At 66.8% G+C, this 55,186-nt stretch carries 59 protein-coding genes and 1 pseudogene (2 of these 60 cut by a window edge); 29 read left to right on the top strand and 31 right to left on the bottom strand.

Features of this window, described 5'->3' with window-relative positions:
• A protein-coding gene (locus tag LCL61_RS07125; RefSeq protein ID WP_340686107.1) for a D-alanine--D-alanine ligase crosses the window boundary here: on the bottom strand, positions 1-193 show its beginning. 758 nt of this gene lie to the left of the window's left edge; the window shows 193 of its 951 coding nt (coding positions 1-193); its start codon is at positions 191-193; the stop codon falls past the left edge of the window.
• A gap of 34 nt (positions 194-227) precedes the next feature.
• A complete protein-coding gene (locus tag LCL61_RS07130; RefSeq protein WP_340686108.1) occupies positions 228-1,547 on the bottom strand; it encodes a PLP-dependent aminotransferase family protein in 1,320 nt (439 codons plus the stop codon).
• Positions 1,548-1,742: 195 nt separating this feature from the next.
• Between LCL61_RS07130 and LCL61_RS07135 the strand changes: the two genes are divergently transcribed.
• Positions 1,743-2,387, top strand: a complete 645-nt coding sequence (locus tag LCL61_RS07135; protein ID WP_340686109.1) for a GNAT family N-acetyltransferase — start codon at positions 1,743-1,745, stop codon at positions 2,385-2,387.
• Between the two features lie 284 nt (positions 2,388-2,671).
• Here the strand turns inward: LCL61_RS07135 and LCL61_RS07140 are convergent, their stop codons facing one another.
• The 6 genes from LCL61_RS07140 to pdhA all read right to left on the bottom strand — a co-directional run bounded on the left by LCL61_RS07140 (position 2,672) and on the right by pdhA (position 9,205).
• Positions 2,672-3,820: an N-acetylmuramoyl-L-alanine amidase gene (locus LCL61_RS07140; RefSeq protein ID WP_340686110.1), complete on the bottom strand. Its 1,149-nt coding sequence runs from the start codon at positions 3,818-3,820 to the stop codon at positions 2,672-2,674.
• Positions 3,821-4,070: 250 nt separating this feature from the next.
• Positions 4,071-4,394 (bottom strand): thioredoxin, encoded by a 324-nt coding sequence (gene trxA, locus LCL61_RS07145; protein WP_034321876.1) that lies wholly within the window; start codon positions 4,392-4,394, stop codon positions 4,071-4,073.
• A gap of 41 nt (positions 4,395-4,435) precedes the next feature.
• Complete coding sequence (gene trxB / locus LCL61_RS07150) at positions 4,436-5,431, bottom strand: thioredoxin-disulfide reductase (protein ID WP_340686111.1); 996 nt, start codon at positions 5,429-5,431, stop codon at positions 4,436-4,438.
• A 226-nt stretch (positions 5,432-5,657) separates the two neighbouring features.
• Positions 5,658-6,989 carry a dihydrolipoamide acetyltransferase family protein gene (locus LCL61_RS07155; protein ID WP_340686112.1) on the bottom strand — a complete coding sequence of 444 codons (1,332 nt, stop codon included), beginning with the start codon at positions 6,987-6,989 and terminating at the stop codon, positions 5,658-5,660.
• A 16-nt stretch (positions 6,990-7,005) separates the two neighbouring features.
• Positions 7,006-7,998, bottom strand: a complete 993-nt coding sequence (locus LCL61_RS07160) for an alpha-ketoacid dehydrogenase subunit beta (RefSeq protein WP_340688517.1) — start codon at positions 7,996-7,998, stop codon at positions 7,006-7,008.
• Between the two features lies 1 nt (position 7,999).
• Positions 8,000-9,205, bottom strand: a complete 1,206-nt coding sequence (gene pdhA, locus LCL61_RS07165; protein ID WP_340686113.1) for a pyruvate dehydrogenase (acetyl-transferring) E1 component subunit alpha — start codon at positions 9,203-9,205, stop codon at positions 8,000-8,002.
• A 373-nt stretch (positions 9,206-9,578) separates the two neighbouring features.
• On the opposite strand from pdhA, the gene LCL61_RS07170 reads away from it, so the two are divergent.
• Entirely contained in the window at positions 9,579-10,991 is a 1,413-nt protein-coding gene (locus tag LCL61_RS07170) for a M20/M25/M40 family metallo-hydrolase (RefSeq protein WP_340686114.1), read from the top strand.
• Between the two features lie 84 nt (positions 10,992-11,075).
• The gene (locus LCL61_RS07175) at positions 11,076-11,933 is read left to right on the top strand and encodes an alpha/beta hydrolase (protein ID WP_340686115.1); all 858 of its coding nucleotides are present in this window, start codon (positions 11,076-11,078) and stop codon (positions 11,931-11,933) included.
• A gap of 168 nt (positions 11,934-12,101) precedes the next feature.
• On the opposite strand, the gene LCL61_RS07180 is transcribed toward LCL61_RS07175, so the two are convergent.
• Positions 12,102-13,100, bottom strand: a complete 999-nt coding sequence (locus LCL61_RS07180) for an ABC transporter substrate-binding protein (protein ID WP_340686116.1) — start codon at positions 13,098-13,100, stop codon at positions 12,102-12,104.
• Between the two features lie 132 nt (positions 13,101-13,232).
• Here LCL61_RS07180 and LCL61_RS07185 point away from each other — a divergent pair, with 132 nt between their 5' ends.
• On the top strand, positions 13,233-14,198 hold the full coding sequence (locus tag LCL61_RS07185) for an iron ABC transporter permease (RefSeq protein ID WP_340686117.1): 966 nt from the start codon (positions 13,233-13,235) through the stop codon (positions 14,196-14,198).
• Complete coding sequence (locus LCL61_RS07190; protein ID WP_340686118.1) at positions 14,195-15,199, top strand: FecCD family ABC transporter permease; 1,005 nt, start codon at positions 14,195-14,197, stop codon at positions 15,197-15,199. The genes LCL61_RS07185 and LCL61_RS07190 overlap by 4 nt, the downstream gene beginning before the upstream one ends.
• On the opposite strand, the gene LCL61_RS07195 is transcribed toward LCL61_RS07190, so the two are convergent.
• The 3 genes from LCL61_RS07195 to LCL61_RS07205 are packed head-to-tail and all read right to left on the bottom strand — an operon-like array spanning position 15,196 to position 18,655.
• Positions 15,196-16,038, bottom strand: coding sequence for a transglutaminase family protein (locus LCL61_RS07195; protein WP_340686119.1), 843 nt, complete (start codon positions 16,036-16,038; stop codon positions 15,196-15,198). The genes LCL61_RS07190 and LCL61_RS07195 overlap by 4 nt on opposite strands.
• On the bottom strand, positions 16,035-16,982 hold the full coding sequence (locus LCL61_RS07200; RefSeq protein WP_016338202.1) for an alpha-E domain-containing protein: 948 nt from the start codon (positions 16,980-16,982) through the stop codon (positions 16,035-16,037). Before LCL61_RS07200 ends, LCL61_RS07195 begins: the two co-directional genes overlap by 4 nt.
• Before the next feature lie 11 nt (positions 16,983-16,993).
• Entirely contained in the window at positions 16,994-18,655 is a 1,662-nt protein-coding gene (locus tag LCL61_RS07205) for a circularly permuted type 2 ATP-grasp protein (RefSeq protein ID WP_340686120.1), read from the bottom strand.
• A 209-nt stretch (positions 18,656-18,864) separates the two neighbouring features.
• Between LCL61_RS07205 and LCL61_RS07210 the strand changes: the two genes are divergently transcribed.
• The 4 genes from LCL61_RS07210 to LCL61_RS07225 all read left to right on the top strand — a co-directional run bounded on the left by LCL61_RS07210 (position 18,865) and on the right by LCL61_RS07225 (position 21,810).
• Entirely contained in the window at positions 18,865-19,152 is a 288-nt protein-coding gene (locus LCL61_RS07210; protein ID WP_340686121.1) for a hypothetical protein, read from the top strand.
• Positions 19,153-19,368: 216 nt separating this feature from the next.
• The gene (locus tag LCL61_RS07215) at positions 19,369-20,178 is read left to right on the top strand and encodes a basic amino acid ABC transporter substrate-binding protein (RefSeq protein WP_340686122.1); all 810 of its coding nucleotides are present in this window, start codon (positions 19,369-19,371) and stop codon (positions 20,176-20,178) included.
• A 76-nt stretch (positions 20,179-20,254) separates the two neighbouring features.
• Positions 20,255-21,058, top strand: coding sequence for an amino acid ABC transporter permease (locus LCL61_RS07220; RefSeq protein WP_125679484.1), 804 nt, complete (start codon positions 20,255-20,257; stop codon positions 21,056-21,058).
• A complete protein-coding gene (locus LCL61_RS07225) occupies positions 21,055-21,810 on the top strand; it encodes an amino acid ABC transporter ATP-binding protein (RefSeq protein ID WP_340686123.1) in 756 nt (251 codons plus the stop codon). Before LCL61_RS07220 ends, LCL61_RS07225 begins: the two co-directional genes overlap by 4 nt.
• Here LCL61_RS07225 and LCL61_RS07230 read toward each other — a convergent pair.
• Genes LCL61_RS07230 through LCL61_RS07245 form a run of 4 tightly spaced genes read right to left on the bottom strand, consistent with a single transcriptional unit; the run spans position 21,807 to position 24,864 of the window.
• A complete protein-coding gene (locus LCL61_RS07230; RefSeq protein ID WP_340686124.1) occupies positions 21,807-22,550 on the bottom strand; it encodes an ESX secretion-associated protein EspG in 744 nt (247 codons plus the stop codon). The two genes, LCL61_RS07225 and LCL61_RS07230, sit on opposite strands and share 4 nt — an antisense overlap.
• A gap of 2 nt (positions 22,551-22,552) precedes the next feature.
• Positions 22,553-23,761 carry a hypothetical protein gene (locus LCL61_RS07235; protein ID WP_340686125.1) on the bottom strand — a complete coding sequence of 403 codons (1,209 nt, stop codon included), beginning with the start codon at positions 23,759-23,761 and terminating at the stop codon, positions 22,553-22,555.
• A 3-nt stretch (positions 23,762-23,764) separates the two neighbouring features.
• On the bottom strand, positions 23,765-24,370 hold the full coding sequence (locus LCL61_RS07240; protein ID WP_340686126.1) for a DUF3558 domain-containing protein: 606 nt from the start codon (positions 24,368-24,370) through the stop codon (positions 23,765-23,767).
• Positions 24,370-24,864, bottom strand: coding sequence for a hypothetical protein (locus LCL61_RS07245; RefSeq protein WP_340686127.1), 495 nt, complete (start codon positions 24,862-24,864; stop codon positions 24,370-24,372). The genes LCL61_RS07240 and LCL61_RS07245 overlap by 1 nt, the downstream gene beginning before the upstream one ends.
• 451 nt (positions 24,865-25,315) lie before the next feature.
• Here LCL61_RS07245 and LCL61_RS07250 point away from each other — a divergent pair, with 451 nt between their 5' ends.
• A complete protein-coding gene (locus tag LCL61_RS07250) occupies positions 25,316-27,661 on the top strand; it encodes an oxidoreductase (protein WP_340686128.1) in 2,346 nt (781 codons plus the stop codon).
• A 35-nt stretch (positions 27,662-27,696) separates the two neighbouring features.
• Entirely contained in the window at positions 27,697-28,194 is a 498-nt protein-coding gene (locus LCL61_RS07255; RefSeq protein ID WP_340686129.1) for an SRPBCC family protein, read from the top strand.
• Here the strand turns inward: LCL61_RS07255 and LCL61_RS07260 are convergent.
• Entirely contained in the window at positions 28,161-28,730 is a 570-nt protein-coding gene (locus LCL61_RS07260) for a hypothetical protein (protein WP_340686130.1), read from the bottom strand. The two genes, LCL61_RS07255 and LCL61_RS07260, sit on opposite strands and share 34 nt — an antisense overlap.
• A gap of 152 nt (positions 28,731-28,882) precedes the next feature.
• Here LCL61_RS07260 and LCL61_RS07265 point away from each other — a divergent pair, with 152 nt between their 5' ends.
• From LCL61_RS07265 to LCL61_RS07275, 3 genes are read left to right on the top strand one after another with little or no spacing between them, the layout of a single operon-like run.
• Positions 28,883-30,718 (top strand): NHL domain-containing thioredoxin family protein, encoded by a 1,836-nt coding sequence (locus tag LCL61_RS07265; RefSeq protein ID WP_340686131.1) that lies wholly within the window; start codon positions 28,883-28,885, stop codon positions 30,716-30,718.
• 40 nt (positions 30,719-30,758) lie between these two features.
• Positions 30,759-31,052, top strand: coding sequence for a GroES family chaperonin (locus tag LCL61_RS07270; RefSeq protein WP_007032412.1), 294 nt, complete (start codon positions 30,759-30,761; stop codon positions 31,050-31,052).
• A gap of 20 nt (positions 31,053-31,072) precedes the next feature.
• Positions 31,073-32,911 (top strand): VanW family protein, encoded by a 1,839-nt coding sequence (locus tag LCL61_RS07275; protein WP_340686132.1) that lies wholly within the window; start codon positions 31,073-31,075, stop codon positions 32,909-32,911.
• 3 nt (positions 32,912-32,914) lie between these two features.
• Here the strand turns inward: LCL61_RS07275 and LCL61_RS07280 are convergent, their stop codons facing one another.
• The 6 genes from LCL61_RS07280 to mug form a co-directional block, all read right to left on the bottom strand.
• Entirely contained in the window at positions 32,915-33,631 is a 717-nt protein-coding gene (locus LCL61_RS07280) for a leucine-rich repeat domain-containing protein (protein ID WP_340686133.1), read from the bottom strand.
• 21 nt (positions 33,632-33,652) lie between these two features.
• On the bottom strand, positions 33,653-33,949 hold the full coding sequence (locus tag LCL61_RS07285) for a GlsB/YeaQ/YmgE family stress response membrane protein (RefSeq protein ID WP_037307283.1): 297 nt from the start codon (positions 33,947-33,949) through the stop codon (positions 33,653-33,655).
• A gap of 71 nt (positions 33,950-34,020) precedes the next feature.
• The gene (locus tag LCL61_RS07290; RefSeq protein ID WP_340686134.1) at positions 34,021-34,296 is read right to left on the bottom strand and encodes a GlsB/YeaQ/YmgE family stress response membrane protein; all 276 of its coding nucleotides are present in this window, start codon (positions 34,294-34,296) and stop codon (positions 34,021-34,023) included.
• Between the two features lie 125 nt (positions 34,297-34,421).
• The gene (locus tag LCL61_RS07295; RefSeq protein WP_340686135.1) at positions 34,422-36,266 is read right to left on the bottom strand and encodes an acyl-CoA dehydrogenase; all 1,845 of its coding nucleotides are present in this window, start codon (positions 36,264-36,266) and stop codon (positions 34,422-34,424) included.
• A gap of 138 nt (positions 36,267-36,404) precedes the next feature.
• The gene (locus LCL61_RS07300) at positions 36,405-37,205 is read right to left on the bottom strand and encodes a response regulator transcription factor (protein WP_340686136.1); all 801 of its coding nucleotides are present in this window, start codon (positions 37,203-37,205) and stop codon (positions 36,405-36,407) included.
• Positions 37,206-37,487: 282 nt separating this feature from the next.
• A complete protein-coding gene (gene mug, locus LCL61_RS07305) occupies positions 37,488-38,039 on the bottom strand; it encodes a G/U mismatch-specific DNA glycosylase (RefSeq protein WP_340686137.1) in 552 nt (183 codons plus the stop codon).
• Between the two features lie 258 nt (positions 38,040-38,297).
• On the opposite strand from mug, the gene LCL61_RS07310 reads away from it, so the two are divergent.
• A complete protein-coding gene (locus tag LCL61_RS07310) occupies positions 38,298-38,474 on the top strand; it encodes a hypothetical protein (RefSeq protein ID WP_340686138.1) in 177 nt (58 codons plus the stop codon).
• On the opposite strand, the gene LCL61_RS07315 is transcribed toward LCL61_RS07310, so the two are convergent.
• Positions 38,415-39,062: a VanZ family protein gene (locus tag LCL61_RS07315; protein WP_340686139.1), complete on the bottom strand. Its 648-nt coding sequence runs from the start codon at positions 39,060-39,062 to the stop codon at positions 38,415-38,417. The two genes, LCL61_RS07310 and LCL61_RS07315, sit on opposite strands and share 60 nt — an antisense overlap.
• Before the next feature lie 150 nt (positions 39,063-39,212).
• Here LCL61_RS07315 and LCL61_RS07320 point away from each other — a divergent pair, with 150 nt between their 5' ends.
• From LCL61_RS07320 to LCL61_RS07330, 3 genes are all read left to right on the top strand, one after another.
• Entirely contained in the window at positions 39,213-39,689 is a 477-nt protein-coding gene (locus LCL61_RS07320; RefSeq protein WP_340686140.1) for a GNAT family N-acetyltransferase, read from the top strand.
• Between the two features lie 83 nt (positions 39,690-39,772).
• Positions 39,773-41,458 carry a bifunctional metallophosphatase/5'-nucleotidase gene (locus LCL61_RS07325; RefSeq protein ID WP_340686141.1) on the top strand — a complete coding sequence of 562 codons (1,686 nt, stop codon included), beginning with the start codon at positions 39,773-39,775 and terminating at the stop codon, positions 41,456-41,458.
• A 109-nt stretch (positions 41,459-41,567) separates the two neighbouring features.
• Positions 41,568-41,906, top strand: coding sequence for an MmcQ/YjbR family DNA-binding protein (locus tag LCL61_RS07330; RefSeq protein WP_340686142.1), 339 nt, complete (start codon positions 41,568-41,570; stop codon positions 41,904-41,906).
• Here LCL61_RS07330 and LCL61_RS07335 read toward each other — a convergent pair.
• Both LCL61_RS07335 and LCL61_RS07340 read right to left on the bottom strand, forming a co-directional pair.
• Entirely contained in the window at positions 41,903-42,430 is a 528-nt protein-coding gene (locus tag LCL61_RS07335) for a GNAT family N-acetyltransferase (RefSeq protein WP_340686143.1), read from the bottom strand. The two genes, LCL61_RS07330 and LCL61_RS07335, sit on opposite strands and share 4 nt — an antisense overlap.
• A gap of 35 nt (positions 42,431-42,465) precedes the next feature.
• Complete coding sequence (locus tag LCL61_RS07340) at positions 42,466-42,858, bottom strand: pyridoxamine 5'-phosphate oxidase family protein (protein ID WP_340686144.1); 393 nt, start codon at positions 42,856-42,858, stop codon at positions 42,466-42,468.
• A gap of 36 nt (positions 42,859-42,894) precedes the next feature.
• Between LCL61_RS07340 and LCL61_RS07345 the strand changes: the two genes are divergently transcribed.
• Together LCL61_RS07345 and LCL61_RS07350 are read left to right on the top strand one after the other, a co-directional pair.
• Positions 42,895-43,296: a DUF4279 domain-containing protein gene (locus tag LCL61_RS07345; protein WP_192747167.1), complete on the top strand. Its 402-nt coding sequence runs from the start codon at positions 42,895-42,897 to the stop codon at positions 43,294-43,296.
• Between the two features lie 84 nt (positions 43,297-43,380).
• Complete coding sequence (locus LCL61_RS07350) at positions 43,381-44,034, top strand: hypothetical protein (RefSeq protein ID WP_340686145.1); 654 nt, start codon at positions 43,381-43,383, stop codon at positions 44,032-44,034.
• A gap of 4 nt (positions 44,035-44,038) precedes the next feature.
• On the opposite strand, the gene LCL61_RS07355 is transcribed toward LCL61_RS07350, so the two are convergent.
• From LCL61_RS07355 to LCL61_RS07365, 3 genes are all read right to left on the bottom strand, one after another.
• Positions 44,039-44,527, bottom strand: a complete 489-nt coding sequence (locus tag LCL61_RS07355) for a GNAT family N-acetyltransferase (protein WP_340686146.1) — start codon at positions 44,525-44,527, stop codon at positions 44,039-44,041.
• A 567-nt stretch (positions 44,528-45,094) separates the two neighbouring features.
• Complete coding sequence (locus tag LCL61_RS07360; RefSeq protein ID WP_340686147.1) at positions 45,095-45,760, bottom strand: YdcF family protein; 666 nt, start codon at positions 45,758-45,760, stop codon at positions 45,095-45,097.
• Positions 45,761-46,118: 358 nt separating this feature from the next.
• Positions 46,119-46,346 (bottom strand): hypothetical protein, encoded by a 228-nt coding sequence (locus tag LCL61_RS07365; RefSeq protein ID WP_340686148.1) that lies wholly within the window; start codon positions 46,344-46,346, stop codon positions 46,119-46,121.
• Between the two features lie 413 nt (positions 46,347-46,759).
• On the opposite strand from LCL61_RS07365, the gene LCL61_RS07370 reads away from it, so the two are divergent.
• Genes LCL61_RS07370 through LCL61_RS07380 form a run of 3 tightly spaced genes read left to right on the top strand, consistent with a single transcriptional unit; the run spans position 46,760 to position 49,658 of the window.
• Positions 46,760-47,842: a DUF262 domain-containing protein gene (locus tag LCL61_RS07370; protein ID WP_340686149.1), complete on the top strand. Its 1,083-nt coding sequence runs from the start codon at positions 46,760-46,762 to the stop codon at positions 47,840-47,842.
• Positions 47,839-48,594, top strand: a complete 756-nt coding sequence (locus LCL61_RS07375) for an MAE_28990/MAE_18760 family HEPN-like nuclease (RefSeq protein WP_340686150.1) — start codon at positions 47,839-47,841, stop codon at positions 48,592-48,594. Before LCL61_RS07370 ends, LCL61_RS07375 begins: the two co-directional genes overlap by 4 nt.
• The gene (locus tag LCL61_RS07380) at positions 48,591-49,658 is read left to right on the top strand and encodes a DNA cytosine methyltransferase (RefSeq protein WP_340686151.1); all 1,068 of its coding nucleotides are present in this window, start codon (positions 48,591-48,593) and stop codon (positions 49,656-49,658) included. The genes LCL61_RS07375 and LCL61_RS07380 overlap by 4 nt, the downstream gene beginning before the upstream one ends.
• Positions 49,659-49,760: 102 nt before the next feature.
• Here LCL61_RS07380 and LCL61_RS07385 read toward each other — a convergent pair whose 3' ends face one another.
• Positions 49,761-50,423 carry a YdcF family protein gene (locus tag LCL61_RS07385; protein WP_340686152.1) on the bottom strand — a complete coding sequence of 221 codons (663 nt, stop codon included), beginning with the start codon at positions 50,421-50,423 and terminating at the stop codon, positions 49,761-49,763.
• 14 nt (positions 50,424-50,437) lie between these two features.
• A complete protein-coding gene (locus LCL61_RS07390; RefSeq protein WP_340686153.1) occupies positions 50,438-51,205 on the bottom strand; it encodes a GntR family transcriptional regulator in 768 nt (255 codons plus the stop codon).
• A gap of 168 nt (positions 51,206-51,373) precedes the next feature.
• Here LCL61_RS07390 and LCL61_RS07395 point away from each other — a divergent pair.
• The 6 genes and pseudogenes from LCL61_RS07395 to LCL61_RS07420 form a co-directional block, all read left to right on the top strand.
• Positions 51,374-51,834: pseudogene (locus LCL61_RS07395) on the top strand (hypothetical protein).
• Positions 51,835-52,137: 303 nt separating this feature from the next.
• Positions 52,138-52,386 carry a hypothetical protein gene (locus tag LCL61_RS07400; protein ID WP_340686154.1) on the top strand — a complete coding sequence of 83 codons (249 nt, stop codon included), beginning with the start codon at positions 52,138-52,140 and terminating at the stop codon, positions 52,384-52,386.
• Entirely contained in the window at positions 52,364-52,618 is a 255-nt protein-coding gene (locus LCL61_RS07405; RefSeq protein WP_340686155.1) for an AMED_5909 family protein, read from the top strand. Before LCL61_RS07400 ends, LCL61_RS07405 begins: the two co-directional genes overlap by 23 nt.
• A gap of 310 nt (positions 52,619-52,928) precedes the next feature.
• Positions 52,929-54,506, top strand: coding sequence for an FtsK/SpoIIIE domain-containing protein (locus LCL61_RS07410; RefSeq protein ID WP_340686156.1), 1,578 nt, complete (start codon positions 52,929-52,931; stop codon positions 54,504-54,506).
• Positions 54,503-54,889: a hypothetical protein gene (locus LCL61_RS07415; protein WP_340686157.1), complete on the top strand. Its 387-nt coding sequence runs from the start codon at positions 54,503-54,505 to the stop codon at positions 54,887-54,889. The genes LCL61_RS07410 and LCL61_RS07415 overlap by 4 nt, the downstream gene beginning before the upstream one ends.
• Positions 54,889-55,186 carry the beginning of a replication initiator gene (locus tag LCL61_RS07420; RefSeq protein ID WP_340686158.1) on the top strand. It continues 1,325 nt past the right edge of the window, so 298 of the gene's 1,623 nt are visible here — the first part of the coding sequence; the start codon lies at positions 54,889-54,891; the stop codon falls past the right edge of the window. The genes LCL61_RS07415 and LCL61_RS07420 overlap by 1 nt, the downstream gene beginning before the upstream one ends.

Raw genomic sequence — 55,186 nt, forward strand, 5'->3', positions numbered from 1 at the left:
CGTGAAGGGCGACGATGGCCGCGTCAGGCCGCTGGGTGCGCAGGCGTTCGAGCAGGCCCGCGTCGGTGTCCCACTCCTCGACGATGAGACCTTCCGCCCGCAACGCGACCGAGAGCCGGCGTCCGGAGCGGAGAGAGACATCGCGTTCGTGGGAAAGTCCGCCTGCGAGTACGGCAACGGTGCGGTCGACCACCGAGACTCCTTTGTGCTTGGGGACGTACGGCCGATCAGACCGTGTCCGGAGAGGGGTTCTGCGGCCCCGAGATCGAGCGTGGGCTCGCGTTACCGAAGGTACGCGCGAGGTCCATTTCGGACTCGAGCACAGCGGCGAGCCGCCGGACACCTTCGCGGATCCGCTCGGGCGTCGGGTAGCAGTAGGAAAGTCGAAGCTGTCTGCTGCCGAAACCGTCGGCGTAGAAACCGGTCCCGGAGGCGTACGCGACGCGGGCCGTGACGGCCCGCGGCAGCATCGCCTTCGTGTCCACGCCCTCGGGGACGGTCATCCAGACGTAGAAACCGCCATCGGGTTTGGTCCAGCTGCAACCGGCGGGCATGTGCTGATCGAGCGCGGACAGGATCGCGTCCCGTCGCTCCCGGTAGTTTTCGCGGAAGGTCTTGATCTGCCCCATCCAGTCGTGCGTCGAGAGGTATCGCGACACGATCAACTGGTTAAGCGTCGGCGGACAAAGCGTCGCGGACTCGGCCGCGAGCACGAGTTTCTCCCGGATGGCATGCGGCGCGAGCACCCAGCCGACCCGCAGGCCGGAAGCGAACGTCTTCGAGAAAGAGCCCAGGTAGACGACGTTGTCGGGGTCGATCGAGCGGAGCGCGGGGTACGTCTGACCGCCGAAGCCGAGCAGTCCGTACGGGTTGTCCTCGACGATGAGGATGTCGTTCTCCCGGCAGATCTCCACGATCTCCGCGCGCCGCTCGACGGCCAGCGTGACGCCGCCGGGGTTGTGGAAGTTGGGGATCGTGTAGAGGAACTTGACCCGGCGGCCCGCTTTCCGCGTCTCCGCGAGCGCGGCACGGAGCCCCTCGGGGACCAGGCCGTGGTCGTCCATCGCGACATGGACGACGTCCGCCTGGTACGCGGCGAACGAACCCAGCGCGCCGACGTACGACGGGCCCTCGGCGATGATGACGTCACCCGGATCGCAGAACAGCCGGGTGACCATGTCGAGCCCCATCTGGGAGCCGACCGTCACGACGACGTCGTCCGGGTGGGCCTTGATGCCCTCGAGGGCCATGATTTCGCAGATCTGCTCACGCAGCGACGGGATGCCGTGCGCGGAGCCGTACTGGAGCGCGACCAGGCCGTCTTGGGCGATGAGTTCGCCGACCTGCGCGGACAGCGTGTCCAACGGGAGCGCGGCGAGGTTCGGCATCCCGCCGGCGAGCGACACCACTTCGGGGCGACTGGCCACCGCGAACAAGGCCCTGATCTCGGAAGCAGTCATCCCGGCCGTACGAGCGGCGTAGCGGTCGAGATGAGGGTCGAGGTTGTGTCGGCCGGGCTCCGGCCGGACAGGGCGGTTCTCGGTCATCAGGCGCTTCACCCGGCTTCGAAGTGGACATAGTCGCTACCGACTGGTAGTTCCATCGAGTGTAACCACCCTCCCTTGAGGGGCCCTGGCCTTTCGGTGTTCATCACATCGGCCTATCCTCGGTCTGGACCCCTTCAGTGAGCCCTGCTCGGGACAAGGCTGCGTCGGGTGTTCCTCATTCAGGGAGGTTTGTCTGTGTCGCGTCGCGTCGTGGGCGTAACCCTGGACAACCTCGAGCACCTGCCCAAGAGCTGCCGCCGCTGCGTGTACTGGGAGCTGGCGCCGCATCTGAAGGCGCAGGCCGAGGAATACGGCGCGACAGAGGTCGAAAAGGAAGCCTGGGTCTCCAGCGTGCTGTTGGAGTGGGGTTCCTGCGGCCGGATCGTCTACAGCGACACCCTGCCCGTCGGTTTCGTGCTCTACGCGCCACCGAACGCCGTGCCGCGCTCGCTGGCTTTCCCGACTTCGCCTCCCGGGCCCGACGCGGTCCTGCTGACCGCCTTCCAGGTGCTTCCCGAATTCCAGGGCGGCGGGCTCGGCCGGATGCTGGTGCAGGCCGTCGCGAAGGACCTCACCAAACGCGGGGTTCGCGCGATCGAGGCCTTCGGGGACGCCAAGCCCGACGAGACCGATCCGGACGGCGGGCACAGTTGTGTCCTGCCCGCCGCGTTCCTGCAGAGCGTCGGGTTCAAGACCGTGCGGCCGCATCCGCGGTGGCCGCGGCTGCGGCTGGAACTGCGGTCGGCGATCTCGTGGAAGGAAGACGTGGAGGCGGCCCTCGAACGGCTGCTCGGCCAGGTCACCATCACGACGGCCGAGCCGAGCATGGGCCGCGCCTGACCTTCTTCGCCCCGCTTTAGCAGAGTTCCAGAGCGCGCGCAGCAGCCATCCCCCTGCCTGGGGACAGCTGTGGGTAACCCGTCGAGTTATCCACAGATCGCTGCTAGGAGCGGTGGAAAATCTGTGGATGGGTAGGCTGGACTTGGGGACGCCCCCCGGGAAGGGTGGGGGCTGCGCGCCGGGTGGAGCTAGGGGTGGCGTACTCGGGGGACGGGGCACACAACCGGTTGTGCCGAGGGCGTCGGCAGAGGGATGTGCGCCCGCGTGCGGGTGTGGAGGACTGGCTACTCCGCTTTGGCGAGTTCGTGGGCCAGGACGTCCGCGAAGGTGAACGTACCGGTCGGCTGGTCGCCTTCGCCGAGGAGGTACAGGCGCTTCACGGCGACCAGGATGCCTTCGGCGACGACGTCGCGGAAAGCCGGGTCCGCCAGTTTGCGGCTGTCCTCGGGGTTGGTCAGGTAGCCGATCTCGATCCGCACCGCGGGGCAGCGGGTGCGGGTGAAGATCTCCCAGGTCTTGTAGTGCGTGCGACAGTCGAGCATGCCGGTGCGGGCGGCCAGCTCACGCTGGATGAAGCCCGCCAGCAGCTCACCGACGGTCGACGTGGTGCCGTTGCCGGTGCCGAAGTGGAAGCTCGCGACCCCCTGCGCCTTGGGCGAGGGGTTCTTGTCGTTGTGCAGCGAGAGGAACAGGTCGGCGCCCGCCTCGTTCGCGAACTTCGCCCGCTCACCCTCGGTCGGGCTCTGGTTCGGGCCGCGCGAGATCAGCGCCTCCATGCCCGTTGCCTGCATCCGGCCTTCGAGCCGCCGCGCCAGGTCCCAGGCGATGTCCGCTTCACGCAGGCCGCCCGCGACGACCCCGAAGTCGTCGCCGCCGTGGCCAGGGTCGATCACGATGCGCTTGCCGCGCAGCCGGGGGCCCGCCTGCCGCACCTGCTCCTGCTCGCGCAGGAAAACGGGGCGGCCGCCGCGGGCACGCGGCGAAGAGAGCCGGTGCAGCTCACGGATGGTGGCCGGGCCGCACATACCGTCGGCGACCAGGCGCATGTCGCGCTGGAAGGTCTTGAGCGCACGCTCGGTCTGGGGACCGAAGTGGCCGTCCGGGCGGCCGGCGTCGAAACCGAGCTCGGTCAGCCGCTCTTGGAGCGCGAAGACGTCGTCACCCTGCATGGGGGCGGAGAACATGTAGGTCAGCGGCCGGCTGCCGAGGTGGAAGCCGGCGCCGCGAAGCGCCTGATAGGTGGCCGGACCCACCAGACCGTCGGTGATGAGCCCACGGCGCTGCTGGAACGCCCGCACGGCATGTTCCATCGCCGTGTCGAAGACCTCGTACTCCCCGGATTCGGTCACCGGCGGGAGCAGCTCCATCGCCGCCAGCGTGGACCTGATCTCGGCGACGTCCGGTCCGGCGTCACCGCGGCGGAGTACCCGCATGCACTCCTCGCTCTTCCCTTGGGGCACCGATCGAGCTCGATGCACGACTATGAAAACCCTGCGGGGCGAACCCCGGTGCTCTATTGTGCCCTGTGAACTCTCGGTGAGCGCGGAGGCCCGGTCGGTGCGTCAAGTCACCGTTCGTGGAGCTCGTCCAGGCGTTCCCGTAACGGAGAGATCTACCCGTTCCTCGTGACGACGAAACCCGGAGCCTGGGCAGGCCCCGGGTTTCGGCAGGTGAAACGCGAGATCAGAGGACGTCGGCGAGGTCCGACAGCAGCGCGGCCTTCGGCTTGGCGCCGACGATCTGCTTCACCGGCTTGCCACCCTGGAACAGGATCAGCGTCGGGATCGACATCACCTGGTAGTCACGCGCAGTGTTCGGGTTGGCGTCGATGTCGAGCTTGGCGACGGTCAGCTTCTCGCCGTTCTCCGCCGCGATCTCCTCGAGCACCGGGGCGACCATCTTGCACGGACCGCACCAGGTCGCCCAGAAGTCGACCAGGACGGGCTTCTCGCTCGTCAGCACGTCGTCGACGAAGCTCTTGTCGGTCACCGTCACGGTGTTGGCCATGGTGTCTCCTTCTGGGTGGTGAAACTCCGGTGTGGGAAAAGTCAGTTGGTGGTGGCGCCGTAGCCGCCACCGACCAGCTCAGGGGTCTCCTGGGCGGCCTCGACACCGGCGTGCTCCGCCAGCCATCGTTCCGCGTCGATCGCCGCGGCGCAGCCCGAGCCCGCGGCGGTGATCGCCTGCCGGTACGTGCGGTCGACCAGGTCGCCCGCGGCGAAAACGCCGGGAAGGTTCGTGTACGAGGTGCGGCCCTTGGTGAGCACGTAGCCGTCCTCGTCGAGGTCCACCTGGCCGCGCACCAGTTCGCTGCGCGGGTCGTGACCGATCGCGACGAAGAAGCCGGTCACGTCCAGCTTGGACTCCTCGCCGGTCACCGTGTCCTTGAGCTTCAGGCCCTCGACCTTGCCGTCACCTTCGACCTCGGTGATCTGCTTGTTGAGCGCCCACTTGATCTTCTCGTTCTCGCGGGCACGCTCCAGCATGATCTTGGAGGCGCGGAACTCCTCGCGGCGGTGGACGATCGTCACGGACTTGGCGAACTTCGTCAGGAAGGTCGCCTCCTCCATCGCCGAGTCGCCGCCGCCGGCGACCACGATGTCGTGGTCGCGGAAGAAGAAACCGTCGCAGGTGGCACAGGCCGAAACACCGCGGCCGAGCAGCTCCTGCTCGCCGGGCACGTTCAGATAGCGGGCCGCGGCGCCCATCGAGAGCACGACCGCGCGGGCCGCGTAGCGCTGGCCGTTCGCGACGACGTACTTGACGTCACCGGTCAGCTCGACGGACTCGACGTCTTCCTGGCGCAGGTCGGCGCCGAAACGCTTGGCCTGCTCGCGCATCTCTTCCATGAGGTCGGGACCCTGGATGCCTTCGCGGAAGCCGGGGAAGTTCTCGACCTCCGTCGTCGTCATCAGCGCACCGCCGAACTGAGTGCCCTCGAACACCAGCGGTTCGAGCTGCGCCCGTGCCGCGTAGACAGCGGCGGTGTATCCCGCAGGACCCGATCCCACAATGATCAGGTTCCTGATCTCCTCGGCAGCCACCCGTGACCTCCGCTCGTAGTGACCTGTTCACCAGGCTCAACACGATCGTAAGGGCCGGTGTTCCCGGGGTGACCGGCGCTACTTCCCCACCCTGGCGACGGGCGGTAGCAAAGGTCCCTGGTTGCGCGCCGTCCGCGCCGTGCCGGACGGGCAGACCGGGCTCTACGACAGCGTGGCCTCCTTCCCTACTCTCAAGGTAGGGAAGGAGGCCTTCACGGACTTTGGGTCAGTAGGTGATCGCGACCGCGGGGTCGGCCAGCAGAGCACCGACGTCGGCCAGGAACTCCGAGCCCTGCTGCCCGTCGACCACGCGGTGGTCGAAGCTCAGCGAAAGCTGGAGCACCTTGCGCACCTTGATCTCGCCGTCGACCACCCACGGGGTGTCCTTGATCGCGCCGAGGCACAGGATCGCGGACTCGCCGGGGTTGATGATCGGCGTACCGGTGTCGACGCCGAAGACGCCGACGTTGGTGATGGTGATCGTGCCGCCGAGCATGGCCGCCGGGGTGGTCTTGCCCTCGCGGGCGACGTCGGTCAGCTCGGTGAGTGCGATCGCGAGTTCCTTGAGGGACATCGAATCCGCGTCGCGGACCTTGGGCACGACGAGCCCGCGCGGGGTGGCCGCGGCGATCCCGAGGTGCACGTAGTCCTTGTAGACGATCTCCTGCGCGGCCTCGTCCCACACCGCGTTGACGTCCGGAGTGCGCTTGGCCGCCAGGCAGACGGCCTTCGCCGCGAAGGTCAGCGGGGTGACCTTGACCCCGGCGAACTCGCGCGACTTCTTGAGCTTCTCCCGGAATTCCATCATCGGCGTGACGTCGATGGTCAGGAACTCCGTGACATGCGGGGCGGTGTAGGCGCTCTGCACCATCGCGGCGGCGGTGGCCTTGCGAACGCCCTTGATCGGCACCCGGCGTTCCCGCGTCGCGGGGTCGTAGCCACTGTCCACACTGGACACAGCGGTGGCCGGTGCGGCGGAACCGTTGGCGGCCGCCCGCACATCGTCACGGGTGATGACGCCGCCCTCGGCGGAGCCGGTGAGCGCGTGCAGGTCGACGCCGAGGTCCTTGGCGAGCTTGCGCACCGGCGGTTTCGCCAGCGGCACGTATCCGCCCTTCGGTTTCGAAGGGGCGGCAGGCTCGGGCGCCACAGCCACCGGGGCGGCGGCCGGAGCGGCCGGAGCCGCGCCCTTACGCGCACGCCGCTGCGTGACGACGGCCTTGGAGCCGTAGCCGACCAGCGGCTTCATCTCCTCTTCCGCCGGCTCCTCCGCCACGGGCGCGGCGATGGTTGCCGGAGCCGCCTTGCCGTCCGGGTCGACGTCGATGGTGAGGATCGGCGCGCCGACCTCCACCGTCTGGCCCGGTTCGACGAGCAGTTCGGTGATCACGCCCGCCCACGGGATGGGCAGTTCGACGGCGGCCTTCGCGGTCTCGACCTCGACGACGATCTGGTTCACCGTGACCTTGTCACCCGGCTTGACCTGCCAGGCGATGATGTCGGCCTCGGTCAGCCCTTCGGCCGTGTCGGCAAGGGGGAATTGTTTGTACTCGGGCATTTCAGGAACTTCCCCCTTACCAGGCGAGTGAACGGTCGACGGTGTGCAGCACCCGGTCCAGGTCGGGGAGGTAGTGCTCCTCGAGCTTGGCAGGCGGGTACGGCGTGTCGAATCCGGTCACCCGCAGCACGGGGGCTTCCAGCGAGTAGAAGCATTCCTGCTGCACGCGCGCGGCGATCTCCGAGGTCAGCGACGATTCCGACGGCGCCTCGCTCAGCGCGATGAGCCGCCCGGTCTTGCGCACCGACTCGAACACCGGCTCCAGGTCGAGCGGGGACAGCGTCCGCAGGTCGATGACCTCGAGCGATTTGCCCTCGTCCTCGGCGGCGGCCGCCGCGTCGAGCGCGACCTTCACCGACGGGCCGTACGCGACGACGGTGGCCGTGGTGCCCTCGCGGACGACGCGGGACTTGAACAGCTCGTCCGGGGTGGCCTCCGTGTCGACCTCGGACTTCATCGCGCCCGAGTGGTACAGCTTCTTCGGCTCGAAGAACAGGATCGGGTCGTCGGACTTGATCGCCTGCTGGATGCCCCAGTAGGCGTCGACGGCGTTCGAAACCGACACGACCTTCAGGCCGGGTATGTGCGCGAACAGCGACTCCGGCGACTCCGAGTGGTGCTCGACCGCGCCGATGCCACCACCGAACGGCACCCGGATCACGATGGGCATCTTGATCTTGCCCTGCGTCCGGTAGTGCAGCTTCGCGACCTGGCTGGAGATCTGGTCGAAGCCCGGGAAGATGAAGCCTTCGAACTGGATCTCGCACACCGGGCGGAAACCGCGGACGGCGAGGCCGACCGCGGTGCCGATAATGCCCGATTCGGCCAGCGGCGTGTCCAGGACGCGCTGCTCGCCGAAGTCCTTCTGCAGGCCGTCGGTGATGCGGAAGACGCCGCCGAGCTTGCCGACGTCTTCACCCATGATCAGGACCTTCGGGTCCTCTTCCATGGCGCGCCGCAGGCCGAGGTTGATCGCCTTGCCGATGGTGAGTTTCTGGAGGTCGGCCATTTCAGTGCTCACCCGCCCCGACGAAACCGTCCAAGTAGGACAAGTACTCTTCGCGCTGCGCGTCCAGCATCGGCGTGGACTCCGCGTACACGTTGGAGAAGATCCGGTCCGGTGGTGGCTCGGGCATGTTGAAGCAGTAGTCGCGCAGCTCGGCCGCGAACGCGTCCGAATCGGCCTGCACCTGGTCGAAGAACGCCTGGTCGGCGCCGCCACCGCGGGCGAGGTACGCCCGGACGCGCTCGATCGGGTCCTTCAGCTTCCACTCCTCCAGCTCGTCGGAGAGCCGGTAGCGGGTGGGGTCGTCGGTGGTGGTGTGCGCGTCCATCCGGTAGGTGAACGCCTCGATCAGTACCGGGCCGTTGCCGTGGCGGCACTCCTCCAGCGCCCAGCGGGAGACCGCGAGGCAGGCGAGGACGTCGTTGCCGTCCACGCGGATGCCGGGGAAGCCGTAGCCGCGGGCGCGCTGGTACAGCGGCAGGCGCGACTGGCGTTCGGTGGGCTCCGAGATCGCCCACTGGTTGTTCTGGCAGAAGAACACGAGCGGCGCGTCGTAGACGGCTGCCCAGACGAAGCCTTCGTGCACGTCGCCCTGCGAAGTCGCTCCGTCACCGAAGTAACAGATGGTCGCTTCGCTGTCGTCGTCGCCGACCTTGCCTTCGAACTTCTGGCCCATCGCGTAACCGGCGGCGTTGAGCACCTGGTTGCCGATCACGATGGTGTACGGGTGGAAGCCGTGGGCCTTGTAGTCCCAGCCGCTGTGGTCGGTGCAGCGGAAGATGCCGAGCACCTCTTTGAGGTCGACGCCGCGGGTGTACGCGACACCGTGCTCGCGGTAGCTGGGGAACGCCATGTCCCCCTTCCGCAGCGCGCGGCCGGAGCCGATCTGCGCGGCCTCCTGCCCGAGCAGCGGCACCCAGATGCCGAGCTGGCCCTGGCGCTGCATCGCGTTGGCCTCGCGGTCCGCGCGGCGGACCAGGACCATGTCGCGGTACAGGCCCTTGAGGGCTTCGGCGTCGATGTCGTCGACGTAGCGGTCGAATCGCGGCGAAGAGATCCGTTCGCCTTCGGGGGTGAGCAGCTGAGTCAGCTCAGCGCCACCTTCGCTCGTTGCTCGCAAACCGGCGATCACCTGTTCGGGGGAAGGCTGCGCCGCTACGGCGGCGGGACCATCTCCAGGCTCCGGGTGCGTCCAGTGTTCGGACGGCATGCGCTGCTCTCCTTGATGTCGGCGCCTCTGGCGGCCACTTGTGGCGGCCACAGTGACTGCGCCGGCGGGGACCAGCGCGTCGGATCTGAAGCGCTGGGTCACCGTCGGCGTTGACGGTTCGTGCGGACATCCTGGCATGCCGGACGCGGTTTTGGTCAGTGGCGGATGCTGATTTGTTGCTGAGAAAGGGTGCCTGATCAGGGAAAATGCTAGGAAGCCCGAGTGTGGGGCCGCCGAAAGTAGGGAATTCACCCGCGGGCCGACCAGCGGACGACTCGTCCGGACGGGTGTCCTGTCCGGCTTGGCCGATGACGATCCGTGCCCGCCGCTGTGATCCATCACACCCTCCGCGACCCGTGGCAGGATGGCGGACGTGGAGCAGAAATCCGTACGCGAAACCGTGGTTTCGAACTGGACGAACGACGTCCTTCCCAGCCTGTCCGGCCTGGTGGCGATCCCCGCCTTGTCGCCGGCGTTCGACTCCGAGTGGGCGAAGACCGGCCATCTGGCCGCCGCCGTCGAGCATGTCCGTTCCTGGATCGCCGCACGGGAGATCCCCGGCGCGACGCTCGAGGTCGTGGAGCTCGAAGGCCGCAGCCCGTTGCTGGTCGTCGACATCCCGGCGACGTCCGAAGCGGCCGAAAAGGGCACCGTGCTCATGTACGGGCACCTCGACAAGCAGCCGCCGGTCGGTGGCTGGTCCGAGGGGCTCGACCCGTGGACGCCGGTGATCCGCGACGGGCGGCTGTACGGCCGTGGCGCGGTCGACGACGGCTACTCCGGCTACGCGGCGACGACGGCGATCGAGGCCGTGCGCGCCGCCGGTGGCGAGCACTCCCGCGCGGTCGTGCTGCTGGAGACCGGTGAGGAATCCGGCAGCCCGGACCTGCCCGCCTACGTCGAGCACCTGAAGGAGAAGCTCGGCGCGGTCTCGCTGGTCGTCTGCCTCGACGCCGGCGGCACCGACTACAAGCGCCTGTGGCTGACCACCAGCCTGCGCGGCATGCTGCACGTCAACGTGACCGTGAAGGTGCTCGAGTCCGCGCAGCACTCCGGCATGGCCAGCGGCATCGTGGCGAGCTCGTTCCGCGTCCTGCGTGTCCTGCTCGACCGCATCGAGAACGCCGAGACCGGTGAGATCAAGCTCGCCGAGCTGAGCGTCGACATCCCGGAGAACCGCGTCGAGGACGCCCGCGGTGTCGTCGAGATCGCGCCCGGTGCGGCGAAGACGCTCTTCCCTGTGGTCGGCCGGACGGTGTCCGACGACGATCTGGAGCTGCTGCTCAACAACTCGTGGCGGCCGACGCTTTCGGTGATCGGCGCGGAGGGCTTCCCGCTCCCGGCCGACGCGGGCAACGTGCTGCGCGACAGCACCACGCTCACCCTGAGCTTCCGCCTGCCGCCGACCGCCGACGCGCAGGCCGCGATGGAGGCGGTCCGCCGCGTGCTCACCACCGACGTGCCGTACGACGCTTCGGTGGAGCTCGGCGATTTCCAGGCGGAGAACGGCTGGAACGCTCCGGACACGGCGCCGTGGCTCGACGAGGTGCTGCACCACGTCAGCGGCGAGGTCTTCGGCGAGCCTCACAAGAGCTTCGGCATGGGTGGGTCGATCCCGTTCATGGGGCTGCTCGGCGAGAAGTACCCGGACGCGCAGTTCGTGGTCACCGGCGCCTGCGGGCCGGACTCGAACATCCACGTGCCGGACGAGTGGCTGAACATCGATTTCGCGCAGCGGGTCACCGAGGCGGTCGCGCACATCCTGGACGCGCACGCGCGGAGCTGATCTCCCGGCTCACGCTGCAATGAAGGACTCCTTCACCGCAAAATTTGCGATGAAGGAGTCCTTCATCGCACGCTCGGGAGGATCATGTTCGAAGGCTTCGAGCTCGAAAACGTCGACACCGGCGAAGTGACCTTCAGGGTCCGCCACGGCGGGTCGGGGCCGCCGCTCGTCCTCCTGCACGGACATCCCCGCACGCACACCACCTGGCACGACGTCGCGCCCCGGCTCGCGGACGCGTTCACCGTCGTCTGCCCGGACCTCCCCGGCTACGGCCAGTCCTCGAAACCCGAGACCACCGAAGACCACTCGGCGCACTCGAAACGCGCCATGGCCAGGCACATCGTCGCGCTCATGCGGCATCTCGGCCACGAACAGTTCGCCGTCGCCGGCCACGATCGCGGCAGCTACGTGGCGCACCGGCTGGCCATGGACCATCCCGAAGCGGTCACCAAGCTGGTCATCCTCGACGGTGTCCCGATCGGTGAGGCGCTCGCCCGCGCCGACGCGGACTTCGCGCGGAAATGGTGGCATTGGTTCTTCTTCGGCCAGCTCGCGAAACCCGCCGAGCGCGTGATCAACGCCGACCCGGACGCCTGGTACGGCGGAGATCCCGAGGCGATGGGCGCGGAGAACCACGCCGACTTCCTGCGCGCGGTCCACGATCCCGAGACGGTCCACGCGATGCTGGAGGACTACCGCGCCGGCCTCGGCCCCGACCGCGAAGCCGACGACGCCGACAAGGCGGCCGGGCGGAAACTCGCCTGCCCGATGCTCATGCTGTGGTCCAGCCGCGACGACATGGCCGAGCTGTACGGCGACCCGATCGCGGTGTGGCGCGAATGGGCCGACGACGTCCGCGGCTTCGCCGTCGAGTCCGGGCACCACATGGCCGAGGACAACCCGGCCGACCTCGCGGCGGCGCTGCGGGAATTCCTCGGCTGACCCGCCGGCCAGGCCGGTACTTTCGCGTGACTGGGTGGACGACACGCGTGATCAGGCGGACGACAGTTGTGATCAGATGGACGACACACTCGCGGCGGAGTCCCCGCCTCGTGTCGTCCGTCCAATCACGCGTGTCGTCCCTTCGGTCACGCCAAACCGCTCGGCCTCCTAGGCGAACTTGTTCAGCGCGGCGGCGAGTTCCGTCAGCTGCGGCGTGAAGCGCTGGTACGAGAACGGCGTCTCGTTGTTCCACGGGATCAGCTTCCCGGCCTTCACCGCGGGCAGCTGCGCCCAGGTCGGCACGCCGCCGAGCCCATCCGGGCCGAGGGAGAGCGAACCGCCGCGGTTGTCGTACATGATCACGTCGGCGGTGTACTTGCCGATGTTCTCCCAGCTGATCTGCTGGTAGTAGCCGCCCTGGCTCTCGTCCGGCGCCTCCGGCGTGACGAAGTTCAGCCCCTTGCTCTGGTAGTGCTTCGAGGTCGCGAACTTCGACGCGTTCGAGACGTAGACGGCGTCCTTCTGCGCGGACACGAGGAGGATCTTCAGCCCGGCGGCCTTCTTCGCCGCTTCGGCGAGCGCGGCGTCGGCCTTCTCGTACTCCTCCTTCGCGGCCTTGATCGCCGGAGTCCCGGTGTCGGCGCCGAGCGCCTTCGCGAGCGCGATGAACTTCGCGATCCCTTCGGGCATCGAGATGTCCTGCAGCCGGACGCCGACGCTCGGCGCGGCCTTGTCGATCTTCTCCGTCTGCGTGTCCGGGACGTACCACATCTGGTCCTTGAGGTACATCACGCTGACCAGCAGCTGCGGATTCAACGAGACGAACTTGTCGAAGTTGAACTCGTTCCACACGTTCCCGAGCGAGGTCACCGCGTTCAGGTCGACGCCGCCCGCCTGCGGGTCCGGCTTGCCGTCGGCGAACTTCGACGGGCCGAAGATCCCGACCGACTTCACGCCGAGGTCCCACAGCGCCGCCGCCGCGGTCACCTGCGCGACGATCCGCGTCGGCCGTTCGCCTTCCAGCTTGCGGCCGCGATCGTCGGTGAAGGACCAGGTCGCGCCCGCTCCCTGTGTGGGCGTCTCTTCCTGATAGCCGCAGGCGGTCAGGAGGCCGGTGGCGCCGAGCGCCGCGGTGCCGGCGAGAAAGCCGCGTCGGGAGAGGTGCATGGAGATCTTCTTTCGCCGTCGTACCGGATTTCGTCGTTAGGCTAGCCTTCCCTTATCGTGAGGGCCATGGTCCAGGTCACGGAGCGCGTCAGATCACCCAGGGCCGGCGTTTCCGTGCGAACGCTGGTCCTGGTGGGGTCGCTCGTAGCGCTCGCCGCGGTCATCCTGCTGTCGATCGGCTTCGGCTCGAACCGCCTTTCCCTCGGCGAAGTCCTGCATGCCCTCTTCGCCTACGACGGGAGCTACAACGACGTCGTCGTCCGCGACGATCGCCTGCCCCGCACGGTGCTCGGCGTCCTGGTCGGGATGGCGCTCGCGCTGGCGGGCTCGCTCATGCAGGCGATCACCCGCAACCCGGTCGCGGAACCCGGTCTGCTCGGCATCAACCACGGCGCCGCGGTCGCGATCGTGCTCGGCTCGACGCTGTTCTCGGTGACTTCGCCGGGCGAGTACGTCTGGTTCGCCTTCGCCGGGGCGCTCGCGGGCACCGCGCTGGTCTCGGTGATCGGCGGGACACGTGGTGCGACCAGCCCGCTGAGGCTGGTGCTGGCCGGTGTCGCCATCCAGGCGGTGTTCGTCGGGATCAACCAGGGCATGCAGATGGTCAACACGCACAACCTGCAGGCCATGCGGTTCTGGCTGGTCGGCTCGCTGGTGAACCGGAGCCTGGATCAGCTGTCGGTCTTGCTGCCGTTCTTCGTCGCGGGGGTCGTGATCGCGATCGTGCTGGCCCGCGCGCTGAACGCGCTGGCGCTGGGTGAGGACACGGCCTGCGGTCTCGGCGCGAATCCGGCCCTCGTCCGCGTCGCCGGGATGGTCGCCGTCGGCCTGCTTTCGGCGTCGGCGACCGCGGCCTGCGGGCCGATCGCCTTCGTCGGCCTGATGATCCCGCACGTCGTCCGGACGCTGATCGGCCAGGACGAGCGCTGGGTGATGCTGATTTCGGCGTTGCTCGGGCCGGTGCTGCTGCTCGGCTGCGACGTCCTCGGCCGCCTGCTCGGCTCACCGGGCGAGATCCAGGTCGGCGTGATGACCGACGTCGTCGGCGGGATCGCGTTCGTGATCGTGGCCCGGCGCCTGAAGGCGGTGCGCCGATGACCGCGCTCGTCCGTCGCGAGTCCGGTTTGGACAGACGATCGGTCCTCGTCGTCGCCGCGCTGGCCCTGGTGACGCTGACGCTCGTCGTGCTTTCGGTCGGCACGGGCGACTACGAGATGAGCCCCGGCGAAGTGCTCGCCACCCTGGCCGGTCAAGGGACGAAGGCGCAGTATCTGGTGGTCATGGGACGGCTTCCGCGCGTGCTGGTCGCGATCCTCGTCGGAGCCGCGCTGGCGCTGGCCGGGGCGGTCTTCCAGACGATCACCCGGAATCCACTCGGCAGCCCGGACATCATCGGCTTCACCACCGGTTCGGCGACCGGCGGCATCGTGACCCTGCTGCTCATCGGCTCCGGCCCTGGCCTCGTCTCGCTCGGGGCCCTGGCAGGCGGCCTGCTGACCGCGCTGGTCGTGATGACGTTGTGCGCACCGCACGGCCTGCTGAGTTCGCGGCTGGTGCTGCTCGGGATCGCGATCAGCGCGGTGCTGGTCGGCGTGAACTCGTATCTGCTGGTGAAGGCGAACCTCGAAGCCGCATCGCAGGCCGTCGGCTGGCTGGTCGGCGACCTTTCCGGCCGCGACTGGAGCTTCTTCGTGCCGCTGGCCGTCGCGGTGGCGGTGCTCGCCCCGGTCGTATTCGTCAACGGCCGCGCGCTGCGCATGCTGGAGATGGGCGACGACACCGCCACCGGTATCGGCGTCGACGTCCATCGGGTGCGGCTGACCTTGGTGCTGGTCGCGGTCGCGCTGGTCGCCGCCGCCACCGCGGCGACCGGGCCGCTCCCGTTCATCGCGCTCGCGGCGCCCCAGCTGGCGCGCCGGATGACGCGCCTGCCGGGACCCAACCTGCTCGCGTCGGCGTTCGTCGGGGCGACGCTGGTCGTCGCGGCGGACTACCTCGGCCAGCGTCTGCTGGAGTCTTCGCTGTTACCCGCGGGCGTCGTCGCGGCGGCTCTCGGCGGCGCGTATCTGCTCTGGCTGCTGCTGCGGCGCAGGGCTTAGGTCAGCCGGGTCAGCTGCACCGAGACGTCCAAAGTGGACTGTCCGCCGCCGGTGAAGATGCCCTTGAGCGGCGGCACGTCGGCGTAGTCGCGGCCGTACGCGACCCAGACATGCCGCGGCCCGACCGGGATCGCGTTCGTCGGGTCGTAGGCCCACCAGCCGCCGGTCCAGACGTCGACCCAGGCGTGGCTTTCGCCTTCGACCGTCTCGCCGAGCTTCGCCTCCGGTTTCGTGTGCAGGTAGCCGGAGACGTACCGCGCCGGGACGCCGATCGCGCGCAGCATCACCAGCGTGACATGCGCGAAGTCCTGGCAGACCCCTTCGCGCGCACGCCACGCGTCGGTCGCCGTGCTGTGCACGCCGGTCGTCCCCGGCTGGTACTTGAGCTGCTGGTTTACCCATTCGCACACCGCGAGCACGGCCTCCGCCGGGTCGAGCCCCTTGCGCAGTTCGCGCGCGACCTTCGACAGCTCCGGATCGCGCGGCGTGTACGGCGTCGGCGTCAGGTACTCGGTGCGGTGGTCGACGACGGTGTCGCTCCGAAGGTCCTTCCACGTCGCCGAGCGAACCGGCTCGCCTTCGTCGGCCGTCTCGACCACCGACGTCGCGAGCACGGTGAACTCGGTGTGCGGCGCGTGAAGGTCGAACGAGGTCACGACGGTGCCCCAGTAGTCCGTGTACCGGTAGGCGCGGGTCGCCGGCGTCGTCTCGACCCGGTTCACGACCGTGGTCTGCCGCCGGTCGGAGCGCGGGGTCAGCCGCGCCTCGTTGTACGACTGCGTGGCCGGCGTCGCGTACCGGTACCCGGTCCGGTGGGCCACCCGAAGCTGCCAGGTCACAGCGAAACCTCCGCACCGCTCCAGGCCACCCAAGGCGACGAATGGAAGTACTGCACCGAAACCGCGTCGCCGATGTCCTTGATCGAGGTCTGCAGGGCACCGAGCCGTTTCGGCAGATCCTCCAGCAGATCCGACGGCCGCAGGAACTCCAGCTCGCTGCGCGCGCGGCCGAGCTGCCGCAGCGCCTCGGACTTCTCGTTGGCCCGCGAGTTGACGCCGGGGTCGAGCCGCTCCAGGCATTCCTCGGCTTGGCGCAACGCGTGGAAGACCGAACGCGGGAAGAGCGTGTCCCGCAACAGGAATTGCACGACCCGGGCGGCGTCGAGCGCGCCGCGATAGGTCCGCAGGTACGTGTCCTGCGCGCCCGCCGAACGGAGCACGGTGATCCAGCCGGGTGACGACGCGCTGTCCTGCACCCGCGAAAGCAGCAGCCGCACCACCATGTCCGCGCGTTCGACCGAGCGGCCGAGCACCATGAACAGCCAGCCGTCGTCGCGGCTCATCGTCGAATCGGCGAGTCCGGCGAACATCGCCGCGCGTTCCTCCACGAAGGAGAGGAACGCGTGCGGCCCGGCGCGGCGCGCGTACCGCTGCCGGTCCGGCACCGCGTTCCACGTCGCGTTCAGGCATTCCCACAGCTCGGTCGAGACGACCTCGCGGGCGCCGCGCGTGTTCTCGCGGGCGGAGTTGATCGAGCCGACGATCGACGCCGGATTGTCCTTGGCGTAGGCGACCAGTTCGGTCAGCTTCCACACGTCCAGGGTGTCCATGCCCTCGGGCGAGATGCCGAGGACGGCGAGCAGCTGGCGGCTCGCGTGGTCCGGGTCGACGCTCGCGTCTTCGAGCAGCTGATGCACGGAGACGTTGAGGATCCGGGAGGTGTCATCGGCGCGTTCGACGTACCGGCCGATCCAGTACAGCGATTCCGCGTTGCGGGCGAGCACATCAACCTCCCTTATGCCTGTTGCTGCTGCTGTTGCTGGGTGGTGGTCAGCTCCGGACCCTGTTCGGCGACCAGGCCGTCCACTTGGGACAGTGCGCCGAGCGCGGGCCGTTCCAGTTCCCGCTCCGCCGTCGAAGATCGCGGCGCCAGCACCCAGGTGTCCTTGGATCCGCCGCCCTGCGACGAGTTCACGACCAAGCTGCCCTCCGGGAGCGCGACTCGGGTCAGCCCGCCAGGCAGGACGAAGATCTCCTTGCCGTCGTTGACCGCGAACGGCCGGAGATCGACGTGCCGCGGCGCCAGCCTGTCGTCCACTTTGGACGGAACGGTGGACAGCTGGACCACCGGCTGGGCGATCCAGCCGCGTTTGTTCGCGCGGACCTTGCGCTTCAGCGCGGTCAGCTCGGCCTGTGTCGCCTCCGGGCCGAACACGATGCCGTACCCGCCCGAGCCTTCGACCGGCTTGATCACCAGCTCGTCCATATGCTGCATGACGTGGTCGAATTCGTCCGGCAGCCAGCACCGGAAGGTGTCCACGTTGGGCAGCAGCGGCTTCTCGTTGAGGTAGTACTTCACCATCTCGGGCACGTAGGTGTAGACGAGCTTGTCGTCGCCGACGCCGTTGCCGACCGCGTTCGCGATCACCACGTTGCCCGCGCGCGCCGCGTTCAGGATCCCGGCCACGCCGAGCACGGAATCCGGCCGGTAGTGCACCGGATCGAGGAACTCGTCGTCGATCCGCCGGTAGATGACGTCGACCTGCCGCTCACCCTCGGTGGTGCGCAGGTACACGACGTTGTCCCGGCAGAACATGTCGCGGCCTTCGACCAGCTCGACCCCCATCAGCCGGGCCAGCAGCGAATGCTCGAAATACGCTGAGTTGTGCACACCGGGGGTGAGCACGACGACCATCGGGTCGGCGACGTTCGCCGCGGCCGCCGCCCGGAGCGCACGCAACAGATGCGAAGCGTAATCGCCGACCGGGCGCACCCGGTGCTGGGCGAACAGGTCCGGGAACACGCGCGCCATCGTGCGGCGGTTCTCCATCACGTACGACACGCCGGACGGGTTGCGGAGGTTGTCCTCCAGCACCCGGAAGGTGCCCTCCTCGTCGCGCACCAGGTCCACACCGGACACATGGATGCGGACGCCGTTGGGCGGGTTGATCCCGAACGCCTCGCGCTGGAAGTGCTCGCACGAGGTGATCAGCCGTCGCGGGAGCACGCCGTCACGCAGGATCTGCCGGTCGCCGTACACATCGGCGAGGAAGGCCTCCAGCGCACGGACCCGTTGCGCCACACCGCGTTCGAGTTTGTTCCATTCGGCGGTGGTGATCACGCGCGGCACCAGGTCGAGCGGGAACGGGCGTTCCTGGCCGGACAGCGAGAACGTGATGCCCTGGTCCACCATGGCCCGGTCGATCGCCGCCGACCGGGACGAGAGGTCCGCCGACGTCAGCGCGGAGATCGATTCGTACAGCGCGCGGTACGGCTGACGGACCGTGCCGTCGGCGGTGAACATCTCGTCGTACGCGCCCGCGTGCGGCCGGGACGGCGAGAGATAGCCGTCGAACTGCGCCCCGGGTTTCGCCGCGCGCCGAGCCGACGTCGTCGTCCGGGGGCGGCGGCCCGCAGGTGGGAGCCGGGGCGCCGAGTTGTTGTTCATGGAGGTCATCGTGACCCATGGACCCCGTCCGGCGCGAGCTACCTGGGTTGGCTTGGTGGAATGATCAGCCTGATGCTAGCCTCGCCGGGCGTATTCAAACCTGACTGGGGAAGGTTGGATTCTGTTTCGCGTTTCGCCATGTGTAGAACTCGATAATTCGCGCATTACCTGCTGGATAAGCAGGCTCTGAATCTTACATGCAATTTTCAAGGGGAATTGTGAAGAATCTTGTGAAGGCGTTCATCGTGGCCGGTGCCGCAGTGGCGGCGTTGGCTGTTCCGGGTGTCGCGATGGCAGCTCAGGACGGTGCCGCGGCGCCGTCGGCCAGTGTCGGCGTAGCGGATGTCAAGAGTCGTTGGTGCGGTCACAACTACGATAGCTGTGTCCGTGAGCGGAGCGAATTCGCCCGGTATTACAACGTCGGGCCGCTCCAGTACTTCCCTGTCGACCCCAGTTGTGCGGGTATCTGCTACAACGGCTACGTGTTCGATTATTGGCCCAAGTAATAAGGCGGCGGTGGGGCGCTTCGGCGCCCCACCGTGTTTCACGTGCTGGGCCAGTCGAACCCCTGTCGGGACCCACCGGGACCGAGGTCGGCTCGATCCCGTCGTCGGGATGATCTTCGCTAGAAACAGCGCTGTAACGTCTCGGTGCTGTGCTTGCCGCCGGATGAGTGGCAATATGCGTGCTCTCGACACATGGGAACTACGAGGAGTGACGACGTGGCTCGATTCAAAGCGCTCGCCCTGATCCCGGCGCTCGCCCTGGCCGCGGGTGCGCTGTCCGCGTGCGGCGAGGAAGGCGGAACCGCGGCCGGCGGCGTCCAGCTCGTCGCGTCCGGCAAGATCACCACCTGCACGCACCTGCCCTACCAGCCCTTCCAGGTCAAGCAGGGTGACAAGATCGTCGGTTTCGACGTCGACCTGGTCGACCTGGTCGGCAAGAAGCTGGGTGTCGAGCAGAGCATCGTCGACATCGCCTTCGAGACCATCGAGTCCGGCGAAGCGATGAACACCGGACAGTGCGACCTCGCCGCCGCGGGCATGACGATCACCGACAAGCGCAAGGAGAAGTTCGACTTCTCCGACCCGTACTTCGAGGCGACCCAGGCGCTGCTGGTCAAGACCGGTTCGCCGATCAAGGACCTGTCCAACGTCGCGGGCAAGAAGATCGGTGTCCAGTCGGCCACCACCGGCGCCGACTACGCCAAGGAGAAGGCCACCGGCGCCGAGATCGTCACCTTCGACGACCTCGCGCTGCTGGAGCAGGCCGTCAAGAACGGCACGGTCGACGCGGGCGTCAACGACAACGGCGTGCTCTACGACTTCGCGAAGACGAACCCGGACACGACGGTCGTCACCGAGTTCAAGACGAACGAGTTCTACGGCATCGGCGTGAAGAAGGGCAACAGCGCCCTCCTCGGCCAGATCAACGAGGTGCTCAAGGCCGCCGCGGCGGACGGCTCTTACGCGCAGATCTACCAGAAGTGGTTCGGCAAGGCGCCGACCTGGCAGCCGGGCGGTGCCGCCTAGCACTAGTTTGAAGCCGCCCTGTGGCCGGTGCCAGCGCACCGGCCACAGGCTTGTCGCCACCTGTTTGAGGAGAGAAATGGCTCTGAGCCGCCGCCAGCGACGTTCGGCCTTCCGGACCGGGCAGTACGTCCTGCTGCTGGTGATCGTCATCGTGCTCGCGCTGCTGGCCGACTGGAGCCGGATCGGCAAGGCGTTCTTCGATCTCGAAGTCGCCGCCAAGCAGTTCCCGGACGTCATCACCGTCGCACTGAAGAACACCATCGTCTTCACCGCGCTGGGTTTCGCGCTCGGCCTCGGGATGGGCCTGCTGCTCGCCCTGATGAGACTTTCCTCGGTCGGCCCGTACCGCTGGTTCGCGCGCGGGTACATCGAGTTCTTCCGCGGTCTGCCCGCACTGCTGATCTTCCTCGCGGTCGGCATCGGCGTGCCGACGGCGTTCGACACGACCCTGCCGCGCAACGTCGCGATCATGCTGGCGCTGGGCATCGTGTCGTCCGCCTACATGGCGGAAACCATCCGCGCCGGGATCCAGGCGGTGCCGCGCGGGCAGGTCGAGGCCGCGCGTTCGCTCGGCATGTCGCCGGCCCGCACGATGATCACCGTCGTGATCCCGCAGGCGTTCCGGATCATCCTGCCGCCGCTGGCCAACGAGCTGATCATGCTGACGAAGGACTCGTCGCTGGCGTTCCTGCTCGGCACCACCCCGGCGCAGCAGGAACTCGCGCAGTTCAGCCGTCAGGCGCTGCTGGAGGCCAAGGGCCTGACCCCGATCGTCGTCGCCGGTCTGTGCTACCTGGTCATCACCATTCCGCTGTCGATCCTGCAGCAGCGGCTAGAGAAGAAATACGGAGCCGGAGTGCCCGGCGGAGGAACGGTATGAGCACCCAGACGATCGTCGAGGTTTCGGGACTGCACAAGGCGTTCGGCGAACTCGAAGTGCTCAAGGGCATCGACCTGCACGTCGAGCGCGGCCAGGTCGTCTGCATCATCGGCCCGTCGGGCTCGGGCAAGTCGACGCTGCTGCGCTGCGTCAACCTCCTCGAGGAACCGCAGCAGGGCAAGATCGTGGTCAACGGCAGTGAGATCACCGATCCGGACGTCGACATCGACGGCGCCCGCACGAAGATCGGCATGGTCTTCCAGTCGTTCAACCTCTTCTCGCACCTGAGCGTGCTCGAAAACCTCACCGTCGCGCAGCGCAAGGTGCTGAAGCGCGGCAAAGACGAGGCGGAGCGCATCGCACGGGAAAACCTCGCGAAGGTCGGGCTGGCGGAGAAGGAGTCTTCGCTGCCGACGCAGCTTTCCGGCGGGCAGCAGCAGCGCGTCGCGATCGCCAGGGCGCTGTCGATGAACCCGGACGTCATGCTGTTCGACGAACCGACGTCCGCGCTCGACCCCGAACTGGTCGGTGACGTCCTCGCGGTCATGCGGCAGCTCGCGCAGGAGGGCATGACGATGCTCGTCGTCACGCACGAGATGCAGTTCGCCCGCGAGGTGGCCGACATCGTGCTGTTCATGGACGGCGGTGTGGTCGTCGAGCAGGGTTCGCCGGACCAGGTGATCGGGGACCCGCAGGAGGAACGCACGAAGACGTTCCTCTCGCGGGTCCTGAACCCGAACCACCAGGGCTAGCGTCCCCGCAGCTGCGACTCCAGCTGGACGACCTTCGCGACGATTTCGTGCGGCCCGGCGCCCATGAGGCTCACCCAGCCCTTGGCGTCCGGGCCGAACACGACGCGGCCCTGTTCGGTGTCCATCCAGCCCGGTGGTCTTTCGACGCGTTTCCGGTTGCCGCCACCGTCACGGATGGCGACGTAAAGCCTGCCGAAGAAGGTGTGCGGCGACCGGATCCACTGGAGGATCTTCTTCGCGTCACGGATGCTCGGGCCGGTGCCGGTCAGCATTTCGCCCTTCATCAGGACCTGCAGATCGTCTTCCGAACAGTTCAAAGACGGCGTGCGCGCGGCGGGAGCCTCGGGGAGCAGGCCGGTGAAATCCTGCGCCAGTGTGTCCGGCCGCGTCGGCGTCAGGTAGACGACTTTGTCGACCAAGACCACCGTGACCGCTTCCCGGCCACTCCCCGCGGCGCGCACGGTCCGCTCACGCCCTTCGGACTTCACCCACGAGTAGTACTCCACCGCGGGCCGCTGCAGAAATCGCAGCGTGTCGAGGAATTCGTCGTCGATCCGGCCACGGGTGAGCAGACCCTGTCTGTCCAATTCGGACTGCGCGGTGGCCGCGAGCTCGCGACGTTCCTCGGGCAGGTACCACTGCGCGCCGCGGACGAGCGTCGGATGGATGTCGCCGAGATTGTGTTGGTCCAGCAGGGTTTCGTAGGTCTGAAGCGTCAGCTCGACGGGTTTCCGCAGCACGATTACGCGCCGATCACCGGAGGAACCGGCTTGTCCCCGTCGTAGCCGCCGAAGAGCGAGTCGCCGTCCTCTTCCTGCAGCGTGATCTTGCGCTGGTGCTCTTCGTCCTCGCCGCCCTTGCCCTTGCCGGCACCGGCGCCCATCCCGCCGCCGCCCATGCCAGGCGCTCCGGGGCGTCCCGCGGCCGCGGGTCCTCCCGCCGGTGTACCGCGCATCGCGCCTTCACCGGGCATACCGGCGCCGACGCCGCGACCAGGCCCCATGCTCCCCGGCCCGCCCGTCGAGCCACCCGGCCCGAACCCGCCACCGGGCCCGAAGCCGCCGCTGAACCCGCCCGATCCCGGCCCGAATCCGCTGCCGCCACCAGGTCCGCCGGTGCCTGGCCCACCCGGTCCGAAGTTGGGCGGCGGGAAGTTGCCAGGGCGCCCCTGCACCCGGTCATCCGTCCTGGACAACTTGGTCCGATCGTTCGGCTGCGGCGAAGGCAGCGGCCGCGGCATCTGCGGAACCCTCGGCGCCGGTGGGACCTGAGGCGGCCTCGGCGCCTGGTAACCCTCGGCACCCGGAGGAGCGCTGTAGGAACTCGGCCCGCCGGTGTACCCACCGGGACCACCGTGCCGCCCGGAGTCGCCGGGTCCGCCGCTGAACCCGCTGACCTTGGTCTGACCGGGATCGATCGGATCCGGCGTGATCGGCCCCGAGGAAACGTTCGGATCATGCGCGGCCGGATAGACCGGCGCGAGCGACTGCTGCCGCGGCTGGGTGCTCTGGTAGTACGGCTCGTAAACCTCGACGTTGTGCTTGGTGTCCGCGTCGAACTTCGCCGCCGCGATCTCGTCGTCACTCGCGCCGATGGACAGGACGTCCTCGGGCCCGCTGTCCCCCGCGCGCTCCTTCTCGACCGGACGGACGTTGCCGCGCGTGTAATGGAAAGAGGCGTTCTGGTCGAACATCGACTGACGAGCTCGGTCCATGTTCTCGCCCGCGATCTTGGAGGTCGCGATGAGCGGGGCGAGGCCTGCTGTTCCGGAGTCGGCTGCCTTGCCCTTCCAGAAGGTGCTGAGCGCGCTCTGGCTGTTCTCCATCGCCTTGCTGATGTCCTCGTGGATCACCAACAGTTTGTGCGAAGCGACCTGAGCTCGGTCGAGGGTTTCTGTCGTTGCGGGGTTGGCGTTGAGCTTGGTGAAGATCTCCCAGCCGCTATAGGTCATCGCCTACGCCCCTTTGAGGTTCTTGATCGCCGCGGCGGCCACCTTGGTGGCCAAGCCGCACGGATCTGAATAGAAGGGGTGGCTTGAAGACAAAAGCGGGATGACGGTGTAGGCGAGGTCGTCTCGAACACCGACGGCGAGAGTGCAGGTCCCCTTGCCTTCGCCTCCGTTGGCGTAGATGACGGCCGGGTAGCCGTCGACCGGGGCGACCGGTTTGAACGTGGTCAGCCCACCAGCCGCGTTCTGTGCGTACAGCGAACTCAGACCGTCTTTGTTGCCGGTGGTGAGCCCGCCGCTGAGGGTGTTCGGCGATTCCTGGAAGACCCACGCGCATGCGTTGCCCATGGACAGTTGTTCGGTCCCGAAACGCTTGATCTTGCCGCCGATGGACTCGATCTCCGTGGTGGGGATCGTGCTACACGGGTCTGACTCCGCCTTCGCAGTATCGGCGATGGGGTTCTTCACCGCCGGAGCTCCGTTGGACGGAAGCGCTGCGGACGAGGGTGCACTCGTTGGCGTGGGAGTGCCGGTCTTCTGATCGCTGCAGCCACCAAGAAGCGCCACCGATGCGAGTGCGGAGATGGCCATGAGTGTGGTGGTGGGTCGCATCAGCTGACCTTTCCAATCTGGCGGAGGGCGTCGATCGCCGCCTGGTCTTGCTCTTGGTAAGCAGTCCGGATTTTTCGCAAGGTTTCGAGATACGAAATGGTGTACTGGCGAGCGCCCTCAAGGAACGTTTGGTAGGCCGCTCCCGAGTTGACCGCCGCTTGGGTATAGCCCTGACTGCCTACCTCGTCGCCGGGCGGTTTGATCTGCGTCAGCCAGCTGGCTTCGGTCTTCGCTCGGGTGAAGTTGTTCTCGAGGCAGTCTTCGAGGGACTTGATCACGACGTCCATGGCGGCAGGATCGAACTCCCAGCCACCGTTCGCCGAGGCGGCCGCGAAGTCGGCCTTCGCCTGACCGCTGCCCAGCTCGCCGTAGTTCGGCGGCGGAGGCGCCGCCGCGGCGCCCTGAATCAAACCTGAGCCCTGCGGCGGTGCTTGCGGCCCTGGTCCGTTGATCTGGTCGTAGACCCCTTGAGGGCCGCGTCCCGGTCCTGTCATGACGTGCCTCCCCGCACGGGTCGCGATGGGGCCGCGACCTACCCGTAGTTCCTCGATGACTCCAAGCGGTGACGATAGCAGCAGGTAAACCGTTGATCAGCACCTTCGGAGAAGATCACCATCGAAAGATGGGATGGTCGGCGTGATTTGTCTTGAACGACGGTTTCCTGAGCGGGACGCATTGAGGTTCTCGATCGCAGCCGTGGGTACGACCTGCGCATAGCGACCACTGACTCCGGTGAGTGACCGTAGCAGCGAACCGCCGCCCCGGCGGCGAATCCGGTCAAGATCACTGCGGCGGACGCAAACGACCTGTTCCAGCACCCGAGGCGGCCGTTCTGCCGTCGCAGGCACGTGGCAGCTTCCGGTCTACTGCCCTGGGCCACTTGCGAATCCCATGCGTGATCGGCTTCGCTGGTGCCCGAGGAACGACGGGGGAGGGAACGAAACGATGCCGGGTTTTCGGCGCAACAACGGGCCGCGCGATCCGGGGGAAGGCGACCAGAACGGCGACACGTCGCTGCCGCCGCTCGACCCGTTCGATCCGAACCCCGACAAGCGGTACGAGGTTCCGGCGTCCGAGCTGATGAAGCCGGGCTCGACGGGGCTGCTCCGCTGGCGTCGCCAGGCGACCAACGCGCCGATCGTGCAGGTCGAAGACGCGTACATCACCGGCACGCTCGATCTGCGCGCGGCCGACATCAAGTATCTGTTCCGGTTCGAGCGGTGCCGGTTCGAGCATCCGCCGGACGTCCGCGAGGCGCATCTGCTCGGGCTCGTGTTCCGCAAATGCTGGCTGCCCGGGCTCAAGGCGCGCAACCTCCGCACCCGCAACGACGTCCGCCTCATCCGCAGTGTCGTGCACGTCGACGCCGAGCACGAGATCGAGGAGACCACGGTCCAGCGCGGCGACGATCGCGAGCGCGGGATGCCGAACGCGGCGGTCAACCTGACCGACGCGGTCATCGAGGGCTCCGTCGTGCTGACCCGCACGGTGATCACGCATCCGCGCGGCAAGGCGATCCAGGCCGACCGGGTCAACATCGTCGGCGCGTTGCTGGCGTATCGGTTGGTGGCCAACGGAGAAGTCCGCATCCCGGGGATGCGCGCCGGCGGTAACGTCAACTTCTCCGGCGCGACGCTGAACAACCGGGACGGGTTCGCGCTCAACGGGAACGGGATCCACATCGGCGGCAGCCTGTTGTGCGAGGTGGACAACTACGGGCCCGCCGCCCAGCGGAAACGCTTCTCCGCCAGTGGGATCATGTTCCTGCCGAGCGCCACTGTGGACAGTGACATCATTTTGCGCGAGGCAAGGCTTTCGGTGAACCAGGCCGGGCCGATCGTCGTCGACGCGTGGAAGTCGAACGATCCGTACATCGATCCGCGGCCGGCGCTGGTCGCGGATCGCTCGACGGTCAAGGGGAACCTCGAGCTGAGCGACGGGATGCAGGCGACCGGGACGCTGCGGATGGTCAACGCCCGGATCGGCGGGTCGCTGCGGCTGGCCGGCGCCGAGGTCCAGGTCGTCCGCGGGCAGACCATTCCCTACTACGACCGCGCGATCCACCTCGACGGGACCACCATCGGCGGCGATCTGGAGGCGACGAGCCTGCGGGTGCCGTCCGGGCAGTTGCGCATGGCCGACATCACCGTCGGCGGCAACGTGCTGGCGTGGAACTCGATGTTCCTCCACCCGCGCCGCGACGTCTTTTCCGCGCGACGCGCGAAGGTCGCGGGCAACTTCCAGCTCACCGACGCGACCGTTCAGGGCACCCTGCGGCTGCAGGGCGCCGAGATCGGCGGCAGCGTGAACCTCTTCGGCACGAGCCTGACCGAGCCAGGCGCGCGCACGCGCACCAGTTACTCGCTGGACGTCCGCACCGCGCGGATCGGCCGGGACCTGATCCTCACCGAGAACAAGGAACGCCCGTTCGTCGCGCAGGGCGGGGTCAACCTCGACGGCGCACAGGTCGCGCGGCGCGTCGACTTCCGCGGCGCGCGACTGGGTTCCCTGCCACAGCACGGGATCGCGCTCGACGGCAGTGATGTCTCGGCCGACGAATTCCTGCTCACGCCCGGCGCTCCGCCGGACGGCCGGATCGTGCTGCGGCGCGCGCATTGCGGGACGCTGGGCGACAACGAGGCGTTCTGGGCGTCGGCGAGCGGGATCGAGCTGGAGGATTTCCGTTACGACGCACTGCAAGAGGACATCGCGCTCGACGACGACCGGGCGATCGACCATCGGATCGCCTTGCTGCGCAAGGCGATGGACGGTTACCGCCCGGGGCCCTACGACCAGTTGGCGGCGACGCTGCGCGCGTCCGGTAATGAAGAGCACGCGTCCACGGTGCTGCTGAAGAAACAGCAGTTCCGGTACGAGGCACTCGCGAAGGGCTTCAAGTTCTTCGGACCCGGCGTGCACGTGTGGAGCTGGTTGCAGCGGTCGATGGTCGGCTACGGCTTCCGTCCGGTGCGCGCGCTCGGCTGGCTGCTGACGCTGCTCGTGCTGGGGAGTCTGTGGTTCGGGCTCGGCGTCGACGACTGCATCACGAACCCCAAGCTCACGGTGAGCGGGCCGCGGTGCCTGGTCAACCAGGACGACACCGGGCTGCAGTGGAACCCGGTGCTGTACACGATCGACCTCCTGGTCCCGATCGTCGACTTCGGCAACAAGTCGCGCTGGTACATGCACGGCATGGACAACTGGGTCGCGGCCGGGTTCACCGCCTCGGGCTGGGTGCTGGCGACGACGGTGGCGGCCGGCATAAGCCGGATGCTCCGCCGCGACAACTGAGGGTATTTCACATACCCTCAGTACGGAGGTATGTGATGACGCAGCCCAGCGCCACCGGCAAGATCGCGATCGCCGCCCCGCCCGAGAAGGTGTACGCCCTGGTCAGCGACCCGGGCGCCCTCGCGGACATGGCCGAGGAGTACGAAGGGCACCGCTGGGTCGGTGCGGCGAAGGAGCCCGCCGTCGGCGCCAAGTTCCGCGGCCGCAACCGCCAGGGGTTCCGCCGCTGGAGCACTCTCTCGACGATCACCGACGCCGACGAGGGCAAGCGGTTCGCGTTCGAGGTGACCACCGTCGCCGGTCTTCCCGTCGCGCGCTGGCAGTACGACATCGAGGCCTCGGGCGACGGCTGCGTGGCCGTCGAAAGCACGTGGGACCGGCGGCCGGGCTGGCTGCGCGGGCCGACGTCGCTGTTCACCGGGGTCTGGAAGCGGGACGACGCCAACCGGGCGAACATCGCCGCGACGCTGGCCCGGCTGAAGGCCGCCGCCGAGTCCGTTCACTCCACGAACCGCGACCAGAACTCGACCTGACGCGGCCCGCCGGACGGCGGCGGGCCCAAGGGCTCGCCACAGAAATCGTGCCGCAGGTATCCCCGCAGGTCGTAGCCGTAGTAGACGATGTCGGTCTGATACACCGACAGCACCGGATATCCCGTGCTCCCGGCGATTCCCGGCAGATACCGGTGCCCGCAGACGGGGACCAGCTGCGGGGCGAGCGCCAGATGCGAGCGGGCCCGCGAAAGCGCGTCGGCGAGGTCGATCGGGCGCATGCCCCAGTCCGGTAGCCAGAAGCCGTTGTGTTCGACGTCGTACAGCACCCCGTCGACCGGCCAGTCCAGGCGTTTCCGCAGCTGGTCGGGGTTGCCGCAGCGCCAGTCGGGCCAGCGGTCGCCGATCGGCACCCCGGCGGAGAGGAAGGTGCGGTGGTCGGCGGCGAACCGGAAGCCGAAGCGGGCTTCGACGTCGTCGAGCTCGGCCTCGCTCAACCCGGGACGCACGGGTTCGGCCAAGCTCGCCTGGAGGTCGTGTGCCTCCTCGATGGTGAAGGCGTGCTCAACAGTGGACATGTGTTCGAGCCTAAGTTGCCCAACGCGAAGGCGCCTTCTCTTTTAACACCACTCCCTCGTCACCCACATGGGCCTCCTCCCTCGGGGTGAGCTCGCCCTCTCAACGCCTGGACGTCGGAACAGCACGGCCGCGCGTGTAGTTCACTCATGTCGTGACTTCCCCACGAACGCAGTCCCGCGTCCGGGCGCCCGAGCTCGACGGCGACGGGTGGCTCAACACCGGCGGTGAGCGGATCACGCTCGCCGGGCTGCGCGGCCGCGTCGTCCTGCTGGACTTCTGGACCAGTGGCTGCGTCAACTGCCTGCACGTGCTGGACGAGCTGCGCCCGCTGGAGGCCGAGTTCGCCGACGTCCTGGTGACCATCGGCGTGCATTCGCCCAAGTTCCTGCACGAGGGCGAGGCGGCCGCGATCGAGGCCGCCGTGCGGCGCTACGAAGTGCACCACCCGGTGCTCAACGACCCGAAGATGGCCACCTGGTCGCAGTACGCGGTCAAGGCGTGGCCGACGCTGGTCGTCGTCGACCCCGAGGGTTACGTCGTCCACGTCGCCGCCGGTGAAGGGCACGCCGAGGCGCTGCGCCGGGTGATCGCCGACCTCGTCGCCACCCACGAGGCCAAGGGCACGCTGCGCCGCGGCGGCAGCCCGTACGTCCCAGCCGAGGAGCAGCGCACCGAGCTGCGTTTCCCGAGCAAGGCCGTCACCACCGCCGAAGGCCGCATCCTGGTCGCCGACACCGGCAATCACTCCGTCGTCGAGTTCGCGTCCGACGGCGAGACGATCATCCGCCGCTTCGGCAGCGGAGAGCGCGGCGCGCAGGACGGGCCGTTCGACCTGGCGAGCTTCACCGAGCCGTCCGGGATCACCCTGTTGCCGTACGAGGTCGCCGAGCGCGCGGGGTACCACGCCGTCGTCGCCGACACGGCCGGTCACCGGCTGCGCGGTATCGACCTGATCACCGGTGAGGTCTCCACTGTCGCCGGCACCGGCCGTCAGTGGCGCGACGGCGTCGACACCGGCAAGGCGCTCGACATCGACCTGACCAGCCCCTGGGACGTCGCCTGGTGGGGACCCACGGGCGGTGTCGTGGTCGCCATGGCGGGCAACCACACGCTGAGCGTGTTCGAGCCCGTCTCGGGCACCATCCGCCGCTTCGCCGGCACGACCGTCGAAGGCCTGCGTGACGGCGACGTCCACGAAGCGTTCTTCGCGCAGACGTCCGGTCTCACGCCCGACGGACGGAAGCTGTGGCTCGCAGACGCGGAGACGTCGGCGCTGCGCTGGATCCAGCCCGAGGGCGAGACGTTCACCGTGCACACGGCGGTCGGCGTCGACCTGTTCTCCTTCGGGCACGTCGACGGGCCCGCGGACAAGGCGCTCCTGCAACATCCGCTCGGCCTCGCCGTGCTGCCCGGCGACACCATCGCGATCGCCGACACCTACAACGGCGCCATCCGCCGCTACGACCCGCTCACCCGCCAGGTGACCACGCTCGCGACCGGTCTCGCGGAGCCGTCCGGACTGCTCGTGCACGACGGCGAACTTCTGGTCGTCGAGTCGGCGGGAAGCCGCATCGGTCCGGTGCCGCTCGGTGAGCAGGCGGTGGCCGGGGACGCGCACGCGGTCCGCCGTCCGCCGACCGTGCTGGCGCCGGGTGAGCTGGAGTTCTCCGTCGTCTTCACCCCGCCGCCGGGTGAGAAGCTCGACGACCGGTTCGGTCCGTCGACGCGGCTGGAGATCAGCGCGTCGCCGCCGGAACTGCTCGCCGACGGCGCCGGGGTGGGCACGGACCTGTTCCGCAAGCTCCGCTTCGCCGAGGGCGTCACCGGCGGGGTCCTTCAGGTCGTCGCGCAGGCCGCCAGCTGTGACGACGGAGGCGAGCACCCCGCGTGCCGCATCACCCGGCAGGACTGGGGCGTCCCGGTGCGGTTCGAAAAGGGCGGAGAAAGCGTGCTGAGCCTGGTCATGGCGGGCGATCCGGGTAAGTAGAGTCGTACTCGTGTCAGATCGGCCGAAACTCGAGATTCAGATGCTGCAGGACAGGGTGCTCGTGAAGCTGTCCCCCGAGGACGGGGAGCGCCGAAGTTCCGGCGGCATCGTCATCCCCGCCACCGCGCAGGTCGCGCGGCGGCTCGCGTGGGGTGATGTACTGGGCGTGGGCAACAGTGTGCGGAACGTCAAGACCGGCGACCGGGTGTTGTTCAACCCGGACGACCAGCACGAGGTCGAGATCCAGGGTGAGGGACACCTGGTGATGCGGGAACGCGACATCCACGCCGTGGCGACCGAACGGACCGAACACGGCACGGGGTTGTACCTGTAACTCGAGCCACGGGAGGGGCGGTGCGCGAAGACCGTGACGAGCCGGGTGCCGGCCTGTTCACCGACGATCTCCTCCCGGACTCCGACCAGGGCCTGGTGGACGAGCTCTTCGAGGGTGACAGGGTGGTGCATCCGCCGCCCACGCCCGCGTCGAAGTTCCGCCGGGGACTCGGCAAGGCCCTCATGGTCACCGGGGTGCTCATGGGCCTGTTCGTGGTCGCGTACGCGGTCGATCTGATCGTCAGCGCCGGGGACGTCCCGCGCGGCGTCACGGTCGCGGGGATCGACGTCGGCGGCCTCACGCACAAGGAGGCGGAGTCGAAGCTCCGCCGTGAGCTGGAGCCCAGGCTGATCGAGCCGGTACGGGTGCGGGCCGGCGACGTCCGGACGGTGCTGTACCCGACGTCGTCCGGTCTCGGCCTGGACTGGCCGCAGACGCTCGGGCGCGCCGGTCATCAGCCGCTGAGCCCGTACACGCGGCTGATGTCGTTCTTCAGCAGCCGCGAGGTCGGTGTCGTCACCTGGACCGACGCGCCGAAGCTCGAAAAGGCCGTCTCGGACCTCGCCGCCGCGCAGCTGAACCGCCCGCCGGTCGAAGGGAACATCACGTTCCAGCCCGTCGCGGGCAGCGACGGCGGCGTCGTCGCCACCGCGGTCGAGCCGCGGAACGGGCAGACGCTCGCCGACGTCAAGGAGGCGGTCACCGCGGTCATCGACCGCTGGCTGGGCGACGAAGGTGTCGAGCTGAAGGTGGACGTCGCGCCCGTGAAGGCGACTTCGCTCGGTGTACACGCAGCGCTCGTCAAGATAGTCGTCCCCGCGGTCGCGAAACCGCTCGTCATCCGCGGCGAGGGCAAGGACGCGACACTGAAACCCGCCACGATCGCGGAGTCCTTCCAGTTCGCCGCACGCGACGACGGCAACCTCGAAGTCCGCATCGACCAGGGCAAACTGCGCGCGGCCGCGCAGCCTCAGCTCAAGGAGACCGAGACCGACGGGGCGGACGCGCAGATCGTCTTCGTCGGCGACAGGCCGGCGGTGCAGCCGTCGAAGGACGCGCGGAAGATCAACTGGGACCACACGTTCTCGATGCTGACTTCGGTGCTCGCGAAGAGCGAAGAGCGGGAGCTGAAGGCGGTCTACGACGCCAGCAGCCCGGCCGTCAGCACCGACGCGGCGAACGTCCTCGGCATCAACGAGATCATCGGCGAATTCACCACGTCGGGCCTGAGCGGGCCGGCGATGACGAACGTGCAGGCGCTGGCGAGCAGGGTCTCGGGCGCCATCGTGAAGCCGAATGAGACGTTCAGCCTCGGCGCGCGGTCCGGAGCGAGGACGGCGGACGTGGGGTACGTCCCCGCTCCGGTGAACGAAGACGGCACCGGACCGGTCGTGGTCGGCGGCGGCGTCTCACAGCTCGCGACGACGCTCTACAACGCCGCGTACCTGGCGGGGCTGGCCGATGGCGGGCATCTGGAACACGACCACTACCTCGACCGCTATCCGGTCGCGCGCGACGTGAAGGCGATCAACAACGACGGCTCGCCGGTCGAGCTGCAGATCGTCAACGACGCCCCGACCGGGATCGCGATCCAGGTGATCCCCGCCAACGGTTCGGTGACCGTGCGGATCTGGGGCACCAAACGGTTTTCGGTGCAGAGCGTCGGCGGGGAGAGGCACTCCTACGTCCCCCAGCCCGTGCAGATGGGCTCTGGCCCCGGGTGCGTACCCGATCCCGGCGCGGCCGGGTTCAGCACCTCGGACACCCGCGTGCTCGTCGACGTCGTCACCGGGACGGAGGTCCGCCGGGAGACCCGCAACGCGACCTACTCGCCGCGGGCCGCGATCATCTGCACCTGAGGCTCACCGCAGCACCATGCAGCCGCGAGCCTCGAAGTCCGCGAGCCACGACGGCTCCCGCAACTCCTTGTTCCAGCGCAGGTCCAGTTTGTCCAATTTGGACAGCCGGGCGATGGACGACGGCAGCGAAGTGAGCTTGTTCTCGCGCAGGTCCAGCTGACGCAGCTCGCTCAGCTCTCCGAGAGAGGACGGTAGGGAAGTCAGCAGGTTCTTTCGCAGGTGTAGTTCGCGTAACGCGGAAAGCGTCCCGATCGATTCCGGTAGTTCGGTCAACCCGTTGCCGTACAAGCGGAATTCGCGCAACGAGGCCAGCCCGGAGAGGTCTTCCGGAAGTGTGGAGATGCGATTGTCCGTGCAGCCCAGGTATTTCAGCCGTCCGAGCGAGCAGAGCGCGGCGGGGAACTCGGTGAGCCGGTTGTCGCTCACGTAAAGGTATTCCGTCAGCCCGGACAGCTCGCCGAGTTCGTCCGGCAGGGTCGAAAGCTCGTTGTGCCCCAGATCCAGGGTGTGCAGATTCCGCAGGGCGCCGATCGAGGGCGAGACGGTGGTCAGCCGGTTGGCGGCCAGATTCAGCACACGGAGCCCGGACAGGGACCACAGCTCGTCGGGAACGGACGTCAGCCGGTTGTCGTACAGGTCCAGGTACTCCAGCGAGGCAGGGAGAGGGAGGTCGCGCAGGGAGGTCAGCCCCTGGCCACCGAGATCGAGTCGAGTGGTCACAGGGGCCGACCGTAGCCCCGGTCAGGTCACGGCGCGGTGACCGCCGCCCTTGACCTTCGCGTAGATGGCGGCCGCGGCGATGACGCCGACGACGGCCGCGCCGACCTGGAAGGCGTGCCGGATCCAGTCGATGCCCGGGGTGTCACGGACACCGAACACACCGGCCAGCCAGTTGCCGATGAAAGCGGCGATGATGCCGACCACGATCGTCAGCCACATCGGGATCTTCTGATCGCCGGACGCCAGCATCCGGCCGATGACACCGAGGATCAGCCCGACCACGATCGTGGTGATGATGCCCCAAAGGCCACCCAACATGGTTCCTCCTTCGCTGGAGATCGATGAGCCCACGGTGACACCGATTCGGGCTCATCGCGCCTCAAGACCCCTTACCGGGTGACACCGCGGCGTCCGTAGAGGTTCGCGGCCAGGGTCACCCCGATACCGGCGATGACGATCTGGGTGATGAGTTCGAGCCAGTCGAAGCCCTTCGTGTCCGCGTAGCCGAGTCCACGGGCGATCGCCGTACCGATGAAGGCGGCGACGATACCGACGATGATGGTCAGCCAGATCGGGATGGACTGCTTGCCGGGGGCGAAGAACCTGCCGAGCACCCCGAGGATCAAACCGACCACGATCGCCGTGATGATGCCGGTGACTGTCATTGAAGACTCCTTTGCCGAGGTCTCCGCCCGCGGGCGGACTCAGCACGGAAATGCCCCCGGAAAACCGCCTCGAAACCACGAAGAGCCCCCTCCGGACCGGAGAGGGCTCTTCGTCACTAAACCGTTTAGAACGCGGCTTCGGGGATCTCCATGAGGCTGTTGTCCGCGGCTTCGACGATCGCGCGGCGCGACGTCAGCTCCGGCAGCACGTTCTTCGCGAAGAACGACGCCACGGCGAGTTTGCCCTCGTAGAACGGGACGTCCTTCGCGGACGCGCCCGCGTCGAGCTTGCCGATGGCGACCTCGGCGTGCTTGATGAGCTGCCAGCCGATGAGCAGGTCGCCGACCGACATCAGCAGGCGGACCGTGTGCTGGCCGACCTTGTTGATGTTCTGCGGGTCTTCCTGCGACGAGGTCAGGTAGCCGATCAGCGAGCCGAGCATGCCCTGGGTGTCTTCCAGCGCCTGCTTGAGCAGGGCGCGCTCGTTCTTGAGCCGCCCGTTGCCGATCTCCGACTCGATGGTCTTCGTGATCTCCCCGGCGACGTAGGCCAGCGAAGCGCCCTTGTCGCGGACGATCTTGCGGAAGAAGAAGTCCAGCGACTGGATGGCCGTGGTGCCTTCGTACAGCGAGTCGATCTTCGCGTCACGGATGTACTGCTCGATCGGGTAGTCCTGCAGGAAGCCCGACCCGCCGAGGGTCTGCAGCGACTGCACGAGCTGCTCGGTCGCGCGCTCGGAACCGACGCCCTTGACGATCGGCAGCAGCAGGTCGTTGACGCCGTGCGCGATCTTCTGCGACGCCTCGTCGCCCTCGCCGGTCCACACCTGGTCCTGGAAGGTCGCGGTGTAGAGGTACACCGCGCGCAGGCCCTCGGCGTACGCCTTCTGCAGCATCAGCGAGCGGCGGACGTCCGGGTGGTGGGTGATGGTGACGCGCGGCGCCGCCTTGTTCAGCATGTTCGGCAGGTCGGCGCCCTGGACGCGCTCCTTGGCGTACTCGAGCGCGTTGAGGTAGCCGGTCGACAGCGTCGCGATGGCCTTCGTGCCGACCATCATGCGGGCGTACTCGATGACCTGGAACATCTGCGCGATGCCGTCGTGCACCTCGCCGAGCAGCCAGCCCTTGGCGGGCGTGCCGTGCTGGCCGAAGGTCAGCTCGCAGGTGGTGGAGGCCTTGATGCCCATCTTGTGCTCGACGTTGGTGACGAAGGCGCCGTTGCGCTCGCCCAGCTCACCGGTCTCGCCGTCGAAGTGGAACTTCGGCACGAGGAAGAGCGAAAGGCCCTTGGTGCCGGGCCTGGTCTCGATGCCGGGGCCCTCGGGACGGGCCAGCACCAGGTGCATGATGTTCTCGACCATGTCGTTCTCGGCCGAGGTGATGAACCGCTTCACGCCGTCGATGTGCCAGGAGCCGTCCTCCTGCTTGACGGCCTTGGCGCGGCCGGCGCCGACGTCGGAACCGGCGTCGGGCTCGGTGAGCACCATGGTGGCGCCCCAGCCGCGGTCGATCATGATCTGCGCCCAGCGCTTCTGCTCGTCGGTGCCGTTCTTGTCGACGATGCCGGCGAAGTTCGGGCCCGCCATGTACATGAACAGCGGCGCGTTGGCGCCGAGGATCAGCTCGGCCGCGGCCCACTGCACGGTCGGGGGCAGGCCGAAGCCGCCCAGCTCGTTCGGCAGGCCCAGCCGCCACCATTCGCCGTCCATCAGCGCCTGGTAGCTCTTCTTGAACGACTCGGGGATCTTCACCGAGAAGGTCTTCGGGTCGTACACCGGCGGGTTGCGGTCCGCGTCGGCGTACGAGTCGGCGAGGGGACCGGAAGCGAGCTTGTTCAGCTCGGTCAGCACGCCGCGGGCGGTCTCCTCGTCGGATTCCGCGAGGACGCCCTTGCCGAGGCGGTCCTGCACGCCGAGTACCTCGAAGAGGTTGAACTCCAGGTCTCGGACGTTGCTCTTGTAGTGGCCCATTTCGTCACTCCAATGTGTTCGGCTCCCCGGCCGGGCACACGTCCCCTACTCGCCGGTAACTTCAGGATATTACCTGTGGGTAACCGGCGGCAAGTGAATGGCCACTGTTGTGATGTGTAAATCAGCAATATGGGGGGCTCAGCGGGAGGACGGCGCGATCGAAGTGGTCGCGGGCGGCTCGACCGGCGTGTGCGCGTCGTCCGGGTTCGTGACCAGGATGCCGGAGCGGAACGCGATCGTCACCGCGTGTGTCCGGTCGCGGGCCGAAAGCTTGCGCAGGATGCTCTTGACGTGCGTCCGCACGGTTTCCACGGACAGGAACAGGATCTTCGCGATCCCGGAGTTCTCCAGCCCTTCCGCCACCAGTTGCAGGACCTGGTACTCGCGTCGGGACAGCGGCATCAGGCCGCGCGCGGTCGCCGGTTTGGGGGCGTCGCCCGGCTTCGGGAGCACGGGCTGGCGTTTCGGCCGCGCGGTCAGCGCCGCCAGCGTCGGGTCGATGTAGCGGCGGTCGCTGTGCGCGCGCCGGATCGCCTCGGTCAGGTGCCGCCCGTCGGTCGCCCGCGGCACGATCGCGTGCACGCCCGCCGCGATCGCCGCGGCGAGGTACTGCTGGGTGCGGTTGGTGTCCCTGATCATCGTGATGATGACCAGGGCCGGGTCGCCGCCGCTGAGCAGGCGGGACAGGTGGCAGTTCGGGTCGAGCGCCGAATCCAGCACGATGACGTCCGGTTTGAGCTGTTCGCACAGTTGGAGCGCCGCGTGATGGCTGGTCGCGTGCCCGAGCCACTGCAGGCCCGGTGTGCGGTGGACCAGCGAGCTCAGGCCCTCGCAGAAGATCGGGATCGGATCGACGGCGGCCACGCCGAGTCCGCGACCGCCTGGTGACAGTCCGCCAGGCCTGCCGGCCTGTGTTCGGTTCGGCTCGATGCTTCGCATCACGGACCCCTCCGTTTTCCTGCCCCGCCATCTCCGGACGAGAAGACTCGAAAGCCATTCGGTGACCACCGCCCCCCGGCGTGGTCACCCTCGTCAACCGGTCCCCCCTGCGGGACCGGACAGAGATGACACCTCGTAACTATTACGAGTCAGTAGGTCGGATCACGTGACGCGATATCCCCCTCATAGATGTATCGCCGCGTCGCGGCAAACTCTGCGTATCAGCTGGTTGTGGATCTCTTGCTCAAATGAGCCCGCTAAGGGCGGAACTTGACATGTTCGCTACTCAGAGTGGACTTCGGTGCGAAGGCGGCCGAATTCGTCTCCGAGTGCCGCGGGCGTCCAATGCGCGTTCAGCCCGCTGGGATTGGGAAGGACCCAGACCCGTGCCCCGCCGATCTCGCCGTCCTGCGGGCCGATCTTCGCCTTCGGCAGCCCGAACGCCGTCCGGAAGGCCGTGATCCCGACCACGGCGAGCCAGCGTGGCCGGTATTCGGCGACCCTCGCCGCGAGGAGGCGCCCGCCTTCACGGAATTCGTCCGGGGTCAGCTCGTCGGCCCGCGCCGTCGTCCGCGCGACGACGTTCGTGATGCCCAGGCCGAGGCCGAGCAGTTCGTGCTGCTCACTGGGGTCGAGCAGGCGCGGGGTGAAGCCGCCGCGGTACAAGGCGGGCCAGAACCGGTTCCCCGGCCTGGCGAAGTGCAGGCCGAGCGCGCCCGAGTAGAGGCCCGGGTTGATCCCGCAGAACAGCACGTCCAGATCGGGCGCGATGACGTCGTCGATGGTCTTGCCGTAGGCGGCGGCAAGCTCGTCCTTGGTCGGCTTGGTCCTCACCCCGCCAGTTTCCGGCACGCCGGCGGGTATGGAGCAGGGGGCGTTCACGGCCGACGGCTTCTGGATCTGAGGCGCCGGCTACCGCCCTGGCCAGGGCAGACCTGACCTTCGAACGCTGGTGTACCGGCGACCGGACGTGGTTCTCGGCGACCCCGGCGTGACCTGGGACACCCGCATTCGTCTCAAGGGGTGGTCAAGTCACCACGATATGCGTACTGTTTGTGATCTCGCACACAAGGTCGTCTTCGAGGAGGCGTTTTGCAGCTCTCGCTCATCCTCGGCCTGGTCGCGTTGATCTTCGTGGTGGCCACCGTGCTGGTGATCGCGGAAGACCGGCGGGCCGCGCGGCGCGCGGCCCAGCGACGGCAGGCGAGGCTAGCGGACCTGGGCGAGGTCGACCCGCTCGCCACGCAGCGGCTGCAGCTCGATCGTTGAGGGAACGGGCTTCCGCACGAGGCTGAGCAGCAATGCCCCGGCGATCCAGCCGAGCATCGCGCCACCGGTGTTGTTGAGCAGGTCGTCGACGTCGAAGATCCGGTACACGTAGGGCGCGGTGCCGAAGTTCGCGGTCAGCTGCGTGATCTCGATCAGCAGCGACGCGGCGAGCCCGATCAGCGTCGTGCCGATGAGGCCGCGCTTCCAGAGCGTCCTGGCGAAGAAGCCGAGCGGGACGAACAGCAGCACGTTCATGGTGGCCTGCTGGAAGGTCTGGGTGGTGAACCAGTCGGCCATCGGCAGCCCGTGCTTGAGCAGTTCGGTGTGGATGTCGGTGACCCACTGGAACGGATGCAACTGCACGGTCTGACTCAGCCGTTTGACTCCGGGCCCGGGAAGCGGCAGGAAGGTCACCGCCAGGGTCATGGTGATGTAGAGCAGCACGGCGGCCATGGTCAGGACGGGACGAAGCCGCACCCGGCCGTACCGCGCGTGCAGGACGATCAGCTGCGGGATCAGTACCGTCGCCCAGAGCGCGAAGAAGCCGATCAAGCCGTACTGCAGGGCGGTGACCTGTGCGTTCGTCATGGCCACGACGTTATGGATCATGCGGGTGCGGCCACTTCGGTCGAAGGGCCGCCGCTGCCGGTGGCGGATCGGCCGAGTGGCCGACCCCGATCTTGGCCGATCGGCGATATTCGTTCCCTGATCCGCCGGTGGACGTGGGATTCTGCCCGGATGGTGCTCGTTCGACGGCTCATCCCCGCGGACCTCGACCTCTTCCGTGAGATCCGCCTGCGTGCCCTGACGGACACGCCCGAGAACTACGGTTCGATCGCCGCGGCCGAACGCGCGCAATCCGACGAGGAGTGGCTCGCGAAACTGACCGGGGACGTCTGGTTCGCCGCCTTCGACGACGGGCGTCCGGTGGGTCTCGTCGCCGGTCGGGCGCGGGACGACGGCTGGATCCTTTACTCGATGTGGGTCGCGCCCGAAGCCCGTCGCCGGGGGGTGGGCACCAAGCTGATGGGTGAAGTGCGGTCGGTCGCCGAGGAAGACGGTGCGCGCGAGGTGTGGCTGCACGTCGCGGAGGACAACGACCACGCGCGGCAGCTGTACCTGCGGCTGGGATTCATCGCGACGGGGGAACTGGAGCCGATGCCGAATGACGTCACCCGGCGGCGCGAACGTCTTTATCTGCCTGTCGCCGTGTGACGTTTGCCTATCGTCCTGCTTTCTGCCCTGGTGAAGGTCAAATCCGCAAGGCAGACTCCTCCGCCGTGCGAATCGGAGGAAGCATGAAACTCTCTACCCGGCTGGCCGTAGTCGCCGGCGCCGCGCTGACCGCGCTGGCCGCCGTCGCCGCGCCCGCGTCCGCCACGTCGGCGACCACCGACGTCCGGCTGATCACCTTCAACGATTTGCACGGCAACCTCGAACCGCCGTCCGGTTCGAGCGGCCGTGTCACGCTGCCCGACGGCACGACCGTCAACGCGGGCGGCGCCGCCTACCTCGCGACGCACCTGAAGAAGCTTCGCGGCGAAGCGCGCAACTCGGTCACCCTTTCGGCAGGTGACAGCATCGGCGCGTCGCCGGTGATCTCGGCGCTGTTCCACGACGAGCCGACCGTCGAACTGCTGAACCAGCTCGGTGTCGAAGCTTCCGTGGTGGGCAACCACGAATTCGACGAGGGTCTCGAGGAACTCCGCCGGATGCAGCACGGCGGCTGCCACCCGACCGACGGTTGCCAGTTCCGCGAGTCCTTCAAGGGCGCGAACTTCCCCTTCCTCGGGTCCAATGTGTACTACGAGAACGGCTTCCCGGTGTTGCTGCCGTTCAGCATCGAGTTCTCCGGCGGCGTCCCGATCGGCGTCATCGGCGCGACGCTGAAGGATCTGCCGCAGGTCGTCACCCCGGAGGCGATCAAGGGCCTGAAGTTCGGCGAAGAGGTCCAAGCCATCGACCGCACCGCCAAGCTGCTCGACCTGGTCGGGGTCAAGGCACAGGTCGTGCTGCTGCACCAGGGCGACAACTCCGAGACCGCGGGTCCGGACGAATGCAAGGTCAAACCGGGCGCGGCGACCGAGATCGCGCGACGGGTGACGTCCACAGTGGACGCCGTCTTCACCGGGCACAGCCACCAGCAGTACAACTGCGTGATCGACGACCCCGCGGGCAACCCGCGCCCGGTGATCCAGGGCGCGTCGTTCGGCCGTCTGCTGTCGGTCGTCGACCTGAAGATCGACCGCCGCACCCTTGACGTCGTCCGTGGTGAAACCAAGGCGCACAACCAGATCGTCACCCGCGACGTCACGCCGGACGCCGACGTGCTGAAGCTGATCGACGAGGCGAAGACCAAGGCCGCGCCGATCGCGAACAAGGCCGTCGGCACCATCACCGCGGATCTGGTCGCCAAGGGCGCCGCCTCCGGCGAATCGCCGCTCGGCGACGTCATCGCGGACGCCCAGCTCGAAGCCACGAAGTCGAACGGCGCCCAGATCGCCATGACGAACCCGGGCGGCATCCGCACGGACTTCACCTACGCGTCGTCACCCGCCGGCGAAGGCGACGGTGTCGTGACCTACGGCGAGGCGTTCGCCGTGCAGCCGTTCGCGAACATCATGCAGACGATCACGCTCACCGGGGCGGACCTGAAGAACGTGCTCGAACAGCAGTGGCAGGCCAACGGGGTCGTGCGGATCCTGCAGATCTCGAAGTCGCTCAAGTACTCGTACTCGGCGTCGGCGGCCCAGGGAGCACGCGTCTCGAACCTGACGCTCGACGGCACGCCGATCGACCCGGCGGTGTCGTACCGCGTTTCGGTGAACAACTTCCTCGCCGCCGGCGGGGACGGCTTCACCGAGTTCACGAAGGGGACCAACCTGTCGGGTGGTCCAGTGGACCTGGACGCGCTGATCGCGTACTTCGGCGCGCACCCGGGTATCGCTCCGCCCGCCGCGGACCGGATCACCGTCCTGCCGTAGCCCTCGCGAGTGCCATGAAAGGTCCCTTCCTTGCGAAATTTGCGAGGAAGGGGCCTTTCATTGCGTCTACGGGGTGGTTTTGTCAGTGACCCAGGGCACAATGGCCGCCATGACGACCTGGGAAGAAGTCGTGGAACTGGCGGGCAGGCTGCCTGAGGTCGAGGAGTCCACGTCGTACCGCACGCCGTCGCTCAAGGTCGCGGGCAAGAGCTTCGCCCGGCTGCGCACCGAGGCCGAGGGCGGGCTGATGCTGCTGTGCGAGCACGCGGAGAAGGAGGCCCTGCTGGCCTCCGGCGACCCCGCGTACTTCACCACGCCGCATTACGACGGCTACGGCGCGATCCTCGTCGACTTGGAGAAGGTCGAGAAGACGCAGCTGCGCGAACTCATCGAGGAGGCCTGGCGGATGAAGGCGCCCGCCAGGCTCACGAAAGGACTGAACGACTAGCGGAGTTCTCCTTCGAGCAGGCTCATCAGATACTCGTCGTGCCACTCGCCGTTCTGGCCGCGGAACGACTGCCGGTGCCTGCCGTCCACCTGGAACCCGAGCTTCTTGTAGACGTGGATCGCGGCCTCGTTGTCGACCACGACCCACAGCGCGATCATGTGCAGCCGCATCATGTCGAAGCCGTAGCGGCAGAGGGTGCGCATGGCGTCGGTGCCGTAGCCGCCGCCCCAGTGGTCCTTCTCGCCGAGATAGATGTCGAGTTCCGCGCGTCCCTGCTCCGGGGTGGCGTCGCGCAGCGTGCAGGTGCCGATCAGCGTGCCGACGGCGAGGCTCTCGATCGCGAAGTTCGCCTGGCTGAAGCTGTTGGGCTTCCGGTGGGCGAAGCGCTCGCGGATCTGGGCGAGGGATTCCGGGTGGTCCGCGGTCAGCCAGCGCGTGACCTCCGGGTCGTTGTGCCAGCGCCACAGCGTGTCCGCGTCCTCGGGTTCCAGCGGGCGCAAGCGGATCAGTTCACCGGTCAGCATCGTCCATCCCAAAGATCGGTATCGGACTTTCCAGACTATTGGGCGACACCCGCGAGCAGCCACCGCTTAACGGGGACTTCCAGCAGCACCCTGGCGCCGAACGGCTCGATCTCCTCGCCTGCCGCCCAGCCGTCGTACTTCGCCGCCAGGGCCGCCAAAACGTCTTCGCGCAGGGCTCCGCCATGGAGGCGTGCCAGGCCTTCGGCGACAACCGGCGCGTCACCGTCTTCCAGCGCGAGGCTGACGCGCGGATCGTTGCCGACGTTGCGCACCTTCACGTTCCGCTCGCCGCTGCCGATCCAGAAGACGTCGTCGAGGTACACGAACCACACCGGCGTGACGTGCGGCGATCCGTCCGCCCGGAGCGTGCACAACCAGGCGTTGCGCTCCCGCGCGAGTCGTTCGATAAGCGATTGGTCACGTTTCACCTGGTCAGCCTGCCCGAAAGCTAGGGTGCCGGGCGTATGAAGGTCCACCAGTACTGCTACTTCGCCTTGAAGAGCGAAACCGTGTCCGCCGGGGAGATCACCGCGCGGCTCGGCATGGAGCCCGACGAGGTCCTGGTACTGGGTTCGCGGTCCGCCGAACACCGGTTGCCGCGGATGCACGCCTGGAAGGTGACGCACCGCGGTTCGGAACCGGTCGACGACCAGATCGAGAGCGTGATCGGCAGGCTCGCCCCGGTCCGCCCGGAAATCCGGAAGCTGGTGGACGAAGGCGCGAGCGCGGTGCTGCAAGTGGTGCGGTATTTCCATCACCGTGACGGCGGCGAGGAGTTCGGCTGGCACCTCTCGCCCGCCGTGCTCGCGTTCCTCACCGAAGCCGCCGCCGCGCTCGACGTCGACGAGTACGACCTCAGCGAATGAGCTTCCGCCGGTCCGGTGCGCGGCGGGAACGCCGAAGATGGTGGGATGGTGCCCCACAGCCGGACAACCCGTTGGGAGCCCAGCATGTCGAGCGAGAACTGGCCGCTGAGTCAGGATCCCGAGTCGCCGGTGATCATCTCCCGGTCGCTGGTGGAGGACCCGTCGAACCTCGCGTTCGTCGTCCTCGACGACGACGGTGACTGGTTCATCAGCGACGGCAACGAGTTCTCCGAGGACATGGAGGAGAACAAGGACGCGTTCGGCGCGCTGCCGCTGCGGGAAGCGGTGGAGCTCATCCCCGAACTCGCCGCGCTCGCCGGCCTGCCCACCGGCATGGCCGCCGACTGGGATCCGGAGCGGCGCTCGTGGCTGCTGAGTTCGGTCGCCGACTCGGACGACGACGAGGAAGACCTCCTGGTGCGCGCCGCCCGCCTCGCCGCGTGGACGCATCCGGGCTCACCGCTGGAAGAAGTCCAGGTGAGTACTGAACTCGCCGAGATCTCCACCGACCCCGCCGCCCCGGCCCGCGCCGTGCGCCAGGTCGTCCGCGAGGCCGACGGCAGCTGGCTGCTCGTCGGCTTCCAGGTGCCGGAGAACGAGGACTTCGAGGTCGAAGCCCTCGAAATGGAGCACGCCGTCACCCTGTACCCGGACGTCGCCCTGGTGCTGAGCGCCGCGCCCGGCCAGGTGTACGACCGGCCGAGCGCCGACGCCCCCTGGGAACTCGTCGAAGGCTGACCCCTCAGCCGAAGTCGCAGTACATGACGTGCAGCCCGATGCGCCCCAGCGTCGGGTGCTCGAACGCGCCCGGCACCGTGCCGACGATCTCGAACCCGAGCCGCTCGTAGATCCGGACCCCGGCCACGTTCGATTCGGCGACCGCGTTGAACTGCATCCCCGCGAAACCCTGCTCCCTGGCCCACTGCAGAGCGTTCGCGCACAGCGCACCGCCGATGCCCTTGCCGCGAACTTCCTTGTCCACCATGAAACTGGCCGTCGCCACATGCGACCCGGGTCCGCCGCGGTTCGGCCCCATCTTGGCCGTGCCGAGCACACGGCCGTCCTCGACCGCGACCACCGTCCGGCCAGGCGAAGCCTCGATCCAGCTCGCGCGCGCGGCGTCCTCGGTGAGGTCCGGGTCGTAGGTGTACGTGTCCGCGGCCCGCACGACTTCGCGCACGATCGGCCAAACCTGCGCCCAGTCCTCTTCGGTGAATTCCCGGATCTCCATACCCGGCACGGTAACAACGCTGGGAAATCAATAACCGGTTCGCGGTTCTGCCGCCATCGCCAGACGAAGTCGGAAAGCAAGAGCAGGCCGGTGACCGTCAAACCCGAGCCGATCCAGATTTGCGTCGAGCCGGATTCCCGCTCGACGCGGCCTGGACAGAACGATGGTCGAAAACGCTCAGATCGCCGTCTTCCGCCAACGTGGCCAGCAAGCGGCGAACCTCGTCGTTCTGCTGTCGGGAGAAACCCGGGGAATTCAAGCGAGGCGTCCCGGAGCACTCCCGGACCCGTACATCTCAGCGGTTCCCCTGTGGACGCGTCGAGATATTGCCCTGTCGCCCCGCATTCGTCACCCGCCTTGGCGAAAACGACGGTGTACGGCCCAGGGGTGCTGCCCGTGTTCAAGCCGACGATGAGGAAGATCCCCGCCGACCAGGAGGAGCGGCACGCGCCAGAAGCCAGCCGCTCAGCGAGGGACGGGTCCCCGGCTTCGGCTCAGGTCGCGACAGGGCCGGTGACGCGGGACTGTGTGGATTTTGGGACATCTGACGTCCCGAAATCCACACAGTCACCAGTCCTGAGGCAAAAGGCGTTCTCTGAAGCCAACCTGGACCAAACGATCGTAAGCCTCGGCGACGTTGTTCGGGATGTCCTGCTGGACAGCGAAACCGCGCTCGGCATAGACGGTGATCCGTTGCGTGTCACCGACGAGCATGGTGATGACGCGGTCCACGTCGCCGATGCTCGCGACGTAGTCATCCAGCGGCAACGGTCGGGAAGCGCAGATGACGTCGACCCCTGGCCAGAGTTTCTTGCAGGTCGCGTAAGCGCGCCGCTGCTGGTACGGCCGCGAGATGAGGACGACAGATCCCACCTCGATGCCGCGAGAATCTAGCAACGCGCGCGTGAGCGTGATGTTGTCCCCCGTGTTCCGTGCCTCGGGCTCGACCAGGATGGCGTCGTCCGGCACGCCCAGCTCAAGTGCGTGTTCGCGGTAGTGCACTGCCTCGCCGCGAGGGAACCGTTCGACAGTGGTCGGCGCGTTCGCCCCGGTGAAGACGATGAGCGGGAACATCCCGGCATGGAACAGTTCCGCGGCGTAGGTGGCGACGCCGAGGTCGTGGCTGCCGAGTCCGATGCCGACGTCGGCGGGCCGGAGTTCGTGGTGCATGTCGTGGTAGTCCCAGAGCGTCCGGACGTCGGCGCGAAGATCGTCCGGCAAGGTTTCGGTCATCGGGGACTCCGAAGCAAAGCGAAAGCCCCAGGTCCTCAGTGGACATCCACTGAACTGGGGCTTTCGCGAGAGAGCGGATGACGGGAATCGAACCCGCGTATTCAGCTTGGGAACCAGGGTGATCATGCTGGAAAGTGCCCCTGACCTGCGGATTAGCCTGCCTCGCTGTGCCCGCCGTTGACCTTGGTTGACCGGCCCTAATGGCACGCTAATGGCATGACCTGGGCTCTGCCCACACCTCCCCCGCCATCCCGATACGAAGCCAGCACGCGGCCGGTGGTGCCGGGTCAAGGCACGCTTTCCCGCCTTGACGCGGTGCTACCGGCCGTAGTCATGATCCGGCTTCGGGGTGGTGGCTCTAGCGTTCGGGAAGCTTGCGGCTAAGCGTGTCCATGGCGCCAGCTAAGTCGGCTGCGCCCCGGAGGGTGATCGAGTCGTCTTGCATGTGCTTCAGCTGGTGATACACCGCCAGGATGCCCTCGACGCCGGCCAGCTGGATCGGGTCCGCGTTGTCTCGGCCATGTTCGAGGGCTTCGCGTGCTGCGGAGGCGTGTGCTTCTGCTGCGGAGCGGTCTGAGGTCGGCATGAGATCGACCCTGCCAGCGGCACTGGGCTGCGTAACTAGGCCGATGAGTTGATCGTCGTCAGCGGTGGCGCGCTGTGCGGTCTACCGGTCCGGCGAGCCCACCCGGCGGGCGGCGGCCGGAGCGGAGCGGCAGGCCGTCCGTCCCGCAAGCGGGTGGGCCGACGAACGGGAGGTGACGTGCGCGCCGCCGCCGGCGGCGCGCCTTGATCCCAGAGAGCCAAGTTCGGCAGACCTCCGTGTCCTGGTCGGGTTGCGCTGTGTGTGCGAGCCATCAGAGCTAGCCAGCTAGCACTTAAGCCGGGGTTGACACGCCGGACTGCTACAGGCATGCGGATGCCGAGTTGGTGATCGGTCCATTGTATTATGGGCAGTTAGACAGGAGCGGCACGCGTACTCGGGCTACAGGGGTGAAGATGTCTAAGGCACAAAAGGTGGTCGAACCTTCGGCCGATGACATCTTAGCGGCTGAAGCTCAGATCGTAAGTCAATCAAAAAGGATCGAGTTCTACATTACGGAGTATTCCGTTGAGATCCTTGCGATGAAGGTGCGAGACGGCGAGTACGAAGTCCCTGCCTACCAGCGCGAATACACTTGGGAAGACGAGAGAAAGTCTCGGTTCATCGAGTCTCTGCTTATGGGGCTTCCGATACCATTCATCTTCTTCTGGGAGATGCCTGATGGTCGCCTTGAAATTGTTGACGGATCACAACGTCTTCGGACGATCGAAGAATTCATCTTCGGCGGCTTTCGGCTTGGCCCGCTGGAGCAACTTACTCATGTAACGGGTCTGACCTTTAAGGATTTGCCGCAGTCTAGGCAGCGAAAAATACTAAATCGTTCGATTCGCGGAATAATCTTAAATGAGCATGCAGATGAAGCTGCTCGTTTCGATATGTTCGCAAGGATCAATACCGGAAGCAAGATCGCAAACACTGCAGAGGTCCGCCGCGGTGCATTGATAGGCCCCTTCTTGGATATGATCATCGATTTGTCTACTAGTCAAGAATTTGTTGCAATGACTCCGATGTCTACCAAGAGTGTGCGCGAGCGTGAGCGCGAAGAGTTGGTAACTCGATTCTTTGCATACGGTGATGGACTCGATGATTACCGGGATCGACCGTCAGACTTCTTGTTTCAGTACTCGCGCAAAATGAACGAGACGTTCAAATCCGATCCAGCGCTTGTCGACGAATATAAGCGTCGATTCTATGCAACAATGAAGTTTGTTAGCCAAGTTTTTCCGAACAACTTCTCTAAGACTGCGCGGAGCTCGGCTACGCCGCGGGCTCGATTTGAATCTATCGCTATAGGGGCCGCAAGTGCCCTAGTGGAAGACCCCGCGATCGCGAGCAAGACGACGGCTGAGCTTGGGATTGCCGACTGGATTGAAGATCCAGGCTTCATAAAGGTGACAAACTCCGATGGCGCAAATGCGCGGTCCAGGCTTCGCGATCGCATCGAATTTGTTAGAGACAAGTTGGTGGGCAAGTCGTGAATAGCGCTGACTTGCTTTCATTCTTTGACGATCGTTTCGCTGAAATTGAAGATTATGTTTCATTTCTAGAGGACGTCGAGAAGGCCGCTCAGTTGGGTGCTCCAAAGATCGGTTCTTTTGCTGCCCGGATAAGCCCGGCGCAACAGAAAATCTTGTACTCAAGTCTATATTTGCAGCTCTATAATCTGGTAGAAGCTGCCGTCTCACTATGTGTGGATTCAGTTGTTGAGTCTGCGGTGCGCGACGGACGTTGGCGGGTTGACGATCTTAACGAGAGCATGCGACGCGAATGGGTTCGCTCTATGGCTCGAACCCATCAGTCTGACATGGCTCCAGATAATCGCCTTAATAGCGCATTGAAAATGTGTGAGCATCTCATAAATCAGCTGCCGGTGGCGAGCTTCCAGGTTGAACGTGGTGGTGGTGGAAACTGGGATGACGAAAGTATCTACGAGATTACTAAAAGACTTGGCTGCAAGCTTTCGATTTCCCCTGCCACAAACGCTCTCGCGAAACGCTCGATACGTGATAATTTGGGGCCCTTGAAGCTCGTCAAGGATCGAAGGAACGGGCTAGCTCATGGCTCTGTTTCTTTCGCTGACTGCGCTGATGGGGTTACGGTTTCTGAGTTAAAAATGGTAGCTGAGGCAGTGGGCAAGTACTTGCGTGAGGTTATCACCTGTATTGGAACTTATGTTGATTTGAAAGAATTTCTCAATCCCGCTGGCATGCCTGCGAGCGTGAATCAGTGAGTCAAAAGAAGGCGTCGACACGTCGAATCCGTGCAGTTGATCTATTTTGCGGCGTTGGAGGGCTTACGCATGGCCTCGTGCGAGGAGGGATAGAAGTCGCTGCTGGGGTAGACCTGGATCCACTATGCCGCTTTCCTTTTGAGGCTAACAATAAGGCAAAATTCATTGAGGCTGACGTAAAAGAGATTGACGTAGACCTGATCGGCTCCTTCTACGATGGCGCCGAGTACAGCCTTCTTGCTGGTTGTGCCCCCTGTCAACCATTCTCCTCGTACAGTCAGGCTGGACGCAAGGGTAAGCGTTCGGGCGATTGGGACTTGGTTGGCAGCTTCGGCGAATTGGTCGAGAAGATCCAGCCGGACCTGGTTACGATGGAAAACGTCCAGCAGCTTTCTACGCATTCGGTCTTCGCGGACTTCCTGAAAAGTCTGAAGGGTTACCATGTGCGGTGGAGCATCGTGGAATGTGCGACCATTGGCGTTCCTCAGTCGCGAAAGCGTCTAGTGCTGTTCGCCTCCAAGCTGGGGAGCGCTGGGCTCGAAATAACTTCGTCGCGTCGGCGGATCAGGACTGTGAGGCAGACTATCGGGTCTTTGCCTAATATTGCCGCAGGCGAAAAGCATGTTGACGATCCTCTCCATGCCTCTTCCCGGCTCAGTCAGATCAACTTGAGGCGCATTCAAGCCTCAAAACCTGGCGGGACTTGGCGAGATTGGGAACCGGGTTTGCAAGCTGCATGCCATCAGAAGGAGTCCGGTGCGAACTACTCCAGCGTCTACGGGCGAATGGAGTGGGATAAAGTAGCGCCGACCATCACGACCCAATGCTTCGGTTTTGGGAATGGGCGATTTGGTCACCCTGAACAGGATCGAGCTATTTCATTGAGGGAAGCGGCAATGCTGCAGACATTTCCCCGGTCGTACAAATTTGTTCGCCCGGACCAAGCGGTACGCTTTAGTCAATTGGGTCGTCTGATTGGGAACGCGGTACCTGTTCGGCTCGGCGAAGTGATTGCGGAGACTCTCGTCGATCATGTGGCTATGCACAGCAACTCCGTTGAATAGTAACTATGTGCGGCGACGCTTCAACAGCTTGAGTACTTGAAGGAAGGTGCCGCTTCGCTTGGTCGACTTGCCTAAGAATGGGAAGCTTTCTTGACTCGGCAGTCAAAGTAAACGCTGCGTGAAGCCATGTTTCACCAACTGGTCGTACGAGTCTTTGACTTCTGCGGGAATTTCTTGGGCAATCGCGAAGCCGCGTTCGGCGTAGACGGTGATGCGCTGGGTGTCGCCGACCAGCATGTTGATGACGCGGTCCACGTCGCCGATGCTCTCGATGTACTCGTCCAGCGGGAGCGGCCGCGAAGCGCAGATGACGTCGACCTCGGGCCAGAGCTTCTTGCAGGTCGCATACGCGCGTCGCTGCTGGTACGGCCGAGAGATGAGAACGACCGACCCGACCTCGATGCCGCGTGACTCCAGCAGCTTTCGAGTGAGCGTGATGTTGTCTCCAGTGTTCCGCGCCTCGGGCTCTACCAAGATCGCGTCATCGGGTACGCCCAGCTCAAGCGCATGTCCGCGATAGTGCACTGCCTCACCGCGCGGGAAGCGTTCGACGGTCGTCGGCGCGTTGGCCCCGGTGAAGACGATGAGCGGGAACATCCCGGCGTGGAACAGTTCCGCGGCGTAGGTGGCGACGCCGAGGTCGTGGCTGCCGAGTCCGATCCCGACGTCGGCGGGCCGGAGTTCGTGGTGCATGTCGTGGTAGTCCCAGAGCGTCTGGACGTCGGCGCGGAGGTCGTCCGGCAGGGTGGTCGAACGCTCGGGCATCTGGGTCTCCGGGGTCAGTCGGGGATCTTGAAAGTGTAGGTCCAGGAGAACCGGCTTGCGGCGTGCACGCCTCGTGCGAACTCGACCACGCGGCCGTCCTCGGTGTACGTGCGGCGTTGCAGGACCATGACGGGTTCGCCTGCGGGCAGTTCGAGCTGTTCCGCCTCGTCGGGCGTCGGCATCCGCGCGTAGAAGGTCTCGGTCATGGTGTCCGGCTCAAGACCTTGCAGGGTGAGGACCAGAAACCCGCCGCCTCGTCCGGCTGGGCCGGGGGTTGGGTCGACGATGGGCGTGCCTTCGACGTCGGCGGGCCGGTAGTAGCTGGTGAGTACATGGGTGGGCTGGCCGGCGTCCTTGACCAGTCGTGCCCGCTCGTAGACCGGTGATCCGACGATGACACCGAGGGCGTCGGCGACCTCTCGGTCAGCTTCGATCTTGGCGACGGTCTGCGTCTGGTCGGTCGGCTTCCAGTCTCGGCCGGACGCTTCACGGTCTGCGACGAAGGCGACGGTATCGCCGTACTTCCACTTGCTCTTCGCGTACCGATCTTTGCCCAGGCGCTTCATGGGCGGGCGTGCACGAACGACTGTCCCGCGTCGTCTGATCGGCGTGACCAGTCCTTCGGCTTCGAGGACCCCAACGGCCTTGCGAACGGTGTTGACGTTGACGTCGTACTCGTTGGCCAGCTCGTCTTGCTTGGGCAGCGTGGTGTCCGGGGCGTAGTCGCCCCGCTGGATCGCGTCTCGCAGGATCGCGGCCAGCTCTCGGTAGCCAGTGCCCACCTGGTCCTCCTTCGTCGGTCGATAACGCTAGCGGTATCACCCCATCATGGTCTACGGAGCCCGATAGAGATAGTTCTATTGACAACTTGCGCAGCGAAGCGCTTAATAGAACTACCTCTAACAGGTGCAAGTCCGGTAGGGCTCCAGAGACGACAGGAGACAGACGACATGGCGATCGCCAAGGGACACCGTTTCGAGATCGACTTTGATGCCGCGTTCCCGCTAGGGCTGGTGATGGTCGGAGAGGTCGCGCCGGACAACGAGTACCAGTCGCGGGAAGACCGCTCCGCAGGCCGACCTGTTCGTCAGCGGGTCGACGAAGTGACGGGCAAGCGGCAGTGGAAGGCCACGGTCACCGACCCGAGCGAGACCAACTCCAAGCGCGCGTCTTACGACGTCACGTTCCTGGCCGATGTGCAGCCAGTGCCGACCACGTCGGAGGTGCTGCCGGGTATGCGGCCGATCGAGCTGGATGGCTTGACGGCTGAGCCGAAGGTGGCTGGTCAGGGCGAGTTCAAGTACCAGTCCTACGTCTTCCGCGCGACCGGTTTCAAGGCTGCCGCATCGGTGGCGCATCCAAGTCGGGCCGTGCATCCAACGCTGCCGAGTCCACGCCCAAGGCGGCGTGATGACGGGCCGGGTGCCTGGCACTGAGGGCGTGGCCGTGGTTCCACCGCACCTGGTCCAGAGCTGGGAGGTGGCGTATCGCCACTACGGCGCGATGACGCAGCGGACTGCGCAGGGCGGGGATGCCCTGGCGGCGCATGACATGGCTGTCGCTTCCTGGGCGGTGGCGTCGGCGTGGCGGGAGCTGGCGGCTCAGGGTCAGTTGCCGTGGTGGGTGCTGGCTGCGGTGTCGGCGGCTGCTGAGGGGTTCGAGGAGAACGCGCGGTCGTGGGAGATGCGCGCCTACAGCGAGGAGAGTCAGGGCCGTGGCGTTCAACGCGATGTGGAAGCCGGGGCGGCAGGCGGTCGCGGGGATGCAGGGCAATGGTTCGGCGAACCCGGCTCTGGTGATCTACCTGGATCCGGACAGCCTGGCGATCCTGCCGCCGTCCGATCCGGCCGAGTGGCCGGAATTCATCCGGCTCCTTCGCCAAATCCGCGACAGCGCGGACGAACTGGCCGTGTTCCTCGACAAGCACAAGGCGGTGCGTGATGACGACGCCCGGCCGGAATGAACCCCAAACCCTCCGAGACGCGCACGCGGTCGCCTCGGCCCGCAGGCCGAAGCCGGGTTCGAACCTGGAGACGTGGCTGAAGTTCCACAAGGAGAACGCGCGCATGTACCGCGCTGTGTCCGATGTGGACCGAGGACATCACCACGAACTTCGTTACTGGGTGGGCTATGAGGAGCGGATGGCCGAGGAGGTGGCCGCGCAGATCCAGAAGGGGAAGTCGCAAGCCAGCTAGAAACTGAATGACAGAGCGAAAAACGCGCGTGGGGACGTGCGGCGTGCAAACACGTCCTCACGCGCTGTGCAAGTCCCGTAAGGCGCAGAACCGGTAACTGGCCTAGGAAACCTCGCCGGTCCTGCGCTGTCCACAACCTCTGGAAGTGAACAATGACAACGCTAAACGATGGCAACAAGCGTCCGCTAGACGGGGTCACCCGAACGCGCTGCACGGTCTGTAAGCGGTTCGCGAAGCTCCTGTCCGGTGAGACCGAATGTGCTCCCTGCCGGGGAATGCTGCCGCTGGACCTGACCGGCGGTGGTCGCCGATGAACGCTAACGGGATCGGTCTTCTCCTCGTCGGCGGCGGGGTGCTGGGTGTGGTGGTGTGGCTGCTGCACAAGCTCGGCCGCGCCCTGGCCACGATCGCGGAAGTCCTCGCCGCCGCTATGGTCGTCTTCATCGCCCTGTGGTCGGCCGTGAAATTGCTGGGGTGGTTGGGAAAGCAGGTATTCCAACACTGGCGGACCAGCCTCGGCGTGCTCGCTGCGGTGGCCTGGTGGCAGTGGCTCGGCTGGCCGTCGCTGGCCATCACGACGGGTTCGGTCAGCGTGGTGCTGGTGGGGTGGCGGCTGCTCGACGTGGTGTCGTTCGACCGGTGCTGCGGCCGGTTCCTACGGGCGTGGTGGCTGCGCTGGTTCACCTACGCCCGGAAACTGTCCGGCTGGCTGCACGCCTGCGGCCTCTCTATATCCGACGGCACCGTGCCCGTCGAAGTCACGGTCAACCTCGTCGGCCGCCGTCGCAAGGCGGTTTCTCATGCTGCGGCGGGTAGTGCTGCGATGCAGGTGCCGAAGGTGCTGGGGGTGAAGTCGGGGCCATCCTGGGATGAGGTCCGCATCCAGCTCGTACCGGGACAGAAGCCGGAAGACTTCGACGATGCCGCCCGTGCGTTGGCGGTCGCTCGTAAGGTCACGCGGTGCCAGGTGCGAGAGCTGGAACCCAACGTCGTCTCGCTGGATTTCCAGCGTCGTGACCTCCTCAAGGCTTCGGTGGACTGTGCGGAGCTGCCCGACCTGGCGGCCGTCGACGGCGCGGATCTGCGGCGGGTGTTCGCCGGACGGACCGAGTACGGGAAGGACTGGCGGCTGCCGCTGACCGGTCCGGGCGCGCACATGCTCGTCGCCGGGGCCACCGGAGCCGGAAAGAACTCGGTCATGTGGTGCCCGCTTGTGTCGGCGGCGTCGGCGATCCGGGCCGGGACGGTGCGTATCTCGGGGATCGACCCGAAGGGGATGGAACTCGCCTACGGACGCGGGATCTTCGCCCGCTACGGGGTCGCGGGGAAGGACGCGATCGAGGTCCTGGACGACCTGCTCGACGGCCTTGAGACCCGCAAGCGCGAGTTTGCCGGATTGACTCGTGAGGTTCCGATCTCCAAGGAAAACCCGTTGGAGGTGCTGGAGTTCGACGAGATCGGGGCACTGACCAAGTACACCGACCGCAAGACCCGCGAAGCCATCGTCGAACGGGTCGCCATCCTGACCACGCAAGGTCGGGCACTGGGTTACACGGTGCGTGGCTACGTGCAGGAGCCGACGAAGGACACGGTCCCGGTTCGGGAACTGTTCCCGCGTCGAGTGTGCTTGCGTGTCACCTCGAAGACGCACGTCGGGATGGTCCTCGGTGATGGCGCCTACGAACGGGGTGCCTGGGCCAATCGCATTGAGGAATCCACGGCTGGCGTCGGCTACATCTGGGGCGAAGGCATCCGCGAACCGCTGCGGGTCCGGGCTGGCTGGGTGCCGGACGAGACGGTCAAAGCCTTGGAGAACTACGTCACCAACGGCGGCGCCCACGTGGTCGACCTTCCTGTCCGCCGTGGTGGCGAGGAGGTGGCGGCGTGAACCGCGTTCTGGTGTTCCTCGATGCGATCCGCGATCACCTCGACTCCTACGCTTTTCCGCCGGTTGCGTCCGTGCGGGTCGGGTTCGGCCCGGACCCGGTGTCTGTCCAGCTCGATGCCGATGGTCTGACGGACGTGGCACGGAGCCTGGTCGTCTGGGCGGATTCCCTGGACAACGTGACCGCCTCGATTTGGCGGGTGCCTCATGGAGGGAGCGTGCACCTGGAAGTCCAGGGCCGGACTCCCTGCGGCATCCCGGTCGCGGTCTACGGCGGTGTCCAGTTCGACGAAGCGACCTTCCCGGACCTGCCTGCGGGGATGCGGCAGGAGATGCCGGTGTTCGTGCTGCGGCAGTGGAACACGCCTGGGGAGGTGGCGGCCTGATGAGTACGAATGAAGCCGCGGTGACCCCGCCGGCCAACTCTCGGGCCGCTCGGATGCGGGAACCCCTGGCCTCCGACGTGGTGAAAGCGACCGCTGAGAAGCACGGCGTGTGCGTTCGGCCGTTCACGATGGAGGTGGGCGACACCGACACCGGAGAACTCCGCTACGTCCCGGTTCCCTGCGGCTCGACCGTCGAATCGGTCTGCCTGCCCTGTGCCCGCAAGGCCAAGGCGCTCAGGCAAGTCCAGTGCCGCGAGGGCTGGCACATGACCGAAGAACCCGACTTCACCGCAGAGC

The organism is Amycolatopsis coloradensis, from assembly GCF_037997115.1.
Classification (GTDB): domain Bacteria; phylum Actinomycetota; class Actinomycetes; order Mycobacteriales; family Pseudonocardiaceae; genus Amycolatopsis; species Amycolatopsis coloradensis_A.

Coding starts and splice junctions, on each gene's coding strand:
- LCL61_RS07205 (WP_340686120.1), bottom strand. CDS start 18,655: ATGACCTCCATGAACAACAACTCGGCGCCCCGGCTCCCACCTGCGGGC.
- LCL61_RS07330 (WP_340686142.1), top strand. CDS start 41,568: ATGACGACCTGGGAAGAAGTCGTGGAACTGGCGGGCAGGCTGCCTGAG.
- LCL61_RS07355 (WP_340686146.1), bottom strand. CDS start 44,527: ATGGAGATCCGGGAATTCACCGAAGAGGACTGGGCGCAGGTTTGGCCG.
- LCL61_RS07295 (WP_340686135.1), bottom strand. CDS start 36,266: ATGGGCCACTACAAGAGCAACGTCCGAGACCTGGAGTTCAACCTCTTC.
- LCL61_RS07270 (WP_007032412.1), top strand. CDS start 30,759: ATGCTGCAGGACAGGGTGCTCGTGAAGCTGTCCCCCGAGGACGGGGAG.
- LCL61_RS07235 (WP_340686125.1), bottom strand. CDS start 23,761: ATGACCTATAGCGGCTGGGAGATCTTCACCAAGCTCAACGCCAACCCC.
- trxA (WP_034321876.1), bottom strand. CDS start 4,394: ATGGCCAACACCGTGACGGTGACCGACAAGAGCTTCGTCGACGACGTG.
- LCL61_RS07335 (WP_340686143.1), bottom strand. CDS start 42,430: ATGCTGACCGGTGAACTGATCCGCTTGCGCCCGCTGGAACCCGAGGAC.
- pdhA (WP_340686113.1), bottom strand. CDS start 9,205: ATGCCGTCCGAACACTGGACGCACCCGGAGCCTGGAGATGGTCCCGCC.
- LCL61_RS07385 (WP_340686152.1), bottom strand. CDS start 50,423: ATGCCCGAGCGTTCGACCACCCTGCCGGACGACCTCCGCGCCGACGTC.
- LCL61_RS07410 (WP_340686156.1), top strand. CDS start 52,929: ATGAACGCTAACGGGATCGGTCTTCTCCTCGTCGGCGGCGGGGTGCTG.
- LCL61_RS07250 (WP_340686128.1), top strand. CDS start 25,316: ATGCCGGGTTTTCGGCGCAACAACGGGCCGCGCGATCCGGGGGAAGGC.
- LCL61_RS07370 (WP_340686149.1), top strand. CDS start 46,760: ATGTCTAAGGCACAAAAGGTGGTCGAACCTTCGGCCGATGACATCTTA.
- LCL61_RS07160 (WP_340688517.1), bottom strand. CDS start 7,998: ATGGCCGACCTCCAGAAACTCACCATCGGCAAGGCGATCAACCTCGGC.
- LCL61_RS07360 (WP_340686147.1), bottom strand. CDS start 45,760: ATGACCGAAACCTTGCCGGACGATCTTCGCGCCGACGTCCGGACGCTC.
- LCL61_RS07325 (WP_340686141.1), top strand. CDS start 39,773: ATGAAACTCTCTACCCGGCTGGCCGTAGTCGCCGGCGCCGCGCTGACC.
- LCL61_RS07405 (WP_340686155.1), top strand. CDS start 52,364: ATGACGACGCCCGGCCGGAATGAACCCCAAACCCTCCGAGACGCGCAC.
- LCL61_RS07315 (WP_340686139.1), bottom strand. CDS start 39,062: ATGACGAACGCACAGGTCACCGCCCTGCAGTACGGCTTGATCGGCTTC.
- LCL61_RS07220 (WP_125679484.1), top strand. CDS start 20,255: ATGGCTCTGAGCCGCCGCCAGCGACGTTCGGCCTTCCGGACCGGGCAG.
- LCL61_RS07175 (WP_340686115.1), top strand. CDS start 11,076: ATGTTCGAAGGCTTCGAGCTCGAAAACGTCGACACCGGCGAAGTGACC.
- LCL61_RS07300 (WP_340686136.1), bottom strand. CDS start 37,205: ATGCGAAGCATCGAGCCGAACCGAACACAGGCCGGCAGGCCTGGCGGA.
- LCL61_RS07350 (WP_340686145.1), top strand. CDS start 43,381: ATGTCGAGCGAGAACTGGCCGCTGAGTCAGGATCCCGAGTCGCCGGTG.
- LCL61_RS07140 (WP_340686110.1), bottom strand. CDS start 3,820: ATGCGGGTACTCCGCCGCGGTGACGCCGGACCGGACGTCGCCGAGATC.
- LCL61_RS07225 (WP_340686123.1), top strand. CDS start 21,055: ATGAGCACCCAGACGATCGTCGAGGTTTCGGGACTGCACAAGGCGTTC.
- LCL61_RS07320 (WP_340686140.1), top strand. CDS start 39,213: ATGGTGCTCGTTCGACGGCTCATCCCCGCGGACCTCGACCTCTTCCGT.
- LCL61_RS07130 (WP_340686108.1), bottom strand. CDS start 1,547: ATGACCGAGAACCGCCCTGTCCGGCCGGAGCCCGGCCGACACAACCTC.
- LCL61_RS07155 (WP_340686112.1), bottom strand. CDS start 6,989: ATGCCCGAGTACAAACAATTCCCCCTTGCCGACACGGCCGAAGGGCTG.
- LCL61_RS07180 (WP_340686116.1), bottom strand. CDS start 13,100: ATGCACCTCTCCCGACGCGGCTTTCTCGCCGGCACCGCGGCGCTCGGC.
- LCL61_RS07285 (WP_037307283.1), bottom strand. CDS start 33,949: ATGTTGGGTGGCCTTTGGGGCATCATCACCACGATCGTGGTCGGGCTG.
- LCL61_RS07290 (WP_340686134.1), bottom strand. CDS start 34,296: ATGACAGTCACCGGCATCATCACGGCGATCGTGGTCGGTTTGATCCTC.
- LCL61_RS07190 (WP_340686118.1), top strand. CDS start 14,195: ATGACCGCGCTCGTCCGTCGCGAGTCCGGTTTGGACAGACGATCGGTC.
- LCL61_RS07345 (WP_192747167.1), top strand. CDS start 42,895: ATGAAGGTCCACCAGTACTGCTACTTCGCCTTGAAGAGCGAAACCGTG.
- LCL61_RS07260 (WP_340686130.1), bottom strand. CDS start 28,730: ATGTCCACTGTTGAGCACGCCTTCACCATCGAGGAGGCACACGACCTC.
- LCL61_RS07365 (WP_340686148.1), bottom strand. CDS start 46,346: ATGCCGACCTCAGACCGCTCCGCAGCAGAAGCACACGCCTCCGCAGCA.
- LCL61_RS07245 (WP_340686127.1), bottom strand. CDS start 24,864: ATGACAGGACCGGGACGCGGCCCTCAAGGGGTCTACGACCAGATCAAC.
- LCL61_RS07240 (WP_340686126.1), bottom strand. CDS start 24,370: ATGCGACCCACCACCACACTCATGGCCATCTCCGCACTCGCATCGGTG.
- LCL61_RS07255 (WP_340686129.1), top strand. CDS start 27,697: ATGACGCAGCCCAGCGCCACCGGCAAGATCGCGATCGCCGCCCCGCCC.